Here is a 57,671-nt window from a genome sequence, read left to right as displayed (position 1 = left end):
GTTTTAGCTTATGCTTTTACCGCCTTACAAACAATCTGGGAATCGCGACCATTTAGAGCCGAAATTAAAGTAAACAACCAATCTTTTCATGTGAAAACCATTCAAATTGCGATCGGCAACGGCCGCTATTACGGCGGTGGCATGACAGTTGCCGAAGATGCCACCATCGACGACAGGCGGCTGGATTTGTATAGTTTAGAGACAAAAAATTGGTGGGAAATCATTGCTTTGCTGCCAGCGATGAGGCAAGGAAATCATAACAGTTGGCCCAACGTTCGCGCCTTGCACGCTCAAGAAATTGAGATCAATACTAGCAAGCGCCGTCCGATTAATACCGACGGTGAAATTACCACTCAAACGCCTGCAAAATTCCGAGTGATTCCCCAAGCTTTGGCCGTTATCGCTCCTGCATAACTCACAACTAATATAATTATGTTGTGGAACAGGCATCTTGCCTGTCCATATATATAGGGGTTCTCAGAAAGATGAGGTATGTAGTTGGGCTTCAGCCCTCTTAGTTTAATGGTTATAGAAGCTGTCAGTCATACCTCATCTCTTTGAGAAAGGCTATAATTATGTTGTGGAACAGGCATCTTGCCTGTTCATATTGCCTGTCCATATATAATTATGTTGTGGAATAGGCATCTTGCCTGTTCATATATCAGCCACGGGCAAGATGCCCGTGCCACAATTAATCAATTAATAATCGCCTCCAGCGCCGTATTTCCAGGCTTCAACTAATCGGTGAAAATAGTATTGCTGTTGGGTTCCTAAATTTTTTACCTGCGGTTCTACCGCTTTCCCTAAAGGCTGTAATCCTGTATAAATCCCTAAATTCACATAATGAACCATCCAATCGAGCAAATTAGCTATCCCCACCTGCGGGATAATTTTCATCACCAATCCCGGATGGCTGATTGCAGTTTTAAACAAAGTTTGCGACAAAGCCGGAAACAGCACGATATCCTGAAGAAACGGCTTGAGCACTGGTTCTCCCAATTCTTCCATTATCCCAAATACAGCAGCCAAAAGTTGATTGATTTGATTGGGGTCTATTTTCTGATTGATCGCAGCACTCATCGAACGCTGAAACAACCAAGTAACTGATAGATTTGGTTGATACGGTTGCAAAAGTGCCAGGGAATTTTTGTCTAGACTTTCGCTGGTTAAAGCTTCGTCAATTCCGAGAGTCAAGCGTTTGAGGTGGCGCACCATTGCCCCGAAACCGCCGAAGCTGAGGGGCGATTGGCTGCCGCTGCTGTCTCCGACTGGAAGTATCCGATTCCAAGGCATTTTTAGAGGGCTTTGGCGGTAGCAGGGAAAGAATCCGTAGAGTGCTCTTTGGAATTTTAACTGTTCGAGTTCGACGTTTTGATATTCGGGAAGCAAGCGCAAATAGTCTTCAAATAATGTTTCTAAACTAAATCTTTTTGTGTCGGCGTCTATATAGGTAAATAAGTAAGTCGTGCGCCCGTCTCTGGCGGGAAATGCTTCCCAAAAATATTGGCACTGATTTTGCATTGGGGTGAAGGATGCAAATATATCGCCAGTGTCATTTTTGGGGTATCCTTGGGCACAACTGCCGACTACTAAACATACGGCGTCGGGTTTTTTGCCTTGTCTTGCCTGACGGACAATGGGCGAAAAATATCCCATTGCGTCTAATAATAATCTGGTTGTAAATGAAGTGTTGACATTTGGTGAATCGGTATTTTCTGATTCTACTATAACTCCGTTGGGGTGAATTGTTGCTGTTTTAAATGGTGTATTTTCAAATAGTTTTCCTCCGAAATGGAGAAATTTATGTTTGAGGGTTTCGAGGAGGTAAATAGGGTCGATGCCGATGTTGAGTACGTCGCGAATCCAGATGTCAGGGGTGTTGGTAAAGCTGATGCGGGCTGGGTTGTATTCGGTGGCAATTGCTTTGTCTATTTCTTCAACTGAAAGCAAGTTTAGTTCTAAGAATGCGTCTAATTCTTTGCGTGAAATGTTCCATTCTTGTTCGCGCCCTCGCAGGATGCCGCGTTCGAGTAAGGCTACTCGCCAACCGCGTACTGCTAAGGCTGTACCGATTAATATTCCTAGGGTTCCGCCGCTGATAACTATGTCGAAGTCGAGGGTTTCTAGGGGTTGTTGGCTGTGTTTGACGGCTGCGGGTGTTGGGGCGGTGTTTTGTTTGAGGTTTTCCCAGAGTCGATCGACCTTTCGCAGGCCTCCAAGGGCGTCTCCCGGCACTTGGGAGAGAATTTTTTCGGTGAGGGACATCGGGTTTTAATATTTAATAGCGGTTAATTTTATATAATTTAGCTTAGAATCTGGTCTGCATTTAAATTTAAGTTTTGGGCGGGTTCTCCGGCCCACCCCACAAGAGTTCCCGAGGGAGCATCTCAGTTTTGCATTTACAGTGCGAGCGTCCCCGCTCGCGTGCGTATAAAAGCACGCGAGCGGGGACGCTCGCACTGTGAAGAAAAAATGCTTCTTGCAAAACTGAGATGCTCCCGTTCCCGATCGGTAGGGTGCGTCAATCGATTTTAGATTTTAGATTTTAGAGGCGACCCACGGATAAATTCGGGGGCTTGATGATTTTCGATTTGGGATTGATTCCACGGATAAATCACGTGGCGGGTACCACCTGTGAAATTCTTGGTCAGCTAGGATGATTTTGGCGACAAACCAACCATCTCAGACTGAGGTAAGCTGTTGCGGCATTTAAACTGTATGTCAAGAAATAATCTAAGTCTTGTGGGATGGGCTTCTAGCCCGTCCCGAATATGCAATGTTTATTTGCACGACAGCTTATCCCCGGAATCAATGGTGCGTCAGCATGAGACTTTCTGTGGTGATTGAAAATGTCACACCTGACGCACCATACTATTTGTTATATGATTTAATCAGGTGCGCTTAATTCTTGAACTCGCAGTCGATCGCACAAAATTCGCTCGCACACAATAGCACCCGTCTCGGCACTCCTGCAAACTTCTAACTGAGCGGACGGGAGCGCTTCAAACAAAAAACGTTCTCCCGGAAACACCGTCCGCTCAAAATACCAATTCGGAATATTTGTAATCCGAGCAATTTGCATTTGGCTAGTAGTATTGAGATACCAACACAAAATACGCGCATCACGTTCCGAAATTACCTGAGTAAGTGTCATATTCATGTTTTTAACTTGTTTGTGAAATTGTGCAAGGTATCTGTCACCAGCCTCAGTCTAATATATATCCGCTCGCCTGTCAAAATCAAATTTTCCCGACATTCTTTAGATTAATTAATAATTAATTAATAAATGTCCCTGAGGAAATAGTGGCGCCTTCCACCTGTTCCCAAGAAGGTGCAAAAGGTGGCAGTGCTAAAGTGCAAGATTTCCATCCTCCTCGCACTGGTGCGCCTAACAATTGACAGTGACCCACGGCACCTCTTTGCATCTTGTAGTGACCGCAAAATTTACACTTAGAAGTTTGATTGCAGCCGCGATCGCTAATTACCCGATTGGGATTGCTGTGAATGTTGTGGCGTTCGAGAGTCAGGGTTTCCATCAAGATCTTTTTTAAATCGTCACTCTCAAGTATGACAGCCGGATTTCAGTCGTCGCGTCTATCTCAAGGCTTAGTTCGTTACTTAAGTTTTATTAAGGATCGATATAAAACACATTATTTTTGACATTATAAACCCAGGGAGCAATTTAATTTTCTGATTGTCGAATTGCTGGGTGTGGCTGGACGGGCGATCGCCTTAGCGCTGTGTATACTTCCTCAGACATAAGCTAATTATCCTCTTCTAACTTGCTGAACAAGTCGGCTAAAATTGTATTAGAAAACAAAAAACCTTCGGGATCGCTCAATCTCAAATTTCCCGAAAGGAGCAGTTTTTCACCTTCGGCTAAAGTGGCGATCGCCCCAGCATTCACAATTTCCACCAATCCCTGCCGCCAGTAGGGCTGCAAGCAATGCCAAATTTTATCAACCGTTTGCTGAGTAAACTTTTCAGTCAGCGCCGACAGGCTAACCCCTTCTGCCAAACGCAAACCTAGCATCAGCGTTTCTAACAAAACGTCATTGTCTGAGACTTGAAAATTGGGTTCAATTGCTGGGTGAATATCGGTCTGGGTCTCCCCCCCCAGTTGGGCGGTAGCAGCAGAAGTTGTCTCGGAAAGATTTCGCACCCACTGATAATATTCTTGAGTTTTGCGAGGCCTTGTCAACCTCCGGCCTTCCACATAACTCGCCGCCCCCATCCCCAAGCCGTAATAAGGGCGATTTTCCCAATAAACGCGGTTGTGCTGACACTGATAGCCTGGCCTAGCATAATTGGAAATTTCGTAATGTTCGTAGCCAGCATCAGTCAGAATTTCCTGCGCTAAACGGTACATTTGAGCAGCAGTTTCATCGGCTGGTAGCGGCTGGGAACCTGCTTCAAAATATCGCCCGAAAGCTGTTAAGGGCTCAACAATTAAGTCATAACTCGACAGGTGAGTCGGGCTAATTGCTACCGCTGATTTTAGGGAAGCTTCCCATTGTTCTAAGGTTTGGTGCGGCAGTCCAGAAATGAGGTCTAAACTGAAATTGACAATCCCAGCCGATCGCACTATTTCTACTGATTCCAAAATTTCTGCCACCGAGTGCGATCGCCCGCAAGCTTGCAGCAATTCATCCTGAAAAGCTTGCACTCCCAAACTAACTCGATTTACTCCCGCTGCGGCATATCCCCGCAACTGTTCTAAAGTAAATGTTCCAGGGTCAATTTCTATTGAAATTTCTGCCCCAGCAGCAATGCCAAATTTGCCGTCGATAGTTTCTAAAATATGGCTCAATTGACTGACAGAAAGCAGCGAAGGCGTGCCACCACCAAAAAAAACTGTCTTTAGAGATGTACCTAAATTTGGAGTTTCTGCAATTTCTTGACACAGTACGGCAACGTATTGGACAATTGTGCCGGAATTTTCGCCATTTTTGCGATCGCCCACCACAAAAACCGGAAAGTCGCAGTAGTAACAGCGGCGGCGACAAAAAGGTACGTGCAGGTAAGCCGAACTGGGAATGCCGGAATTTGCCACCTGCCCACTTTTTGGGAATTCAAATGTTAAATAATCTGTGGTAGGGTTCATTACATTTCCAGCTAAAAGTGCAACTTCAAATCTAAAGTTTTAATTAAACCGTTATAAATAATTATGTATATTGTGACATTTTCTTAGCAATAACGCACTGCGAACGATCTGCTATTCTAGCTTAATCTCCTAGCGATGGCGATCGGCAGTAATTCCCGAACAGGTTGCAGGGCGGTCTATTCGCACCTCATGTCTGCCCGTGAAGGGGCGCGCTCAATGCCGTGAAGCAGGGGTAGCATATCCCCCTGCACGGTACAGGCGCGAAATATAAGTTCATAAAAATTGGTAAGTAAAGATAGCGATATCCGACCGCAACCACGAAAAAACTATCAGCACTAGAAAGATATAATATAAACACATTCATTAACCTAGAACTAAATGCTAGACGCAATCATAATTATCTCATTCATAATTGCAGGCGGAGGAATCGGCTATTACGGAGTCGAGCTCCTGCCAAACAACCTGCTGGAGCAAGTTACAAATATACAAGGCCTAAGTTCGGTACTGGGCTCGTTTGGAGCATTAATCGGCTTCGTGTTGGGATTAGTCGCTCAAACAACCTACCGGCGGTTAGAAAAGCAAGTCCGGGATATGCCGGTGGAAATGCTGCTGACACGGGCGATCGGCTTAATCATCGGGCTGCTAGTCGCCAACTTAATGCTGGCTCCGCTGTTCCTGCTGCCAATTCCCCGCGAGTTCGGCTTCATCAAACCCCTAGTCGCAGTATTGGGAAGCGTCATGTTCGGCTTCACAGGCGTCAGTTTGACAGACACCCACGGCCGCGCTTTCCTGCGACTGATCAACCCCAAAAGCTTAGACACCACAGTGTTGATAGGCGAAGGTAATTTCAAGCCAACAAGTGCCAAAGTTGTCGATACAAGCTGCATTATTGACGGCCGGATTGAAAACCTGCTAGAAACAGGCTTCCTCGAAGGTCAAATTATCATCCCGCAATTCGTGCTGCAAGAACTGCAACTGGTAGCTGATTCCGCTAACGATCAAAAGCGAGTGCGCGGGCGCCGCGGCTTAGATGTACTCAACCGCATCAAAGAAACATATCCAGAACGGATTCAAATTCACTCGGCTGACTACGAAGAGATTGCCACAGTCGATGCTAAATTAGTCCGATTCGCTTTGGATATCGACGGCATTTTGCTCACCAACGATTACAACTTGTCGAAAGTAGCTACCGTTCAAAAACTGCCCGTTTTAAATATCAACGATTTGACTCATGCAGTGCGCCCGACTTATTTGCCGGGAGATACGATCGAACTAAAAATCCGCAAAGAAGGCAAAGAACCGTCTCAGGGAATCGGTTACTTGGATGACGGCACAATGGTTGTCGTAGAAGCAGGTAGCAGCTACGTCGGCGCCGAAGCCCGAGTCGTAGTTACTAGCGCCTTGCAAACTAGCGCGGGCCGCATGATTTTTGCCCGCCCTCAAGAGTCCGTTATTGCTTGAAACTGAGAAACAATGGCCAGAGGAATTAGGGTTAAATATTGCGATCGCTGTTCCCTATCTGCCCCGACTCTCTACCGCGCCCGGTATGACGAGTCGGGGCAGTGGTTTTTTCTCTGTCTTAAATGTTGGGAATCGGTAAGTAAAAACAATCCTTTTTACTTCTACGGCGGTACTTGGAAAGCCAGCAAGAAAAAATCAAGTTTGTAGTGAGGACTTTAGTCCGCTCTCTGCCGTTTAGTCAATCAGGACTTTAGTCCGAACGATCGAACAATTTTGATGAACTAGAGTAGTATCGCATCTTCATACAAAGCCTCGATAGCACAGCTAAAATTAACGCTCGCCAACTGAACGTCTTGCCCTTCACTGTAAGGATAAAGCACCCACAAACCCTCTGCATTCCGGCGAAAACACTCTACACTAACTCTTTCTTGATTGATTAATACATACTCTTGCAAACTTTCGGAAGTACGGTAATCGGCAAACTTTTCGCCTCTGTCAAAAGCCGCTGTTGTCGGCGATAAAACTTCCACAATTAAGCGCGGGTAGATAATGAAATCTTCAGCAGTATTACTGTCCCGTTCATCGCAAGTCACCGCTACATCGGGATAGTAATAACAATTTGCTGCCTCAATCCGAACTTTTATGTCTGCCATGTAAGGTATACAGCCACTTCCCCGAAGATGGTTTCTCAAAAGTACAGATACGTTCCCCATAATAATGACATGAGCTTTGCTTGCCCCTGCTTTTGCATAGACTTTTCCTTGTCTGTACTCGTGTTTGATGGGGCTGACTTTCTCGCCTGCTAAATAGTCTTCGGGGGAGACGTAGGTGTCGCTTTTACTTGCAACCATATAATTTTGAGGTGGGTGAGGATTACACAATTATAGCTCGTCGATGCGCGATCGCTCAGAATACCAGGCGGTTGAAACGGCGTCTGTACAAACTCTCATCCCAACCCAGAGGGGTTGAAGAGCGGTTAAAATTAGCAGAAAGAATTAGTTGAAAGCCTATCCCTTATAAGGAGAAATAAAAAGAAAACTATTTATTACTCCAATCCTCTTCCTTCTAGGTCAACTGATGTCCTAGGTTAACCATTCGACTACGTTCACGGCAAGCTGTCAACTGTCAACTGTAGACAAGATTGCATAAGTCTTCGATCGATCCTGCAACCGCAGATGTCAGACAGATAAACACAGGTAAACGCAGATAATTTCAGGGTGTTTTCCGATTTTTGCAAGAGGTCTTGTCAACTGTCAACTGTCAACTGTCAACTGTCAACTGAGTCCCTCCCTCGGACATCATTTGACCTTTGGGTGGTTTCCATCGCAGTCTGCTCTTTTAAAAATGTCAGAGAACATTCTTATCAAGAATAATAGCAATTCTCAATAAATCGTAAAGTTTTATACTCTCCGTTCGGACGCTGCACGTTACCAAAAATAATTGGTTGCAAGCCCCAAGCCCTTGAGGGAGAAATTAAAATCAGACTATTCATTACTCCAATCCTCGGACTTAAGGGTAGAGGTCACTCTCAAACTGTCAACTGTCAACTGTCAACTGTCAACTGTTAAAGCGTCTTTGGGGTTTGTTACGAAAAATAAATGTTCCAATCATTGACAACCGCTATCTCTATAGATACGATTCACTTAGCGATCGCTAAAATTTCAGATTTCAAAAAATGCTGTTTAACTCCACATTATTTTTGGTCTTTTTGGTGGTGGTGGTGTATGTCTATTACTTGCTGACACCGCAATACCGACGTTGGTTTTTGTTATTCGCTAGCTACTGCTTTTATTGGGTGTGGAGCGTACCGTACTCGCTCCTAATGGTTTTATATACCCTGCTAGCTTATACAACAGCTCGCATTATAGAGTCATCAACTAAAAACAGAGATAAAACTACTGCCTTAATTGGTTTTTTGGTTGTAGTTATAAGCACTCTATGCGTTTTCAAATACGCAAACTTCTTCTCGGCTTCGGCACACTCCCTGTTTGGATTTTATCCTTGGCCTAAACTAAATCTACTATTACCTCTGGGTATTTCTTTTTACACATTCCAGACGATCAGTTACATAGTCGATGTCTACAAGGGCGTTACACCTGCCCAAAAGTCATTTCTCGACCTAGCACTGTACGTCATTTTCTTCCCTAATCTGGTTGCTGGCCCGATCGTCCGCGCCAAGACTCTCATGCCCCAGTTGACGTGCGAGTCACCGGTAGACTGGCTTGGGATCCGCAGTGGCATTGCCCAAATCATCTGGGGGATGCTGAAAAAAGTTTATATAGCTGACCCGATGGCATCAATTACCAGTGAGGCGTTTAGTGGGCCCCAGAGCGTTTCCGGGTTGGGGTTGTTACTAGCTACGTTCGCCTTTACAGTTCAAGTCTACTGCGACTTTTCTGGTTATTCAGATATGGCGATCGGTTCTGCCCGTCTATTCGGAATAGAACTGCCGAAAAATTTTGACAAGCCTTATATGGCCTACAGCATTACTGATTTCTGGCGCCGCTGGCACATTTCACTGTCAAATTGGCTGCGCGACTATCTTTACATTCCCCTGGGTGGCAACCGGCAGGGCCAACTCCGTACCTATGGAAACTTAATGATCACTATGCTGCTGGGAGGGCTCTGGCACGGTGCTGGATGGAACTGGGTTGCTTGGGGAGGTTTGCAAGGGGCAATGCTGTCAATGGAAAGAGCGTTTGGACTCTCCTCTGCACCTAAGTCGAAAGCCAGTTATTTCCTGCACTGGCTGTTGACCTTTTTTGTGATTTGTACTTCTTGGGTACTCTTTGCATCATCTGATTTGAACAGTGCGGGTGTGGTATTTCAGCGGATATTGACTTTTGCTGATGGCCGGATACCTATTGACTATCGCCCGATATTCTACCTGGCGCTAGTTTTGCTAATTCAATGGGGGGATGTGAAGCAACGATGGATGAGCTGGGCTCAGCTACACCCAAATTTGCTCAAGTGGATTGTTTGTACGATCGCAATTGCGCTGATATTTACCTTTGCCGGCGCCTCAAGTTCAAATTTCATTTACTTCCAGTTCTAATCGGATCGATCAGTTATGCTCCCAATATTTAATGACCAAGCACTTTCCCATATAAAAACCGCATTTCGCCGCACGACCGTAGACTTGTCAAAGCTATTGTTAGCAGCTTTATTATTGGAAGGAATGCTGCAAGTTATTGCTCCTGAGTACAAAAATAACGTTTACGATCGCGAATTTACAGGAGGTCGTCCCATCGCGATGAGCAGTGCGGGAAATCGCGGCCCCCTGCTGCCGGTTCAGAAACCCCCTGGCGAAGTGCGAATCCTCGGGATGGGGGATTCAACAACATTTGGGACTGGGATTGGTGCAGAAGATACTTGGCCAGCTCAACTAGCAACTGTTTTTCAGAAAAATGGTGCCAAAGCAACCTATATCAACAGCGCTATAGAAGGTTATACGGTCAAAGAAATTAACTATGTTTATCGCAACCAGTGGTCGGCCTACAAACCAGATATAGTAGTGCTGGCTGTAGACAACAACATGGTCTCAATGACGTGGTTTCGCCGCGAGGACAAAGGTGCACCGAAAAACCCCTATCTAGATCCTGCCCCTCAATCCAAACTGGACAATTTTAAAAACGGATTAAAACAAGTTACTCACGTCTTAGCTTCTCCTTCCTGGCTGAGAATCAACTCCCAAAAATGCTTGTACTTGCTAGGTTTATCAAATAACAACATCAACCCGGAAGTTCCTTTGGGCGCAACGGTAGCCTCTGGCTGGAAGCAGGCTAATGTGCCTCCAGATCTCCCCGAACGCGTTTGGAAGCAGTTTGAAGAAGATTTGAGCGTACTCCGAGACTCCGTTGCTGCTGACGGTCGATCGCTCGTTGTAGTTTACTTACCTGCTCGCTTTATTGCTTTTGACGGTTTTTTTGACAACGAGCAGCGAGTGCCAAAAAATCGGCTGACTATCGACGCGGGTAAGAGACTTGGGGAAATTAGTCAGTCACTCGGTGTAGCCTATCTCGATGGTACGGAACCAGTTCGTCGGGGTCGATCGCAAATTGCCGAAAAAGAAGGTCGTTCTGCTCCGATGTACATTAAGTTTGATAGTGTCCACCTTGATAAAGACGGCAATCAAGCTGTTGCTGAAGGGTTGTTCGATCTCGTTGGCAAATCTGAAAAAGCTCGATAAAATCTGTCTGTCGTGTGGATACCATATCCGGTAGATTACTATAACAAAAAGGGTTCGTAGTGCGGACTGAAGTCCGCAGTCTAAGGAATGAGAATTAAATAACTTCCACAAGTTTGTGGTGTGGGCGGGAGAGCCGCCCTTTTTGAACGGGCGGGACGCCCATCCCACAATAACAATTAAAATTGTAAGTTATTTAATTTGCGATCCTAAGAGCGGACTGAAGTCCGCAGTACGAACTTTATTTATTGGGGTTAATCGATCGCACACGATACGATCGCTAGTTTTAACGCCGGCGCGGGGCGGGAAGCCTCGCGCTATTTGACGGTTGCGGTTTTTCTTGCAGCTTCATGGTCAAACTCACCCGCTTTAACTTTTCATTCACCTCCAAAACCCGCACTTTCACAACTTGTCCGACTTTCACAACCTGTTTCGGATCGTCCACGAAGCGATCGGCTAATTGAGAAATATGAACCAAACCATCTTGGTGAACTCCCACATCAACAAAGGCCCCAAAGTTAGCTACATTCGTGATAATGCCTTCCAATTCCATCCCAACTAGCAAATCGGAGATTTCGTTAATTCCGGCTTGGAAAGTAGCATATTTAAACTCGGCGCGCGGGTCTCTTCCGGGTTTTTCTAGTTCGGAAATAATGTCTCGGAGTGTTGGTTCTCCGACTTTCTCGGTCACATATTTCTTGATATCTACAGTCTTGACTTTTGCCGATATTTGTGTTATTTCGGTCAGCGGCAAACTTAAATCTTTGGCGATCGCCTGGACAACAGGATAACTTTCAGGATGGACTGCTGTATTATCCAGCGGGTTTTCGCCGCCGCGAATGCGGAGAAATCCGGCTGCTTGTTCAAAAGCTTTGGGCCCGAGTTTGGGAACTTTCAGGAGTTGGCGGCGATTTTTAAAGGCGCCGTTTTCGTTGCGGTAATTGACGATATTTTTGGCAACTGTTGCTGTCATTCCCGACACAAATGTCAGCAATTCTTTGGAAGCTGTGTTTAAGTCAACTCCGACATAGTTAACGCAGCTTTCGACTGTTTCGTCGAGTTTCTTTTTGAGCAGTTTTTGGTCAACGTCGTGTTGATATTGACCGACTCCGATCGATTTCGGGTCTATTTTGACAAGTTCGGCTAAAGGATCTTGCAAGCGCCTACCGATGCTGACTGCGCCGCGAATTGTGATGTCGAGATCTGGAAATTCGGCGATCGCCACATCACTCGCTGAATAAATCGATGCGCCGGATTCGTTCACCATAACTTTAATCGGTTTTTTGTCCATATCTGCCAAAACTTCCGACACAAAGTCGTCGGTTTCGCGGGAAGCTGTACCGTTGCCGATCGCAATTAATTCAATTTTATATTTTTCAATCAAATGCTTGACAATTTTACCAGCTTGTTGTCTCTGGCCTGCGGCTTGGTGGGGGAAAATGGCTTGATATTCCAAAAACTGCCCGGTTTCGTCGAGGGCGGAAACTTTGCACCCGGTGCGAAATCCCGGATCGATCGCGAGTGTGGGCTTCATGCCCGCCGGCGCCGACAGCAGCAACTCGCGGAGGTTGGTTTCAAAGGTGGTGATGGACTCGATATCAGCCTCTGCTTTGTGGTGCGATCGCACTTCCGTCATCAGCGAAGTCTTCATCAGGCGGTTGAAAGCGTCCTTCAAGGTCGATCGATAAAACTCCTTAACTTCAGGTATCCTAGTTTTAATTTCCTGAGATTCCAAATAAGCCATCACCGCCGATTCATCAAAGGCTAAATCTAAATCTAAAACCCCCTCCGTTTCCCCGCGGAAGAGCGCCAACATATTGTGCGACTGAACATTTCTCGCTGCAATTTGGTAACTGCGGTACATTTCAAATTTCGTACTTCCTTCCGGGAAATCATCTTTAATTTTCGAGACAAAAACCCCCGTCTTCATTAAAAAATCTCGCAAATAAGCTCGGTATTCAGCTTTTTCGGAAATTGCTTCCGCCAAAATATCCCCAGCACCTTTGACAGCTTCTTCTGTTGTCTTCACTCCCTTTTCTTCCGAAATATATTTAGCTGCTTCCGCTTCGATATCGGCTGGTTTAGCAGTCGGCAAATTCAGACACTTAATAAAAATTGCCAGCGGTTCTAAACCTTTTTCTCTAGCAATTGTCGCCCGCGTCCGCCGCTTGGGTTTGTAAGGCAGATAAAGGTCTTCGAGTTCATTTTTTTGCAAGCACGACTCAATTTTGGCTTGCAATTCGGCCGTAAGTTTGCCCTGGGAGGCGATCGTCTCTAAAATCGACTTTTTGCGGTCTTCAATTTCCGTCAAATAGGTGAAGCGATCGGAAATATCCCGCAACTGAATTTCGTTCAGCAAATCGGTGCGTTCTTTGCGGTAGCGGGCAATAAACGGAATAGTTGCGCCCTCCGCAAAAAGTTCCAGAGCATTATTGACTTGAGAAAGATTGATGGAAAGTTCTTGAGCAATCAGTTGAGAAATGTTGAGCATAGTACAGAAGTTTGAGTCAATTACTGGCAGTTAATAAAATATTTATGAGTTCCGCGAATTAATAGGAAAATGAACCGCAGAGGCGCAGAGGACACAGAGGAGGAAATGAGATCAATAAGACTTTGAGAAGGTTTGCTGGAACGCCTTAGCAGTATTAAAATGATGTTAGCATAAATGCAGTCATTTCTCAATATTATATGTTTCCTTTTAAATATCCAGTGCCGCAAAGCGATCCGCCGCGATCGCCCAGAGAAACGCTGCCGACGATGTACGATTTACCTAGCGAAGATTCGGAGGAACCTGGGAAGCCAGACGAATTTCACGATTGGCAGCCGCAGTTGTTAACCCTGGCGTTTCGCCCTCGCAATTATCAGGCTTCTGAGATATTTAGCGGCACTGACATGAACCTTTATTATGACGTGCAGCACCCTCTGTGGCACAAACGCCCCGATTGGTTTGGAGTTGTGGGAGTTCCGAGACTGTACGATGGATCTGAACTGCGGATGAGTTACGTTACTTGGCAGGAAGGCGTGAATCCTTTTGTAATTGTGGAACTGCTTTCACCGGGAACCGAAAAAGAAGATTTAGGTGCAAATATCGATGACGAAAATTCAGGAAATCAGCCGAATGCTGCGGGTAACGGGCAAGTTTTGCAGGCGGAGACAAATGAGAAACCGCCTAGTAAATGGGAGGTTTACGAGCAGATTTTGCGGGTTCCTGTTTATGCTGTTTTCAGCCGCTATACTAACAGGTTGCGAGTATTTGTATTGAATGCCGGACACTATCAAGAATTAGAATTATCTGACTCGCGAGTCTGGATTCCGGATCTAGGTTTGGGCTTGGGTTTGTGGCAAGGGGAGTTTCAGGGAATCGATCGCCTGTGGTTGCGCTGGTATGATGTTGATGGCAACTGGATTCTGACTGAAGCGGAACAGCAACGGCAGCGCGCTGAGTCAGCGGAAGCTCAATTGCAGTCTTTGATTCAGCGGTTGCGGGAATCTGGCATCGATCCCGATCGATTTTTAAACCGTTAGAAAAACGGCGGTTGAAACCAGGTTTACACAAACGAAGTCCGCCTCCGTTTTTAAACCGTTAGAAAAGACGGCGGTTGAAACCGCGTCTACACAAACAAAGTCCGCCTCCGCGGACTGAAGAAGATAACGTATAGCGATTCTCAGAAAGATGAGGTACGTTGTTGGGCTTCAGCCCTCTTAGCGGTTTCAACCGCCCGATTTTCTTGTTTCTTGCTGACACTATTTGCCGTAAATCCTTCCGCGTAAGGAGATTGATGCAAATAAGCCTTACCAGCAGAACCAAAAAGTTGCAACTTACCCGAAATCACCGATCGCATAGCAGCGATCGCCTTTTCCATAACTTCCAACAAATCCGGATCGGACAAAGAATTGCTAGTTTTCAACACATCCATATAAGCATCGCGAACTTCCGTATTTACATTAAACTTAGACACACCTAATTTAATAGATTGATTAATCATCGATTCCGGCAAACCGCTAGCGCCGTGCAACACTAACGGCACCGAAACAGAAGCCCGGATTTTTGCCAAACGCGGAAAATCGAGTTTCGGTTCGCTGAAATATTTACCGTGAACGTTGCCAATTGTTACCGCTAAAAAATCCACCTTAGTTGCTGCAATAAACTCTACAGCTTCCACCGGATCGGTCATCTTGGCCGCTTTTTCTTCAATTGTCAAACCGTCCTCCGTGCCGCTAATTCTGCCGATTTCCGCTTCAACTACCGCACCGTTAGCGTGGGATAACTCAGTCATTTCGCGAGTAAATATCAAGTTTTGTTCGTAAGACAAAGGAGAACCGTCAGCCATGATGGACTTGATACCGGCGGCGAGGGCGAGGTGAATGTCTTTTTCTGAGGTGCTGTGATCTAAGTGTACTGCGATCGGCACGGAGGACTTGCGCGCTGCTTCCATGCAAAGCGCGACTAAAGGCGATTTTCCGTATTTGAGGGCGCTGGGGTGAAGTTGCAGCATCGCAGGACTTTGCAGCGCTTCGGCGGCATCGATGACGGCTTTTACTCCTTCGAGATTGTACACGTTAAAAGCGCCGATCGCGTAAGCATTTCTCCGGGCTGTGTTCAGCAATTCGCTAGTTGAGGCGAGCATAAGTACCTGGCTTAAAAACTTTTCCGTTGTCAGTTGTCAGTTGTCAGTTGTCAGTTGTCATCAGTCCTCAGTCATTAGTTAGGGAGCATCTCATTTTTGTAAAAAGCATTTTTTCTTTGAGTGCGAGCGTCCCCGCTAGCGAGTATTGTACAGCTCGCGAGCGGGGACAGCACTATAATAAATGCAAAACTGAGATGCTCCCATTAGTTAACTGTCAACTGTCAACTGTCAACTGTCAACTATTTTTGTGCATTACCAGCGTGCAAACCGCACTCTTTCATCGTCGATTCTTCCCACCACCAACGACCCTCGCGCTCGTGTTGGTTCGGCAATACAGGTTTCGTACAAGGTTCGCAACCAATGCTGACAAAACCGCGTTCGTGCAACTTATTGTAAGGCACTTCCAAAGCGCGAATGTATTCCCAAACCTCTGCCGAAGACCAGTTTGCTAAGGGGTTGAATTTAATTAATTCATGGTCTGGAGTTGAAAAAGCACCGTCAACTTCAATCACCGGAATACCGTTGCGGGTACTGGGACTTTGGTCTTTGCGCTGACCGGTAATCCAAGCATCGAGAGTATTTAATTTGCGGCGAAGCGGCTTGACTTTCCGCACGCCACAGCATTCTTTGTGGCCGTCTTCATAAAAACTAAACAATCCCTTTTCATCTACTAGGGCTTGTACTTCTGCTGAATCGGGAAACATTACTTCTAATTTAATGCCGTAATGTTTTCTAACTCGCTCCAGAAACTCATAGGTTTCTGAGTGCAACCGTCCCGTGTCTAGGGTGAAAACGCGGAAGTTTTTGGTAATTTTTGATGCCATGTCGATCAGAACTACATCTTCGGCACCGCTGAAAGAGATTGAAATATTGTCAAAATTGTCTAGGGCAAATTTGAGAATTTCTCGCGGTGTTTTTTGACTGTATTCTGCTTCCAGGGCGGCTATGTTGAGATTCTTCTGAGTGGCAACCATATTTTTGCGCGATCGGTGTTCTTTTTTTCTAACTCTTGATTATAGCCGATCGCAGTATCTTTCTCACCGATGAATCGCACGCTAGATCAAAAACGCATCCACAGCTTGAACCGAGCAGCCGTAGAGAGGAAAAAGGTTGAGACTTGACAGCGGTATCGCCCCCAACGTCCCTCGCTAAAATTTTTCGGACTGCAAGTCTCGCACGAGGAGATGAATGCGGTGCAAAATTTTACGGTACAACCACGCTCAAACATTTGATGTCATCTCATCTTTTTTGTGCGCTTAAGTAATACTAAACTGAGATTCTCCCGATTCAACTATTACTTTAGATAGTATTGGTAACTGACTATTTGCTCTCTGCTGCCAAACTTTCCATTTCTTTCTGCCACTTTTTCAATAAAACTTCCCGCTCTTTTTGTTCCTGAGGTTCCGGCATTCTCAAGCCATTTGTAGAATCATATTTGCCGTAATACTGCGACATTCCCTGAAAAGATTTAGTCCCCTCATTGGGCATAATTTTTTTCTGCTTCAGCCACTTTTCGCAAGAACTTTGCCACATGAAAACGCGATCGTGCACTTCGCCACCTAATTTTCTGATGCGCTTAACAGACAGTTCTTTTTTGACAAACAACAGCCGATCGCTCTCTTTGGTACGCTTAATCAAGCGAATTTCGGCGCCGGTGCCCCGGAAAAACTCGATCGCGCAATAGCCCTCCAACTGAAAAATGCAAACTTCCGTTGGAGGATTGCCGTCTTCCGGCAAGATATCCACATCAAAGGGCAACTGGTAGCCGATCGCGCTCACAGACGACTGCGGCAACAGCAACCGCACCCGCAGCAGGCGATCGGTATAATTAGCCCAAAAATCCCGGCGCTCCTCCAACTGCTTAATTTCCGCATCAGACAGCCGCAGCATCCGGGCCACCAAATCGATTGTTTTCTGGAAATAACTGTAATTTAGTCCGCCAATCCATCGCCTCAGCGACTCTTGAGCGGGAGCCGAAAGTAACTGCAATTTCGGATAATATTCGTCTCGCACCCACTCAACCAATTTCGGCCGTTGATTTTTGAGAATATCGCTCGAAATTTTAACTAACAACTCTTCAACTGCTGCAAGTTGCGACGCTGGTGGCATTTCCTTCAAGCACCTGAGCAGCCATTCTACACCCGACAAATCGGCAACCTGATTTTTGGCAAAAATTCCGGCAAGGTGTGGCCCGGCGCGATCGACTACGGGGATACTTGCGGGTAACTGAGCTTTTCCTAATAGTTCTACTGGGGTTTTTAGGTATTGCCAAGTCAATTTTGCTAGCTCGTAATCCGGTAAATCGCGGGTCAGTATTTTAATGATTTGTACTGGCAAAGCATCGGTGCCAGTCGCTGTATTGGCAAAGTCGGCAAAGCACTCTACCAAAGCTCGATCGAGGGCGGGAGCATTGCTAGAAACAGGATTTTCTAACTGGTGGCTGTAATGCAGCGCCAAACGCCACAACAACTGCTGTTTCAGGCGCACATTGTTCTGAGCTACCAGCCAAATAGCTTGAGATATTTCTCTGGTGCGATTCCCTACGGGATAGCTTCGCTTCACGGGATTTTTTAGATCCCATTGAGATTTAGCCCAGAGACAATAAGTCCATTCTAGAGGAGTAATACTGTCAGCTCGATCGCTCTCAATATCTGCTATAATTTCTGCCATTTCTCGCAAAACACTTGCTTTCACTTCGGGAACATTTGGCTTGCTTTTCTGTACAAAGCTTCCCGCATTTTTTGTTTTTTCTGGCAGTGGCTGGGTGGGATTTTCCGGTAGTTGAATTTGGCGAAACTGAACGCTCATATTTATAATTTGTTTGCTATAAAGTTGCTGCACTAGCATGATGCAATTTTTGACCAGAAAGAATTGGTTTAAAGGGGAGCATCTCTGTTTTGCGAAAAGCATTTTTTTATTATAGTGCGAGCACGCAAGAGCTCGCGTATTCTACAACTTGCGAGTTCGCGACAGCACTATATTCCAATACGGTTGACTTAACACTATTTATGCGCCGGAGATCCCCCTAAATCCCCCTTAAGAAGGGGGACTTTGAGAGCATTCTTGTCCCACCCCCTACTCCCCTTTTTCAAGGGGGGTTAGGGGGGATCTGTCTTAAGTAAACGGTATTGCACTATATTCCTTCCATGTAGAAGTCACTGTCAACTGTCAACTGTCAACTGTCAACTGTCAACTTTCAACTGTCAACTGTCAACTGTCAACTTTCAACCGACTTTTGTACATAAATCTCTCGCAAGTGTGCGATCGATCGCAATTGAAAACCCCGTTGATTGGCTCGCCCGCGCGTCATTTCTGTGATTGTAATATTTTACACAATTTTCGATATTCAGGGAAGGTACGACTGGGAAAACTAGCTGGGGTTGGGCGTTATGCTCTCTTTCGGCAGAAGTCAAGCTAGCTTGTCCGTGCGGCAGTAGTCCTGTGAACTCAAAAAAGAAGCACACAAGTGCGATCGCCCTACCCGAAAGAATTGGTTTAAAGCCCAAAGCCCGATCGCCCTTGAGAAATTAAAATCAGACTATTCATTACTCCCATCCTCGGACTTCCAGGTAGAGGTCGCACTCAACTGTCAATTGTCAACTGTCAACTGTCAACTGAAATCACAATCTCCCTCTCAAGTAGCATAGACTAAATTTGTAAATTGTTATTAAATTTAGTTGTGCGCGACAGTAACTTAAAAGTTAAGAGAAGTTGCTAACACTACCTAGTGTAACAATCCTCAATCGCGTAGGAAATTTTACAGTAAATAAAATTAGAAGGTTTGTGATGAGAATTGCCCAAATTGCCCCCCTGTTCGAGCGAGTTCCGCCCCCAGCTTACGGAGGAATTGAACTGGTGGTCAGCCTCTTGACCGAAGAATTAGTCAGAAGGGGACATGAAGTCACCTTATTTGCCTCCGGCGATTCAATTACTTCTGCTACTTTAGAATCAGTTCACCCCAGAGCGCTGCGTCTCGATCCCACCGTTAAAGAATACGGCATTTACGATATGATGCAACTGAGCAAAGTATATGGAAAAGCCGGAGAATTTGATATCATTCATTCCCACGTAGGCTGCACAGCTTTGTCTTACTCGCACTTAGTAAAAACGCCCACAGTTCACACCCTCCACGGCATTTTTACCCCAGACAACGAGAAGATGTTTAGCTTGGCCCGCACTCAGCCCTATCTAAGTATTTCTAACTCTCAGCGGGAAGAAAGACTAAATCTCAACTACGTCGCCACAGTTTATAACGGCATCGATCCGGCGACTTACGAATTTCACCCGCAGCCGGACAATCCTCCTTATTTAGCTTTTCTCGGTCGTATTTCGCCCGAAAAAGGTGCTCATTTAGCCATAGAAATTGCTAAGGCTTCCGGCTGGCATTTAAAGATTGCCGGCAAAGTCGATATTGTCGATCGCGAATATTTCGAGCAAGAAATCAAGCCGCACATTGACGGCAAGCAAATAGAATATTTAGGCGAAGCCAACCACGCCCAAAAAAGCGTGCTGATGGGCGGTGCAGTCGCCACATTATTTCCGATTACTTGGCGCGAACCTTTCGGGTTAGTCATGATTGAGTCCATGGTAACGGGAACGCCCGTAATTGCCATGAAATTAGGCTCGACTTCCGAAGTTATTGTTCACGAAAAAACGGGTTTTCTGTGCGAAAGCGTGGCAGAATGTATCGCCGCCATCGAACCGGCCCGAGAACTCGATCGCAGCGCTTGTCGCCAACACGCGATCGATCGCTTCAGCGTTAAAACAATGGTCGATGGCTATGAAGCAGTTTACCGACAAATTTTAAAAGAGCGATTTTCTCAAAACGGTCACGCGCATCATTTGACAGAATTAGAACTGCACGGCAGATAGCTGGGCGAGGACAAATTAAACGCAAGGCGGGTTTAGTTATCCAAAATTTACTTACCACATTCAATCAACCGGGTTGTTTTATGGAAACACCCGGTTTTTACCTGAGTTTAATTAATTGTCATTTTAGTTGTCGTAAAACAGGCTCGAACTTTCAGTAGAAGATTCTCAGCAGCAAGAGGAAGAAGGACACGGCATTGCCATGTCCCTAATGTATTTCAGAAGATTAGATAATATTACAAAAGTTTTTTTAATTAATTTTTTGGGACGGGCTAGAAGCCCATCCCACAAGAAAAAAATGTGGGATGGGCTTCTAGCCCGTCCTAGCTATTTTGGGGACGGGCTAGAAGCCCATCCCACAAGAAAAAAATGTGGGATGGGCTTCTAGCCCGTCCTAGCTATTTTTGCAATAAGTCTATTAAAAACTGCTGTATTAGTTGGTCGATATCATGCTGATTTTTTACCGAGCACTTCACTTTTTAGTCTGGATTTAATAAAAATTAAATTCATTTTAGGAAGTCAACTATTTGCTGGCATCAGTTGAAAAAAATGGTATGATGCTAATAGTGAAGCATTACATCAGGGTGCTTCGTGTCAAAATTTAATGCCAAAAAGTCAAGAGTCAAAAGCTCAAGAAAATTAAACTTTTGAAAGCTGGGAATCCACTTTTTGTAAAAATGACCGATACCTATGAAATAGAAGGAAAAACATTTGTCGCTGCTGCGGAGTTACCCGTAACCGAGTGGCCTTGCGCGATCGCCGATCGACCTCAACCAACACTCACCCTCAAAGACGATGATTTATTCCTGATTACTGACACCCTCGGCAACATCTCAGGCTGCTTAGAAGACGACAACGTGTCTAGCTTTGGGTTGTTTTGCCACGACACGCGCTTCCTCAGCCGCCTAGAATTGCAAATAGAAGGGCGATCGCCCATTTTGCTCAGCAGCAACGCCGAAAAAGGCTACCTGCAAACAGTTTTGTGCTCAAACCCCCGCATTGACGATCGCATCCCGGCAGAAACCATCGGCATCAGGCGAGAAATGGTCCTCAACGGCGGTTTGTTTGAAGAAATAGAAATCACCAACTTCACCACAAAACCAGTCAGCTTTGAAATAAGTCTCAGCTTCAACTCAGATTTCTTAGACTTATTTGAAGTCCGGGGTTACGGCCGCTCCCAGCGCGGGAAACTCCTGCGCCTGATGCCCCAAAAAACCGACGGAGCATCCCCCAGCGAATTTGCAGACAAAGCAGCTTTTCCTGACGCTGCAAACGGCAATAGCCACGGTGAAAATCCGGCAGTAGAAAACCCAAATGTGCCAATTCAAGAATCAGCAAAAAACTCGATCGGCGATCGAGCGATCGCCCCATATCCTTTCTGCGATCTTCAACAAGATTTAACCCTTGCCTACCAAGGTTTAGACGGCTTAGTAATGGAATCTCGGATCGAGTTTTACAACCAGCCACCATCACTGTTTCAGGGGAATACAGCAGTATGGCGCATCTCCCTAAAATCCCACGAAGCAATCAAATTGGGATATCGGCTCAAAATGCTGATCGACGGCAAATCGATCTCCCAAGTTACCACTCCCGTAAACCTAGTTCAAGCCAAAGCAGCGGAACTTTTAGAAGAGCGAGAATGGCTGACCGAAATTACCAGAATTAAGTCAGATAAAAACACCTTTAATCGACTCCTAAAACGCGCCGAACAAGACATTTATTCCCTACGACAAACCTTTGGCAAAGGCAAAGCAATTTCAGCCGGAGTTCCCTGGTTCTCGACATTATTCGGGCGCGACTCCATCATCGCCGCTGCTCAAATCTTAATTCTCGATCCAAGTTTAGCCAGACAAACTCTGACAACCTTAGCTCACTATCAAGGCAAAACCGACGACGATTGGCGCGACGAAGAACCGGGCAAAATACTGCATGAAATTCGCATGGGAGAAATGGCTCGCTGCAACGAAATTCCCCACACTCCCTATTACGGAACAGTCGATGCTACGCCTTTGTGGTTGATGCTTTACGCTGAATATTACGCCTGGACGTACGACAGCCAAACTTTAGATCTTTTGTGGCCAAATGCTTTGGCAGCGATGGAATGGATCGATCGCAAATGTGCCGCCACAGGCTACCTCAGCTATTACAAAAAATCCCAGCGCGGCTTAGCAAATCAAGGCTGGAAAGACTCGGGAGATTGCATCGTCAACCGATCGGGCGTCATTGCAGAAGGAGCGATCGCCCTTTGCGAAGTCCAAGCCTACGTTTACGCTGCCAAAACCAGGCTGGCAGAGATTGCCCGCATCAAGAAACGCATCGATTTATGCGATCGCTGGCTAGAAGAAGCAAAAGACCTAAAAACCCGATTCAACCGCGATTTTTGGATCGAAGATTTAGATTATTGCGCCCTAGCATTAGACGGCCAAGGCAAACCTGTAGACAGCATTTCATCAAATCCGGGACACTGTTTGCACCTCGGCATTTTGTCGCGAGAAAAAGCTCGCAGCGTAGCTGAAAGATTGCAAGCCCTAGATATGTTTAGCGGTTGGGGAATTCGCACCCTATCCTCCTTATCTCCCGCCTACAATCCCATAGGCTACCACACAGGCTCAGTCTGGCCGCACGACAACGCTTTGACAGCTATGGGATTGCGATCGCTCGGCCGAGTCGAACAAGCCCTAGAAGTAGCTCAAGGCTTATTTGACATGACTTTGCTGCAACCCTACGAGCGTCCCCCCGAACTTTTTTGCGGCTACGAGCGCAACAGCCAGAGCGATCGCCCCGTGCAGTATCCTGTAGCTTGCTCGCCCCAAGCTTGGGCAACTGGCAGCATTTTTCAACTGTTGCAAATGATGTTAAATTTAGTTCCCGATGCCCCTAACAACCAACTGCGAATTATCGATCCAGCCTTACCAGAATCGATTAATAAGTTGTCGCTAAACAACTTAAGGATAGGCTCAACTTTGCTAGATTTGGAATTTGAGAGATCTGGTTCCTCAACCGCTTGTCGGGTGATGAAAAAACGCGGCAATTTGCGAGTAATTATCGAAGCTTAAATGCGGCTAAGGATCGCAAATTAAATAACTTACAATTTTAATTGTTATTGTGGGGTGGGCGGGAGATCCCGCCCTTTTTGGACGGGCTCTCCCGCCCACCCCACAAACTTGTGTAAGTTATTTAATTCTCATTCTTAAGTGGGAATTGGGAATTCCCAATTCCCTTGATTCGCGACACGGAAGTCACGGAGGCAGGGATAGCTTTTTTTCTCTTCCGACTTCATCGGACTTCTTCTTTCTGGCTTATTCTGGCTTATTCTGGCTTATTCTTCCCTCTTTCTTGTTCCTTCTTCCCTCTTCCCTCTTCCTTCTTCCCTCTTCCTTCTTCCCTCTTCCTTCTTCCCTCTTCCTTCTTCCTTCTTCCTTCTTCCTTCTTCCTTCTTCCTTCTTCCTTCTTCGCTGAGGCTATGTGACCGGCTATATTGTATTTAGAAGTGCATTGATTTGTTTGCAAAATGGCGCAATCAAATAACCGTAGTGAAGCGGGGCGAAAGCCATCACCCCAGCAGCTTCTGGAGCGAGATTATCCGCCGTGAACAATAGTAAGGAAGTGTGAAATTATGTCAAAAATTTTAGTAGTGGACGATGTTCCCAGCGAACTGGAAATCATCTGTCGCATTCTTCAAGATGCCGGAATGCAGGTGATCCGGGCGGGTGACGGCGAAGAAGCGATCGCGCTGATCCGAGAAGTGCCGCCGGATCTCGTGGTGTTAGACGTAGTGATGCCACGAATGAACGGATTTGAAGTGATCAGAGAATTGCGGGGCGATCGCGCCACTGCACACTTGCCAGTAGTATTTTGTACTCATAAAAACACCGATATCGATAAAGCTTGGGGAACCGATTTAGGCGCCGATGCTTACGTCAGCAAACCATTTGAGCCTCAGCAACTCGTCAACATCGTGCAGCGACTGCTTTGGGCTTAAACAAAATAGACCTCTTGCAAAATAATTTTGTGCTATTATAGAAAGTTTAGACAATTTTATAATCTAGCAGGCTGAACAAGTTTAAGGAGATGCCAATCAACCCCATAATTCAAAGTTTGACCTAAACTTGAGCAAACTTTTAAGGATAACATATATTTTTTTTGCAAGAGGTCTAATATAGCCGTTCTCCTAATAGTGAGGTAATTGGCAATAGGTAATTGGTAATCGCGCTTGACCTCACTCACACTCTTTTGTGCTATATCAAGTGTTCAGTAGCATTCACCAAATATCATAGCGAGAAACCCAGTTTTTTTTTCAACAAACATGGTTTCTAAATTCCTTAAAAGTGGTAGATATATTAGAGAAATCATTCCAGTTGCCCAGCCCGCTATTTATTTAACCATTTGATCCTGTAAAACCGATCCAGATAAACTCTCGGAGCGATCGGCTTTCCTAGCAAAGCAAATTCCTCATTTGTAAGATACACTAGAAACAAAAAATCAGGAATGAAAACAACTGCTACCCAGGCGGCGGGGAATCAGACAACTGGAACAAAGCAATTTCTCCTTTTCGGTCAAGGAGGCAGTCTCTTTGGCGTAGAGTTAGAAGCAGTGCGGGAAGTTCTTTCCCTCAACGAACAACCGATTTCCCCGGTTCCTAACACCCTGCCATTTTTGTTGGGATTAACCAACTTGCGGGGCGAAATCCTAGCAGCAGCAGACTTCGGACGGTTTGCTGGGCTCGATCCGGTTGACACCCACCACCCAAGCAGCCGCATCTTAGTGGTGGAAGCGCCCGATCCGCGAGATGTGAGATTGTCGAAAATGCGGATGGGCTTGGCTGTCTCCCGTGTCGAAGGAGTTTTGTCTCTAAATCCCGATCGCACTGTCTCAGCAGTAGATGTCAGTCCCGACTTGGCTCCCTTCTTAAAAGGTTTGTACAATTCCGAAGGACGCTTGCTAATGATAGTGGATGTCGAGGCGATCGCCCATTCCGAACGCTGGTAATTAAACAGTTGACAGTTGACAGTTGACAGTTGACAGTTGGCAGTTGACAGTTGACAGTTGGCAGTTGGCAGTTGACAGTTGACAGTTGACAGTTGACAGTGAGGTTTTTAGGCAGTTGACAATTGACAAAGGAAGAATATGGAGTCAATCTAAAATCTAAAATCTAAAATCGATCGCCTTTAATTTACCAATTCTTAATTTTATCATGAATTTTATCTATAGTTCGATCGCCACGACATTCACCCTGACATTACCTGACTTTTCTATTTCGCTGGTAGCTGGGATTGCCAATTGTATTATTTGTTTCTGTTACTTTGCGATCGCCTCGCTAATCAGCTTAGGTTTGTGGCGAAACCGTCAATTCGGGTTCGACATCTTCGCCACAGTCACAGCAGCCATATTTTGGAGCTGCGCTTTCGGCCACAGCGGCCACGCAGCCGAATACCTGGGATTGCCGCACTCCCATGTGGCACAAACTGTATCGGATTGGATAACTGTCATTCCGGCGATCGCCTTTTTGAGTCTGTCCAACCGCTACCAATTCTTAGTAGGTTCCACCCAAATTCTTACCTCCAAAAAAGCAACAGAACAAGCCCTCAGCGAAACAACCCAGCGATTTCAGGCAATCTTCGACCAAGCTTTTCAACTAATCGCATTATTGAACCCAGACGGCACTCTGATCGAAGCAAATCAGACAGCATTAGAATTGGGCGATTTGGAACCATCAGAAGTGCTGGGGCTAAAATTTTGGCACACACCTTGGTGGGCATCATCCCCAACCAACCAGCAGCGCCTCAAAACCAACATTAAACAAGTCTCGGCAGGCAAGTTTGTACGGGAAGAATACGAAATCACCGGAGCCAACAACCAGGTGACAGTAATTGACATATCATTTAAGCCCCTGTTAAATGAAACAGGAGAAGTATTTCAAATTCTCGCGGAAGGCCGCGACATAACAGCGCGCAAACAGACAGAAGCCAAATTGCAGCAGCTAACCGCAGAACTAGAGCAGCGAGTCAATGACAGAACCGAGCAGATTCAGCAAACCAACGCACTATTGCAACAGGAAGTTCGCGATCGCACCGCTGTTCAAGAGCAATTAAAAGCCTCTGAACAATTTTTAAACAACATCATCAACACCATCCCTGACCCGATTTATGTCAAAGACGAACAGCACCGCTGGCTAGCATTAAATGATGCCTTTTGTCAATACATCGGTCGCAGCAGATCGGAACTAATTGGCAAAGCTTACCGCGACTTCTTGCCCAAAGAACAAGCAGACATATATGAAGAAAAAAACCAATTAGTTTTCTGGGCAAACACCAGCAGCGAAACCCAAGAAACCATTACTGAACCGGACGGAAATACCCGTTTTCTGTCGGTCAAAAAATCTACCTTTGTAGATGCCGGCGGCAGCAAAGTCCTCGTTTGCGCCATTAGAGAAATCACCAACCGGGTGCGTATGGAAGAACAACTGCGGGAGACACTCGCCGAGGCTGAAAGCTCCCAAAACTTGCTGCGAACAGTTATTGACGCTACCCCAGACTTGATCTTCGTCAAAGATCGAAACTTCCGCTACAGCCTAGTCAACGCAGGTTTCGCCGCCGCCTTCGGCAAAACCCAAGCAGAAATGCTAGGCAAAGATGACCTAGAACTCAACGTACCCACAGAGCAAATATTCGGCAACTTCCATACCCAAACAGATCCTCAAAGACAAGTTAAAGGCTGGCGCGCTGATGACACAGCCGTACTCAACGGTCAGGAAGTCCATAACCCCAACGACATTGCCTCCTTAGCAGACGGCAAAGTACACATCTTCGACACCCAAAAATCGCCCCTCAAAGACGCAGAAGGCAAGATTCTAGGCGTTCTCGGCTTCTCGCGCGACATCACACAACGGCGCGAATCCGAACAAGAACTATTGCGGCTCAAAGCAATCTTAGAAACCACCACCGACTGGGTAGGGATGGCAGACTCCCAACAGCGCAGCATCTATCTCAACCGCGCAGCCAGAGAAATGTTGAGAGTTGGCAAGGACTCAGATTTAGCCGGAATTAGTATTTCTGACGTAACATCGCCCAAAAGTATGGACACTCTGATGGAAGTTGGTATCCCCGCAGCTTGCCGGGACGGGGTGTGGAGCGGCGAGACAATTTGGCAGACTTTAGACGGCGAAGAAATACCCGTTTCCCAAGTAATTATTGCCCACAAATCCCAGAGCGGAGAAGTTGAATTTATGTCAACGATCGCCCGCAACATCACAGAACGCAAGCGCACGGAACAAATCTTGGAGCAGAACTTGCAAATGCTCGACCTCGCCAGCGACGCTTTGATTGTTCGGGATATTGACGGCACGATTAATTATTGGAACCAAGGCGCCCAGAGAATGTACGGCTTCACGAAACAAGAAGCTTTGGGTAAACTCACCCACACTCTATTTCACACCATCTTCCCCCAGCCTTTAGAAATAATATCGGCACAGTTAGCAGAGCGGGATTATTGGGAAGGAGAACTGATTCACACCACCAATTACGACACCAAAATTACCGTATTCAGCCGCTGGAATTTGCAGCGAGACGAACAGGGAAAACCCAAAGCAATTTTAGAAACCAACAACGACATTACAGGGCGCAAGCAATCCGAAATCGAAAATCAAAGATTGAGATCGATCGTCGAAAGTAGCTCGGATTTTATCGGGATGGCAACAATGGAGGGAGAGCCATTTTACCTGAACCCCGCTGGCACGAAGCTAGTGGGACTCAACTCTCCAGAAGAACTCAAAACTAAGAATACGGGGGAATTCTTTTTTCCCGAAGACCTCCAGCAATTCACAGCAGAAATTATGCCGTGCGTCATGGAGACTGGCTCTTGGCGGGGCGAGTTTCGGTTGAAGCACTTTCGCACCGGCGATCGCATTCCCGTTGACTACAGCGTATTTACAGTCAAACACCCAGAAACAGGAGAGCCGATGGGGTTGGCAACAGTTACCCGCGACATCAGCGATCGCAAACGGGCAGAAGAAATGCTGCGCGATCGCGAAAGACTGTTCCGAGCCATTTTCGACCAATCGTTACAATTCATGGGGCTGCTAGAGCCAGACGGTACTGTTTTGGAAATCAACCAAACAGCCCTCCTTGCCGCTGAGGTGGGGATTGAAGAGGTAGTAGGCAAGCCGTTTTGGGAAACCCCGTGGTGGCAGATTTCCCCAGAAGTCAAGCAACAGGTACGAGAAGCTGTCGCCAAAGCCGCCGCCGGCGAGGTAGTTCGCTACGAAGCGGAAGTCCTACTTACCGGGGGTTTCCTCGCAACCCTTGACTTCTCCCTCAAACCCATCAAAGACGAGAGCGACAAAGTCGTGCTATTAATTCCAGAAGGCCGCGATCTGAGCGATCGCAAAGCCCTAGAACGAGAGCTTTCTTTGCGTCAAGCTCGCTTTGATGCCTTTTTCGCCGCAGCACCAGCGGGAATGTTCATCACCGACGACCAACTGCGGTTCATGCAGTTCAACGAAAAATTAGCCGAACTCGGGGGCCAGCCGGCTTCAGCATACATCGGCAAAACCCTATGGGAAGCCGAACCGGAAATGGCACCGGTTCTCGGCCCGCTGTACCAGCAGGTTTTGAGTACCAACGAACCGATTTTAAATCTCGAAGTCTCCCACGCTACCACTGCCCACCCAGATGTGGTGCGGGATTGGCTGTCTTCTTACTTTCCTTTGCCGGGAGAGGACGGCAAACCCCTTGGTATCGGTGCTTTCGTTCTGGAAGTTACCGATCGCAAAGCCCTAGAACGAGAATTAGTTTTGCGTCAATCCCGCTTTGACGCATTTTTCGCAGCGTCCCCAGCCTCGATGTTTATTTTTGACGAGCAGTTGCGGTTCGTGCAAGTCAACGAAAGTTTGGCCGAAACGACCGGCGTCTCAGTTGCCGAACACCTAGGCAAAACCGTCAGAGAAGTGATACCGGAAATGGTCGATACTCTACAGCCGATTTTGCAGGGGGTTTTGGCAAACAACCAGCCGCTTTTAAATATTGAGGTTGCAGGTACAACCGTCAATCAACCGGGCGTAATCCGAGATTGGCTGGCTTCTTACTTTCCTTTGGCCGGAGAGGACGGGAAACCGATCGGTGTTGGCGGTGTGGCGATCGAAATTACCGATCGCAAAAAAGCCGAAGCAGAGCGCGATCGATTTTTCACCCTGTCCCTAGACTTGCTTTGCATTGCCGATTTTGAAGGCAAATTCAAGCGTCTCAATCCCGCTTGGGCAAAAACCCTCGGCTACACAGTAGAAGAACTCCAAAACCAATCTTTTATCGATTTTGTCCATGCCGAAGACGTGGAAAAAACCTTGGCAGAAACGGCAAAAGTAGCCGGCGGTGCCGAAACAATATCTTTTGAAAATCGCTACCGCTGCAAAGACGGTTCCTACAAATGGCTGTCCTGGAAATCGCGACCGCTAATAGAAGAAAAGATCATGTATGCAGTCGCGCGCGACATTACCGAAAGCAAACAAACAATTAGTCAACTGCAAGAAACAACAGCCCAATTAGCCCGTTCTGAAGAGGAATTTAGAGGGCAAAGCAATCTCTTGCAACTGCTAATTAACAGCATTAGCGACGGCGTGGTTGCTGCCGATGCCAATGGCAATTTTGTGTTGTTCAACCCCGCCGCTACAAATATGTTTGGCTCGGGTTCCACAGATGCTCTCCCCAACGAGTGGGCGGCAAAATACGGTGTATTTTTGCCCGATACCGTCACTCCCTATCCCACAGCCGACATCCCTTTAGTACGCACGCTTCGAGGAGAATCCGTTGACGATGTAGATATTTTCACCCGCCACGCAGCCCAGCCTGAGGGCCTGTGGGTCAAAATTAACGGCCGGCCGCTCAAAGACGAAACAGGAGCAATTAAAGGTGGTGTAGTCGTTTGCCGCAACGTCACCCAGGAAAAAGCATCGCAGCAGCAGATGCAGCAGTTGGCCGAGGCACAGGAACGCTTGCTGCAAGAACTCAAAACGCGGCAAAATGCCCTCGATGAAGCTGCGATCGTCAGCGAAACTGACCTCAAAGGCATAATTACTTACGTTAACGAAAGATTCACCCAAATATCCGGTTTCAGCATGGGAGAACTGCTGCACCGCGACCACCGCATTGTCAATTCTGGCTACCATCCCAAAGCATTTTTTTCCGAAATGTGGCTGACAATTTCTCGCGGTTTGGTGTGGAAAGGGGAAATCAAAAATCGGCGCAAAGATGGCTCGTTTTATTGGGTAGATTCCACGATCGCCCCCATCTTCGATACTAGCGGTACCATAGTCAAATATATCGCCATCCGCTTTGACATTACCGAGCGCAAAGAGGCAGAGGAAGGACTGGAAAAATTTGCAGCCGAACGCAAAGCTGAAGCCGATTCGATGACGCAGCAAGTCCTCAAACTGTTGGGAGAAATTAAAGGCGCAGCTCAAGGGGATTTGACAGTCAGGGCGGAAGTAACGAATGACGTTTTAGGTGCTGTCGCCGACTCTTTTAACTTTTTAATTGGTTCTCTGCGGAAGGTGGTAACGGGAATTCAAACTTTAGCCGAACAGGTAACATCTGCCACTGGCGAGTCAATTAACAATACCAGCGAACTCACTCAACAGGCGGAAGTTCAAGCAGAAAAAATATCTGCAATCATGCGGGAAATCGAGCGAATCGTGAATTCGATCCGCGACGTGCGAGATGTTTCGGTGCGCGCCGAAACCGTTGCTCAGCAGTCTTCTCACACCGCAGAAGTCGGCGGTATGGCGGTCGATCGCGCTGTCGAAGGCATTAACGAGCTCCGGTTGACGATCGCCTCTACCTCAAAAATGATGAAGCGTTTGGGCGAATCTTCGCAACAAATCGGCAAAATTGTCACTTCGATTTCTCAACTGGCTTCCCAAACCAATTTGTTAGCTCTCAATGCTACGATTGAAGCAGCCAGAGCCGGCGAACAAGGTTTAGGTTTTGCGGTTGTCGCCGAAGAGGTGCGGAAGTTGGCAGAGCGATCGGCCGGCGCGACTGAGGAAATCTCGGAAATTGTGGGTACAATTCAAGAAGAAATCAGCCGCGTGATGAAGGCAATGGAATCGGGAACACTGGAGGTAGTGGAAGGTACTAAGCTAGCAAGCGAAGCTAAAACTCACCTGAATGCCATCATCGAAGTTAGTCGAGAAATGAATGCTTTGGTGCAGAATATTACTCGCGCTTCGGCTAAACAAACTGTTTCGGCTGAGGAGATTTCTAACAGTATGCAGCAAGTCAATGAGATTGCAAATACAACTGCCCAAAAAGGTTCCGATGTCAAAGCATCGCTTGATGATTTATCCGGTTCTGTCAGCAAATTGCAAAAGTCGGTGGCTAATTTCCGCAGTTAGTTATTAGTCAAAGGTTTGTAGTGAGGACTTTAGTCCTTCTATGGATGCGGACTAAAGTCCTCACTACAAACCAATCTTATTAGGGTCATCCTTTTCGGAGATGATATTAAGAGGCTCCCCTTAAGAAGTCACAGTGTGCGATGATGAATGCTAGCATAGATCGGTATTTGGAATATTTTAAGGTGCAGCTATCGTGTTTGAAATCGAGTTTACAGACCAAGCAATTGAGGATTTGCAGTGGTTTAAAAAACACGAACAGAATGTAATTGTTGACGGTATTGAAGCTAACCTTTGTTATGAACCCACTACGGAGACGCGCAACCGGAAACCCCTGCGTCCAAACAATACAGCAGAATGGGAATTGAGAGTGGGGCTATATCGCGTTTTGTACAACGTTGAGCAGCAAGTTAAAATTGTCAGTATAGAGCGCATCGCTGGCAAGCCTGGGAATAAATACATATTTCAAGGGGAAGAGGAAGAACTATGATGAACTGGGATTATCGAGTATTTTTTGAGGATGGCGGGTACACAATTCGCACGGTGTATTATGACGATACGGGTGCGATCGCAGCCTGCTCGGAAAAAGAAACTGCACCTTATGGAGAATCATTGGCAGAACTTCAAGCAGAATTAAACCAACTCCTGGCTGCTCTAAAAAAGCCAGTTATTTCTGCTGACGATGTGCCGGCTCCAAGCGATCGTCCGAAGGCAAAAAGAGGAAAATCATTGCAAGCAGTGCGGCAACAACTTGGCTTGCAATCGGAAATAACGAAAGAAATTTTGTTGAGTTCAAAGGATTAATAAAAAACCGAGGTTATCGGTAATAGTTCAAAAGTACTGGGCACCGATATTCATATTTATAGCAACCGCCACATCCGGCGCTCACATAAATAACCTGATGAATAGAGCTTAGAACCCTATAGCATAAACGGTTTGATTCCCGTACCTTGTAACTGTCAACTGTCAACCATTCGACTACGCTCACGGCAAGCTCTCAACTGTCAACTGTCAACTGTCAACTGTCAACTGCTATATATGGATGATGATGATTTAAACGAATTAATAGATGCTTTTACCGCAGAAACGCAAGAGTTTCTCCAGTCAATGGAAACTCACCTGCTGGCGATGGAAGGCGCAGATTTGAAAGGGCGACAAGCGGGTGTTAAAGAAATGTTTCGGGCCGCTCACTCGATTAAAGGTGCGGGTTCGATGTTGGGCTTTCAAGACGTGTCGGCGGCGGCTCACACGCTGGAGGACTGTTTTGTCATTTTGCGCGATCGCACGGACTTGTCGGCCCTGGAACCGGTCACTATAACTGTTTTGCTGCAAGGGGTGGATGCTCTCAAAAAGATAGCGGCCGAAGCAATTCACCACTCGGATGTCAGCACTCCCGATCAAAGGTCAAACCTGGAGGCGATCGCCCAAATTCATGCCCAGTTCGAGGCAAAGTACGGCAAGCCGGGGCCGCCGCCAGTCCCCGCAGCCAGTCGATCGGCAGCCCCGGAAACCCTGAAACTGATTTTTGAACACGAATTGCCGCCAATCTTCAATCGCCTAGAAACTGAGCTTTCCCAAGCTTCGGAGGCAGATTTGCCAAAAAGCGTCACCGCCCTCAACCAGGTTTATTACCAACTCTCCGGCTTGGCTGGAATGCTGCAATTGCCGGATTTTGGGAAAGTCGCTGAACCCCTCAGAGATTTGATCGACTCTCCAGATTTGACTTTACAGCGGTTGCAGTCCGAGGGTTGGGCGATCGCCCAGTCGTTGCAAACCGCACGCCAGCAGCTATTAGACGGAAGGGCGATCCTCTTCGAGGGCTGCGCTAACGAACTCCCCCAAATCTCCCCCCCACCCCCAAACGAATCACAAACATCCGAAACCTCCCCCCCTCTCCCCCTCTCCCCCTCTCCCCTCTCTCCCTCTCCCCCCCTCCCCAACCCGCAGCGACCAACAATCCGCGTAGACTTAGAACGGTTAACAGAATTAGTGAATCTGGTCGGAGAATTAGTCATCAACCGTACAAATTTGGAACTGCAAGAATCCGAATTGCGCGGCGAAGTCAAACGCATCCGCCGCAGTATCGTAGATTTAAATCAATTCGGCGGCCAGTTGCGCGAAGAATACGACAGACTGAGTTTTGCAGACTGGAGAGGAGGAAACGGCAATTCGGGATTAGGAAAACTTGCAGGATATGAAACAGAATTTCCACTGATTGTTAACGACAAATCCTCGATCGACCATTCTCACTTCGATATCTTAGAGATGGATCGTTATACAGAGTTCCACTCAACCGCCGCAGAAGTCATCGAAACCGCCGAAGCAATTTCTCAATCCGCCACCAAATTAGACACCTTAGCAATGAAATTCGAGCGCAGTACCGACCAACTGCGCCGCATCACCGAACAACTTCGCAGCCGCGTCATGCAGTTGCGAGTCGTGAGTTTCAGTCGCGCCGTAGACCACTTACCGAGGGCGCTTCGGGATATGTGCCTCACCTACGATAAAGATGTCAACCTGCTGTTAGTAGGAAGGGATACCAAAATTGACGAAAGTTTGCTCGACGCTTTGCGCGATCCCTTGGTACATTTAGTAAGAAACGCTTTTGACCACGGCATCGAAATGCCCGAAGTTCGGCAAGCAATTGGCAAACCCGCCAGCGGTCAAATTGAAATCGAAGCCCGCCACCAAGGCGGCCAAACTATTATTACTGTCGCCGATGACGGTAAAGGTATTGACCCGGAAATCATTCGCCGCAAAATAGTTAAAAAGGGTTTAGCGACGGAAGAACAAGCCCAAGAATTTTCGATTGCCGAACTCTATGATTTTCTATTTTGGCCCGGTTTCAGCACTGCCGAGGAAGTGAGCGATCTTTCCGGGCGAGGAGTCGGACTCGACGTGGTGCGAACAAATTTGCGGACTGTGCGGGGGACTGTGAAGGTGGATTCTCGCCTGGGAAAAGGTACGAGTTTTATCATCAAACTGCCATTGTTGCTGTCGATTACTGAGGCTTTGATGGTAAAGACCGATCGCAATAAAATAGCAGTACCGCTAGATGCAGTCGAGGAAATTCTGCATATTAAAGCTTCGGAAGTTCACACCGCCGGCAATCAGCCGATGTTGTGGTGGCGGGATGAATTTATTCGTTTGGTGCGACTGCAAGATTTGCTCGAATACAGCGTCGTCGGGCCCGATGGCCCCTCTCCAGACCCTTTGACTCAAGATCACATTCCCGTCTTGGTTTTGGCTTCTACCGAAGGAATGCTGGCGGTGGCCGTGGAACGCCTGATCGGCCAGCAGGAAATTGTGGTTAAACCTTTGCCGCCTCCTCTATCCAAGCCTCGCGGGGTTTTGGGGAGTACGATTTTGGGGGACGGTAAAGTTGTAACTATTTTGGATGTGGATGATTTGGTGGGTCAACCTTTATCCAATAGTTCGATCGCCCCTGTGTCTGGTAAAGTGCCACAAGTGGCGCCGACTTCGAGTCAGTCGCCCCAGATTTTGGTAGTGGACGATTCCTATACAATTCGGCAGTTGTTGTCTCTGATGCTGACTCGTGCCCGCTACCGCGTAGTTCAGGCTAAAGACGGCTTGGATGCCCTGGAAAAGCTGCAAAATGGTCTTGATTGCAGTTTGGCGATTGTCGATATTGAAATGCCCCGGATGGATGGATTTGAATTATTGCGCTCTATGCGATCGACCCAGCGGTTTGCTAAGATTCCCGTAGCCATGCTGACATCCCGCAGCGGCGAAAAACACCGACAAATGGCAATGGAATTAGGCGCCAATCAATATTTTACGAAACCTTACAGTGAATCTCAACTTTTAGAAGCAATACCAAAATTAATCAAACATTAAATAAAGGTACGTTGTTGCGCTTTAGCGCTCTTTCATATATATACAAAGAGCGCTGAAGCGCAACTACATACCTAGAAAAAAATACTATTTCCCAGCAGTGCCTGGTAACGAATAGATTCCCAATCAAAAATCAAAAATCGCATGACTCACACGAATTACAATCGCCGCTTTCGCAGCAAGAAACAAGGCGCTGTCAGAACTCCTCCTCGAAAACTTGTGTCCTTTGAACTGGGAAACGTTAATTATGCGGTTCCTATAGAAAAAGTGCAGCGTGTTGTCAAAGACTTTAATCCCTACGGTTTTTTAGATAGCGGTCAAAGTTTAGTTCGGCACCAAGAAGAACTAATTACCCTGATTAATTTATCTAAAATATTTCCTAGCAGTCGGAGTATTGCTGACTGCAACTACCTGATTGTTTGCAGCTTAAATAAAAGCGATCGCTTGGGAATTCCCATTCCTGATATGCCGAAAATCTTGGAAATTGCCGAAGAAAGTTTCTGCGAAATTCCAGAGTTGTACCGCCAACAGCAACTACCTGCGGTAATAGAAAAGTTGATTCGCGCCCCTGACGGTTCCGAAGTTTTTTATCTGAATTTGGCTCTATTTAGCCCAACCTAATATCTAGCAATTTTCAGTCATCATCCAAACGAGGAAGCCCAATATTTGCTCAACCGGAAGCAGAGAATAATCAGTAAGATCGATAGATACGCATTGCTCTTCTAGTTTAAGAAACCGCCAAACTGTACCGCTAGTTACGGTTCCGTAAATAGTCGATATCGGCTGTTGCTTTTGTTGGTTAAAACGTTGAGCGGCAACCATTTCTGCAAGGCATTGCCCCAAACCTGGTTTAAGGTCTTCTTTCTTGGCTTCCACTAAGACAACCGCAGGGGCTTTAATAAATAGTTGTTCCGGGGAACGACTTAGGAGAAAGTCCACATAGCCTGTGAGTTCAGCCTCCGGTTCTACATTGAATTCTTCGCCGGAAAAAACGCTAATCTGCCCTTGAAGCTGCCGTTTGACTTCCAGCAACACAGGATTGATAATCCCCTCAGATCGAGCTTTTTCACTGCTGACTGCGATCGCCCATGGAATCGTTTCTTTAAGAGTATCCTGAAGCAAAAGACTAGGAGTGACTGGCGCAATTTCGGGGAAGAAACGCGCGCCTTCAACGATCGTAAGATTGAAATCCTCTACAGCTTTGCTGAGAGTAAATTTACTGTAAGGCATAGGTTAATTATTTGCGATCGCATACCGTAACACTTTTGACTGAAATCAGGAATGTTTTATTTTTGGCTTAATATACTCGATTGAGTGTACCATCTTTACAGAGAATTTGCTGTAAATGGTATTCTTGCAAGCAAGAAGTTATTTATTTATGAAAAAAATCACAATACTGTCGATCGCCCTGCTAATTTCTGCCGCCACTCTAGAATATCCGAAGGTGGGGCTGCAACTAAGGGCGATCGGGCAAACACCAACGCCCCAAACACCAACACCTCAACCACCAATCATCCAACCACAAATACCCCAACCACCGACAACTCAACCACCAACACCCCAAACACCAACACCCCAAACACCAACACCCCAACCAAAAGCAGAAGATCCCAAAAAGCTCGGTTACGTCTCCCCAGAATTTGCCGAAAGGTTCTCCCAGCAACAAATTGACCAAATCAACGCCAACGTCGAAACGCTGTTGCTAACCCAAAGCTGCGTCCGTTGCGACCTCCGAGCTATAAAATTAGTTAACATACGCTTAAAAAATGCGATCGTCACAGGAGCAGATTTATCAGACGCCAGCCTCAGCGGTAGTACCTTCGAGATCTCAGATTTTGTCAACACCAATATGGCTCGCACAGACTTAAGCGGAGCCCAGTTAATCGGAGCGAGAATCAGCAACACCAACCTCCGAAAAGCCAACTTGACAGGAACCAATTTAGACGGTGCAGACTTGCGATTTTGCGACCTCAGAGACGCAAATCTGTCAAATGCGAACCTCCGGAATGCTAATATAGATGGCGCTAGTATCGATCGAGCCAGCATGGCCGGCACAACCATGCCAGACGGCCGAAAAAATTAATCACAAAATCTTTCCTAGAGGCAGAAACCGGGTTTTTTTTACGAAGCTACTGCATCAAAACCCTTAATCGCATAAAAAACCCGGTTTCTTTGGTATTGATAAGTCCAAAAATATAAATCAAACAGCCAAAAACCTCTGAACCACCTCATCACTCAACTCGCTAGTGCTTCCAGAAGCCACAATCCCGCCTTTCTGCATAGCATAATACCAATCAGCTTGCCGCACAAAATGCAAATGTTGCTCCACCAACAAAACCGAAATTCCCCTAGTCGCAACTACCCGGCGCACAGCAGCTTCAATGTCTAAAATAATCGACGGCTGAATTCCCTCCGTCGGTTCATCCAAAACCAGCAATTTCGGCTCACCCATCAAAGCCCTAGCGATCGCCAACTGCTGCTGCTGTCCCCCGCTCAAATCGCCCCCCATGCGATCGAGCATAGTCTTCAAAACCGGAAATAACTCAAAAATCTCATCAGGAACTTCAGGATTTTTGGTCAGAGTTGGTTTCGCTTCCAACCCTAACAATAAATTTTCTTTAACAGTCAAACGCGGGATAATTTCGCGCCCTTGAGGCACATAACCAATCCCCAATTTAGCCCGCTGGTGAGTCAACTTAGAGACAATAGATTGTCCGCCAAAATTAATTGTGCCGCTGCGAGGTTGCAGCAAGCCCATTAGGGTTTTTAGCATAGTAGTTTTGCCAACACCATTGCGGCCGATCAAGCAAACCATTTGCCCCGCATTAACACTTAAATCGACACCGCGCAAAATGTGACTTTCGCCATAGTAAACATTCAAATCAGAAACTTGCAGCATATGTTTGATAATTAGTAATTAGTAATCGGTAATCCGTTACATCCGTTACACAATCCGTTGCCGAACTTCTTCACTCTTCTGGTTTTCCCAAATATACCTCAATTACCCGATCGTCATTTTGCACCTCATCCATCGTTCCCTCGCACAAAACAGCACCCTGATGCAACACCGTCACCTGCCGCGCAATTTGCCGCACAAACTCCATATCATGTTCAATTACCAACACCGAATGACTTTCGGCCAGCGAAATCAGCAACTCTCCAGTTAACACAGTTTCCTCATCAGTCAAACCCGCCACAGGCTCATCCACCAACAACAAATCAGGAGATTGCGCCACCAACATCCCAATTTCCAACCACTGCTTTTCCCCGTGAGAAAGCAAACCAGCCAAAACATCAGCCTTAGCAACCAAACCAATAGTTTCTAACAAACCCGCCACCGTGCGCTTTTCAGCAGCAGGAGCAGGCTTAAACAGAGTTGGAAATACATTTTTATTGCCGTTGCAAGATAGCTCCAAATTTTCGCGCGGCGTTAAATTCAAGTAAACTCGCGGCGTTTGAAACTTGCGGCCAATACCCAGACGCGCAATCTGATATTCGGACAATTGGCGCAAATTTTTGCCCTTAAATATCACTCGCCCTTCCGTCGGCTGCACCTTCCCAGTAATCGAATCGAGAAAAGTTGTTTTCCCCGCACCGTTAGGGCCAATGATAACTCGGAGTTCCCCCGCATCCATGCTGAAATTTAAACCGTTGATGGCTTTGAAACCATCAAAACTAACAGTCAAATTTTCTATCTCTAATACTTTTCCCTTCATAACTTTAATTCCGCAATATACAACTGATTTTTCTTGATTTTCCTTAATTGTAGTTGTAGGGTGCGTCAGTCAACCGTCTCTGAGAAAGCCGAAAAATCTGCTGGCTGACGCACCTTACATAACTGCTTGTCCTGAATTGTCTTTGGAAGGTGCGTCAGCCTATAGTCTTTGAGCTAGCCGAAAAATCTGCGGGCTGACGCACCCTACATAACTGCTGCTTGTCCTGAATTTTAGTTGTAGGGTGCGTCAGTAAACCGTCTCTGAGAAAGCCGAAAAATCTGCCGGCTGACGCACCTTGCTTAACTACTTGTCCTGAATTTTAGTTGTAGGGTGCGTCAGTAAAAAGTCTCTGGAAAAACCGAAAAATCTGCGGGCTGACGCACCCTACATGGGCTACATTAGCACTAGCCGCGATTGCTCATAAAGTCAAACGAAATACTGTTAGAAGTGCTCGTTACTGGAGCTGGATTTGCAGCCATAATCCGCTCAGCCAACTTCGAGAGCGGCAAACTTTGCAAATACACTTTACCCGGCCCGGTTAGCTTGACCAAAAACAAGCCTTCGCCGCCAAATAAAGCATTTTTAAAACCGCCCACAAACTGAATATCGTAATCTACCGTCGGCGCAAAAGCTACCAAACAACCAGTGTCCGCCCGCAACACTTCGCCAACTCCCAAATTTTTCTCAACGATTGTTCCTCCCGCATGAACAAAAGCTAACCCGTTACCCTGTAATTTTTGCAGAATAAAGCCTTCTCCGCCAAAGAAACCGGCACCCAGCCGCTTGGTGAAAGCTACCTCAATTTCAATCCCGTTGGCGGCACAGAGAAATGAGTCTTTTTGACACAAAAATTTACCGCCAAGTTTGCCTAAATCGAGGGGAATTACTTTACCCGGATAGGGTGCGGCAAAAGCGACGCGGGCTTTGCGATTTCCGGCGTTGACAAAGGTGGTAATGAAAAAACCCGCTCCTGTCAGCATCCGCTTGAAACCTTGAAATAGGCCACCACCTGTGGATGTTTGCATTTGGATGTCGCCTTCCATGTATGTCATGGTTCCAGCTTCAGCCCTCACGCCTTCTTTGGGGTCGAGTTCAATCTCGATGAGTTGCAAATCGTCGCCGTAGATTTTGTAGTCAATAATATCTGCCATACGTTTCCCCTCAAGTTAAAAAAACGAAGCTACTTGCTACTGATATCTAAGTAGGTGGACATATATATTGCATCTGGGGAGCGAGTCATGTTAGCGAAGCGAGCCGCAGGAAAGCTGGTCTCAAGTCTATGGCAATTGCTTCGTTTCTCTCTTCCGGGTGACATTTATTTATATCCGCCTACTTATATATACACGATATTTTTGCAATCAATGTTCAAGTTCTTCTTTTTCGTGCTGTATTTCGGGGTCTTGTTCCAGGCTAGGGTAAGTAGATACGTACTTGGGTTTTCTGAACAAGCGACGAATTGGCTCAAAATCTTGATATTGCACCCATCCGACTAAGCCGTCTGGCAAGACTGTGACTACTATTAAAAATAGCGCGCCTTGGAAAAACAGCCATACTTCGGGGAATTGTTCGCTCAAGAAACTTTTGCCAAAGTTGACTAGCAGCGCTCCCAATATTGCTCCTGATAATGTGGCGCGACCTCCGACTGCTACCCAAATTACCATTTCGATGGAAAATGCTATATCCATTGCCTTTGGCGAAATAATTCCCGTTTGTACGGTGAATAAAGCGCCTGCAATCCCGGCTAAGCCGGCGGAAATTGCAAATACTAAAACTTTGTATCCTGTGGGATTGTAGCCGGAGAAACGCAGGCGCACTTCGTCGTCGCGAATTGCTAGTAGCAAGCGCCCGAAACGCCCGCTTGTCAGCCAGCGGCAGAGGGCGTAAGTTGCTGCTAGAAATAGTACGGTGAGAATGTAGAAAATATATTGAGTATCTCTGCCGTTTACTGTGGCTCCGAATAGGGTTTTAAAGTCGGTGAGTCCGTTGGTGCCGTTAATCAGTTTTTGCTGGCCGTTAAAGAAGTTGAAAAATACAATTGTGGCTGCTTGGGTGAGAATTGAAAAGTAAACGCCTCGAATGCGATTGCGGAATACTAAGTAACCTAAAAGTCCGCCCAAGATGGCGGGGATGAGGAATAGGGCGATGACTGAGAAGGGAAATGAATAGAATGGTTGCCAAAACCAGGGCAGTTCGGTGACGCCGTAGAGGTTCATGAATTCGGGTAATTGACTGCTGGCGGTTGGGGGAATTTGCAGTTTTAGGTGCATGGCGAAGGCGTAGCCACCGATCGCAAAAAATACGCCATGTCCCAGACTGAGCAAACCTGTATATCCCCAAATTAAGTCTATACCGAGAGCTACAATCGCTAGTGCTAAAAATCGTCCCAATTGGTTGAGACGAGCGTCAGCAAGTATTCCTGGGACGATCGCGATCGCAATTATGGCGATCGCCCCTACAATTGCTGCTTCTTTAAACAGAGCCTTTTTTTCTGTATTCTTCATTTTTTTGCCGCTCAAAGCTGTAGTTTTTAATTCTCAACAGTCCGTCCTTTTTGCGGAAAAATTCCGCCCGGCTTCACTTGCAGAAAAGCCATAATTAAGGCGAATACCATGACTTTTGCCATGCTGGTGGTGGCGAAAAATGTGAAAAAATCAGCTAAAGGCTTGACAGGAGCAAACATTAATGCAAGTGTTCCCGATCCGATGAGATAATTTGCAGTGCCGATCGCCATTGCAGCAACTACACTCCCCATAATCTTGCCCACACCGCCCACAACCACCACCATAAAGGTATCGACTATATAATTTTGTCCGGTATTTGACCCTACAGAACCAATCAAACTAATCGCGCACCCAGCGACACCAGCCAATCCCGAACCCAAAGCAAAAGTCAGCGCATCTACTTGTTCGGTAGGTATTCCCAAACAAGCGCTCATGCTGCGATTTTGCGTCACAGCGCGAATCCGCAATCCCCACACAGACTTTTGCAAAAATAGGTAAATTCCTGCCAAACAAATGCCTGTCAGCGCAATAATAAAAAGTCGGGCGTAGGGTAACTGAAAAGTTCCCAGCGGGATGCCGCCGCGCAGCCATGCAGGCGCAGTCACATCAACGTTTTGAGCGCCAAACCAAGGTTGAGTTACTGCCAGTTTGTAAGTTTCCCCTAAAAATGCGCTCACTGCCCAGGAAATACCGAGAGACAGAGGCAAAATTATGGCGATAAATGTGCTGCGAGTGCGATCGAAATCGGGGCGCCGTTTCAGCACCTGCAAGCCGCCAAAAAACAGCAAACAAAACACCGCAATTCCCGTTACCAGCCCCCAACTGACGCTGCGAACAAACTGCTGCAAAATCAAACTTACGCCCCACGTCGCCAGCAGAGTTTCTAACGGCCGCCCGTAGAGATGACGAATCACTCCCCGTTCGAGAATTAATCCTACTAATGCCGCCACTAAAAAAGCGAGGGGAATGGCAAATAAAATATAAGTTTCAAAGGCAAATCCTCCGATACCTTTGAAGAAATTCTGCACTACAAAAGTTGTATAAGCCCCCAACATCATCAACTCGCCGTGAGCCATATTAATTACGCCCATCAGCCCAAAAATAATCGCTAATCCCAGGGCTGCAATTAGCAAAACAGCGCCGATGCTAATGCCATTAAATAAACCGTCCAATAAGTCGATCGCCATTTTTTTCCTCTTACTTTTTTACATACAACAAATATTTTTTGTAGAGGTAGGTTTTATTTCATGCGTCTCAACTTAGAACTAAAACCATCTGTATAATAGCGCTGGTAGCCAAGTCTCGATCCCCCTAAATCCCCCTTAATAAGGGGAGTAGGGGTTGACTTTGAAATCAAGATATTGTCCCCCCTCCCACCAGGGGGGTTAGGGGGGATCGAATATCTGTTGCCAACATTAAATAAAATTGGTCTTGGCTACTTATGGTGCCTTGAATTTGCCGCCTTTTGCGGGGTCAGACCAATCGCAAGAAAAACCTTTTGTTTCAGCGACAAACTGATTCCAAGGAATCGGCTTCACGGCTTCTGGCGTAGCAAAAGTGATGTTAAACAAACCATCTTCTCTCACTTCGCCCAACCGCACAAATTTAGAAAGGTGATGGTTAACTTCCAGGGTTACTTTGCCACCCGGGGCGTCAAAAGTTTGACCCAAAGCTGCTGCCCGCACTTTTTCCAAATCGTCTGGTGTTCCTGCTTTTTCGACGGCTTGCTTCCACAGGTAAACCATGATGTAAGCTGCTTCCATCGGGTCGTTAGTCACTCTGTCTTTGCCGTATTTTGCCTTGAAAGCTTCCACAAATTTTTTATTTGCCGGAGATTCCACAGTCATGAAGTAATTCCAGGCGGCGTAATGGCCTTTGAGATATTCTACGCCGATCGCCTTTACTTCTTCTTCTGCTATACTGACTGACATTGACGGATATTTGTCCGGGGTCAAACCTGCGCCCTGCAACTGTTTGAAAAATGCGACGTTGCTGTCGCCGTTGAGGGAATTGAAAATGACACCACCTTCGGGTAAAGCTGCCTTGATTTTAGTAATAATTGGCGTGACTTCTGTACCGCCCAAAGGTATGTAATCTTCCCCAACTAATTCGCCACCTTTGGCTGCTAGCTGTGCTTTGATAATAGTGTTTGCGGTGCGGGGGAAAACGTAGTCCGACCCGACTAAGAAGAATTTTTTGCCTTTATTTGCTAGCAGCCAGTCTACTGCTGGTTCGATTTGCTGGTTCGGCGCAGCCCCGGTATAAAAGATATTCTTGGAGCACTCTTGACCCTCGTATTGTACGGGATACCAGAGCATATGATTTTTTTCTTCAAATACTGGTAACACTGCTTTGCGGCTGGCGGATGTCCAGCAGCCAAAGACGGTGACAACTTTGTCTTGATCGATCAATTTTTTGGCTTTTTCGGCAAAAGTCGGCCAGTCTGAGTTGCCGTCTTCTACTATTGCTTGGATTTGTTTTCCGAGGACGCCGCCAGCTTTATTGATTTCTTCTATCGCTAATTGTTCAGCCTCCACAACGCTTTTTTCGCTGATTGACATTGTGCCGCTCAAGGAATGCAAAATTCCTACTTTGATCGTGTTCCCACTGCTGGCTGCTGGTGCTGCTGGTGTAGTTCCTGCTGCTGTGGGAGAAGCGGCTGGGGTTGCGGTTGGAGTGGGAGTTCTACAAGCTTTTAGAAATAAACTTGATGTGAGGGTAGCAGAACTGTATAAGAGAAATTTCCGCCGATCGAATCGCTTTGTCATTTTTTCTAGTTACTCCTGAATAGCTCTGTCAGATGATTGAGAATAATAACACATAGCGACTTGATATTAAGACTCGCTTTAGAAGAATGTTGTACCTTTAGATACAAAACTTATTGTTATTGACAAATTGAAGGTTTGGTGGGGATTGAGAGTAACTGCGACAGAAACCCGTTTGTCAACCCAAATACGTCTTTTCCGGAATCAGTCTGAAATTAGAAACCCGCTTTTTTTATAGCGATACCTGATGAATGTTGGGAGTTAGGCAGAAATTGCTCGATCGCACGCAAGCCAATCTCAAACCACCTCACCCGCCCAAAATTTGTAGAAATATCCCTGATTTTATGGAGAATAGCGGACTCGAACCGCTGGCCTCTGCGGTGCGATCGCAGCGCTCTACCAACTGAGCTAATTCCCCTGATTGACTTTTAATTTAACATTTTAGATGCCCGATTGCCAAATCTCAAAGGCTTACAGGTCGCATTTGTATTGAATTTGGCAGACAGTCAACTACGTTAGCACGTAACTGCTAAAAACGTCAAGTGTTTTATGCTGCTGGTGGAGTCGGGGCGATCGAGCAAAGTTGGGCTACTCTGTCCAACTCTAAATCAGCAAAATAGTCCACCGTCCAATTAGCTTGGCGCTGGATCATGTGAAACGGGTAAGTGTGAGTCACCCCCGCTACCTGAATCCCCGCTTTTTTCGCCGCTTCTATCCCTGCAAAGGTATCTTCTAATGCCAAACACTCGATCGCTTGCAAGTTAAATCCGGGATATTTCTGGTTGAGAAGTTCCACCGCCAACAGATAGCCGTCGGGTGCTGGTTTGCTCGCCATCAAGTCGTCGCCTGCGACAATTAATTCAAAGTTTGCAGCCAAACCCGATCGATCTAACACCAATTCTATATCCGATCGCATTGCCGCGCTAACTACCGCCATTTTTAGTCCGGAAACCCGAATTTTGTCAATAAATTCTGCCACATCCGAATAAATGGGCAATTTTTCCAAACTATTGATTGTTTCCTGATAAGCTTGGGCCTTGCGTAGCAGCAAGCGATCGAGGTATGTTTCTGTCAGATATCGTCCCCGGCGCTTCAGCAGTTCGGTAATACAAGTGCGATCGCTCCTTCCCAAGCACACTTCCCGAAACTCCCCACGTTTGAGTTGGAGATTTTCATCTAGCATCAGTCGATCGATTATTTTCTCGTGAATCGACTCGTCATTAATAATAACGCCATTAAAATCAAATAAAACTGCTTTTAGAGTCATTAGTCATTGGTTATTGGTTATTGGTTATTAGTCATTGGTTATTGGTTATTGGTTATTGGTTATTCGTTATTCGTTATTCGTTATTCGTTATTGGTTATTCGTTATTGGTTATTGGTTATTCGTTATTGGTTATTCGTTATTGAATAGCAACTCTCAACTGTTAGCTGTTAGCTGTTAGCTGTCAACTGTCAACTGTCAACTGTCAACTGTCCACTGTCAACTGTCAACTGTCAACTGTCAACTGTCAACTGTCAACTGTCAATTGTCAACTGTCAACTGTCAACTGTCAACTGTCAACTGTCAACTGTAAGCTGGAATTCCCGGTAAATCGCCATCCAAATCAGGAACCAAATCGATCGGATTCCACACCTTCGCCGCCCGCACCGGTTCCAAATCTTCCCCAGGAAGAGGTTTCACACCCTGCGTTACCTGATGCACCCACCAGTGATCCTGAGTTTGCACCGCCGCGAATCCAGCAGCCCCCGCCCAAGCATCAATACTACCAGTTGCATAAGACTTAATATAAGGCTCTTCAAAGATATCAGTCAGCCACTCTGTCTGCCGCAAAGTTTTTTGGTTTCCGTCCAAAATTGCCACTTGTCCCCCAACCTTCAGCAATCGGAAACTTTCTCGCAAAATTGCCCGCGATACCGCAGGTGGCGTCTCGTGAAACAGCAAGGAAGTTGCAACTAAATCAAAGCTGCCGTCAGCAAAAGCAACGCTTTCGGCATTTCCGTGCAACCACTCGATATTTAAGCCGGCTTTTTGCGATTTCATTTCGGCGACTACCAGCATATATGGCGACAAATCCAGGCCGACAACTTCCGCTTCGGGAAAGGCTTGTTTGAGCATCAGCGTGGTTGAGCCAGTGCCGCATCCCAAATCGATGATTCGGCGGGGCTTCACCCGCACACCGTCTATTAAGCCTTGTCTGACGACTGTTTCGTGGGGAGGCAAAACGTATTGCGTAATTGGATCGTAGGAAACCGCTGCACTGGGGTTGAGGTAGCCGCCTTCGATGCCGTGAAAGTTTTGGCTGCTGTAATATTCGGGATAAACTAGGTCTGGTTGTCGGTGGCGATCGCCCGCTGTTTCCCAGTCGATACCTTCGTAGAGTCGTTTCAGTGCTTGTTCGTCGATCGCCAGTCGTATCAGGGGCGACAAAAAGCGCTCAAAAATTGTATCCTTGCCAACAGCCATAAAACTCCTTGCACAACAACTCTTTTAATTTTAGCCAAACCCAGCCAATTTAGCATTCATGAAAGCTCCTTTACCTGCGTTGCACTCATCCGTGGCGTTCCTTCCCTCTTCCTGCTTGCCTCTTGATACCCCTCCGCGATCGGAATTTTTATCAAAAACTCCGTCCCCCCGCCCTTAGGCTGAGCAATCTTGATACTGCCGCCGTGTCCGTCTACTACAATTTTGTAGCTAATTGCTAATCCCAAACCAGTACCTTGCCCGACTGGTTTTGTAGTAAAAAATGGGTTAAAAATTTGGTCTTGAATGCTTTCGGGAATGCCAGGGCCGTTGTCGGCAATCGTCACCTTCAGAAACTTACCGCCATTTTGTCGAACTACTCCCGTAGAAATAGTAATGATTTTATCCAGGCGATCGATCTCCTTCAAAGCATCCATCGCATTGCTCAGCAAGTTCATAAACACCTGATTTAGCTGAGAGGGATAGCACTCGACTGAAGGCACTTTTCCGTATCTCTTGACTATATAAATCCCATTCTTGATCCGGTTGGAGAGCAGCAGCAAGGTATTTTCGATACCTTCGTGAATGTCCGCCAGTTTTTTGTCAGATTCATCGAGGCGAGAAAAGTTTCGCAAAGAAAGAACTATGGTGCGAATGCGTTCGGTTCCTATTTTCATAGAATTCAACATATGCGGCAAATCTTCCTCGATAAATTCCAACTCAATTGCTTCGGCAAACTCTTCGATTTCCGGAGTCACTTCTGGGAAGGTTTTTTTGTATAAACTCACCAAATCTAACAAATCTTTAGTATATTTGGTGGTGTGAGGCAAATTAGCCGAAATGAAGTTAACCGGGTTGTTGATTTCGTGAGCTATCCCGGCCACCATTTGACCCAGGGATGACATTTTCTCGCTCTGCACTAAATGAGTTTGTGTTTTTTTGAGTTCATCTAAGGCACTATTGAGCAGTTTTACTTGGTCTTGGGTTTGACTGTAAAGGTGAGATTGATTTATGGCAATTGCCAGTTGGTCTGCCACAGCTTTTAACAATTGGATCTCCTCCCCGCTCCAAAACCAATGGGTAGCATGACTGCAAATTAAATAACCCTGTCGCTCGTTTTTAGTCTCGACATGGACGGCTAAATAGCTATTAGCTTTAAGTTCGATCGGTTGACTTGCACTCTGGCTCCCAGTGTCATTCGACAGAATAATTAGCTCGCATTTATCGCTGCGGAGTGACGAATTTTCCGAAAAGTAAGGGTCGAACTCGATCGCTTCTTTGGGACACTCAAATTCGCATGATTCCCACAAAATTTGTAAGGTTTTATTTTGCGGTTCGTGCCAACCAAAAGCCGCCCGTTCTAGGTGCAGCAAATTCACTATTTCTTCCACGGTGCTTTGCACAATTTTGTCTAATTCTAGGGAATCTTGAATGCGTCCGGCAATGCGGTTTAGCATGGCTTCTCGCTCCGCTTGAACGCGATTGTTTTCGGAGGAGTAAATTAGCCAAATTGCTGCTAGCATTGCCGGGACGAGCAGTCCGCCGACGACGGATGTCAGCAAATTTAATGCTTGGAGTTGGGATTCAATATTTTCGCGGGGAATTACTAGAGCCATTGACCAGTTAACTTCGCTGAGGGAAGCATAGGCTACATACACCCATTTGTCATCTATTTTTACCAGTTCGATATTCGTCTGATGGCTGGTCATATTGCGCGCAATTGCTGCTAATCCTGGGTCTTGTGATTTTAAAAAAGTTGGGGCTGGCAGGTCGATAGTTCCGATTAATTTATTGTTGGGATGAATAATTGGCACTCCTGCTGAATTAAGCACAAAAGCATAGCTGTCAGAACCGTATTGCAAGCTGTTAGCTACAGAGGCTACTCGGTCTACTTTAATGCTGCCTGCAAGAACTCCAATTACTTTGTTGGGATTGGGGGGCAATGCCCAAAGTGGAGCTGCAATAATGATTGCTGAAAGCTTGCTGCTGCGTCCGATCAGCGGGTCGGAAACGTTGACATTTCCGTTCATCGCCTTTTGAAAGTGTTGGCGGTCTTTGGTGTTGGTGTTAGTGCCTAAAGTGTTCTGCACCGATCCATCGGCTTGAACTAATGACAATAAGAAATACTCTTTTAACCTGTAGGTTTCTCCTTGCAAAATTGGTTCAACTAATTTCCAATCGAGAGTGCGAACAGTAGGAGAGTAAGCAATGGTTTCTATTTCTGCTTTGCGACTGCTGAGCCACTTATCGATTTCTTCACTGCCTTTTTCTAATTTTAATAGTGCTATTGCCTTTAAATTGTCGAGGATTAGTCCGCGCACTACGAAATAGCTAATGCAAGCAGTGGTGCTAATGCTTAAAGCCGTGCTGCCCAGTATTAGTAGGGTCAGCAAATGGCGGCGCTGCCGTCTGTGCTGCCAAAGACTGTGCGCTTGCTGCCACCGCAATTGAGCAGAATTACTTATTTTTTGCCACAAGCGGCGCAGCTTTTTTGTTTGATGGGGTGGCTGCACAGACACAGTTCGGGCTTGATTTGCTGGGTTTTGCATCATCAAATGTTCTCGTCGAGAGTCTAATAGATCAAACGGCATTTGTTATTCGTAATCCGGCAGAATTAATATTAGATAAATAGTGAGGGTTTGAGTCCTCATTGGTTATACCAATCAGGGGTTATACCACTTTTTGTTTTTAGATTTTTGATTAGACAATTGAAAATGACTGATTAATCTTGGGATGAAGAACAGAGTTTACCAGAAAGAATTGGTTGAAAGCCTCTCCCCGATCGGGAGAAATGAAAATCAGACTATTCATTACTCCAATCCTCTGACTTCTAGGTAGAGGTCGCTCTCAAACTGTCAACTTTCAACTGTCAACTGTCAACTGTTGAAAGTGAGGTTGTTTGAGAGAAATGGCATTACATTTCTGACTTGACAAATAAATTCCGATCGCGCGATAGCATTCGGTTTTAGCATCAACTTGATATTCAGACTTTCCCTTTGCTTACTTGATATTAGTGATTTAAGATATAGTGGTTGTCAATTTTCGTGAGGTACTTGTCAGTGATCTTACGAATTGCCAATCTGTGACCTGAATCACTTGAGAATTGCTATATCTTTAATATCTATCTCGTTTTTATAACAAAATTCTTGTAAATAACACAGAGAAAATACGGAGTTTTTTAAATTAGCAATGTATTATAATGTAGGGTGAAATCCCTGTTGACAATTTGACAAATTTGCGCTATGGCTTCAAGGAGAAATTTTTGCGTCTAAAGCTTTTTTGGCCAAGCGGGTTACATAAACGGTGAGGGCGATCGTTGCTATTAAACCAATGCCGTACAAAGCCCACTCAGCAGTAGTGCGCGATCGCCCTTGCGATCCAATTGCAGCCAAACTACCAGCCAGGGAACCGATATAAACATACATCACGGTTCCGGGAATCATGCCGATCCAAGATGCGAAAAAATAGTCTCTCAGAGATACCTGCGTGACTCCAAAAGCATAGTTGAGCAAATTAAACGGAAAAATTGGCGACAGTCGCGTCAGGAGTACAATTTTCCATCCTTCTGAAGCAACGGCGGAGTCGATCGCCTGAAACTTGAGATTACCTGCTATCTGTTTGGAAACCCAATCGCGAGTTAAATATCTACCTGTTAAAAAAGCGCAAGTAGCGCCCAAAACCGATCCGATGGAAACGCAAACCGTGCCACCAACAACTCCGAACAAAACGCCAGAACCGAGAGTCAGCAAGGAACCGGGGATAAATAAAACTGTTGCTATAATGTAAATTAGAATAAAAGCTGCGGGGCCCCAAGGGCCGAGATTGGCGATCGACTCCAGGGCATTTGTCAGAATTCCTTGAAAATTGAAAAACTTGGCCGCCACAATCAAAGCCACAGCTAAACCAATCCCTAAAAACAGCTTCCACTTATTTGATGGTGGATTTTTGTCATCGGGCGATCGCAAATCATTCATTACCTAAACTCCCCGTCTAAATTGCATACATCGTCGTTTCCAGGGTAGGGACACGGCAGTGCCGTGTAGGGAGGGACACGGCAGTGCCGTGTAGGGAGGGACACGGCAGTGCCGTGTCCCTACTGTATTTCATTTTCTAGGGTAGGGAAATGGCACTGCCATGTCCTGTATTTCTCAAATCAACGTACCGCCACAACTAGAACCGCTACCCGCCGTACAGCCGTAGCAATAAGCAGCAGTTTGCACCTCTTGAATTACATCTAAACTACCAGATTCCAGCAATTTAGCAACAGTTATAGTTTCCCCGCTGCCAGTTTTCGCCGGCAGATTTTCCATTTGGTTAAAATCGCAGTCGTAAACATTGCCCAAATAGTCGATCGACAATTCGTTCCGACACATTAAATGATCCAGAGTACCAGGATTAAAATTATTTTCCAAAAACCCCAGATAAGGCTTGTGCAGTTTTTTGTGTTCCAAATGAAACTTAGTCCGTCCCACAGGCAAATTAGTAATTGCGAACAAGTGATTAAAACAAATCCCAAAATGTTCGGCTAAATACACCTGATAATCTTGCTGTAACTTGCCCTGTTCCGCCGTCAGCGAAAACTTATCTGTTGTCGGAACCTGCGGATTGTACACCAAATCTAGAATTAAATTTGGGTTGTTTCCGTAGCCCAACTGATTCAGCTTTTGCAGAGCCCGAATCGAACTGTCAAAAACACCGCTGCCGCGCATTTTGTCAACATTATTAGCTTGGTAACAGGGAAGCGACGCCACAATTCTGAGTTGGTGTTGCGCGCAGTATTCGGGAATATCTTCAAAGCCTTTCTCAAAATAAATCGTCAAATTAGAACGAACAATAACCTCTTTACCTGCGGCCCTTGCAGCTTCCGCCAACGGTTTAAAACCGTAAAGCATCTCGGGAGCACCGCCCGTGAGGTCAACAGTTTGAATTTGAGGAAAACGGCGAATGATTTCAATTAATTGTTCGCATATTTCTGGGGAAAGTTCTTCGGTTCGTGTTGGGCTAGCTTCTACGTGGCAGTGACTGCAAGCGAGATTGCAGCGTTTGCCTAGATTAATTTGTAAAACTGCGATCGGCTTTTTAGTTAAAGCTGAGTTGAGTTTATTTTTGAAAGGCGTGATTGCGGTCTGAATCATGTGCTAAATTTTTTAGTCTGTGCTCGCAACGAATTTAGAGGCGTTCTGGTGGAACGTCTCTGATAATTTAGCATGAATTCAAGGGAAGCGACAGCGACAGATTTGAATTATTCGGTACAAAGCCTCGGCGGTTAGAAACCGCGGCTACACAAGCAAAGTCTGCCTCCGCAGACTGAAGAGAAATTATTGATTGTTCAACCCGCGCAGGCGCGTGAGTGTTTTTGTAGTTGCGATTTCAATCGCCGGGTAATTCTACAACTCAGATAGCTCGGAGAAGTCTTATTTGAGGGTTTCAACTAATTTCTCAACTCTTGCTTTGATTTCACCTCGAACGCGGTGAAAAGTTTCGATTGGTTGTCCGTCGGGGTCGTCGAGTTGCCAATCTTCAAATACTTCTCGCAATACCCACGCTTCAGGTAAATTCACGCCGCAGCCGCAGAGAGAAATTACTGCATCGTAATCTTCGGCGTTGAATTCGCTTAAGGCGTTAGATGTTTGATCGGTGATATCAATGCCGATTTCTGACATGACTTGAATTGCTGTCGGGTGAACTCTGCTTGATTCTAAACCGGAACTGGTGACGGCTATTTTGTCTTTGCCGATGGTTTTAGCGAATCCTTCTGCCATTTGCGATCGACAGGAGTTTCTTTTGCAAACGAACATTACTTTTTTCATGGTGTTTTTTGGGTTGTTGGTTATTGGTTGTTAGTTATTGGTTGTTGGTTGTTAGTTAGGGCCCCGGCGGTTAGAAACCGCGGCTACACAAGCGAAGTCCACCTCCGTGGACTGAAGAAAAATCCTTGATTCTTTAACCCGCGGAGGCGGGTTTTGTCTGTGTAGCCGCGATTTCAATCGCCGGGTGATTCTTCAACCCGCGAAGGCGGGTTTTGTCTGTGTAGCCGCGATTTCAATCGCCGGGTGATTCTCCGCGATTTCAATCGCCTTAATTAACTTCCAGGGCGCGATTTGCAACTGCGATCGCCTCCTTGGCCGCTTGTTCCTTGCGTTCGCTGTGGCGATCGGTCAAATAGTCGGTGTGCTCCCGCAACAGCAAGGTAAACTTGTACAATTCCTCCATGACATCGATCGCGCGATCGCGAAAAGGAGAATCCTTCATCGTCCCATCATCATGAAACTCCTGATAAGCCTTAGCCACCGAAGACTGATTAGGAATCGTAAACATCCGCATCCAGCGGCCCAAAATCCTCAAAGTATTCACAGCATTAAAAGACTGCGAACCGCCGCTAACCTGCATCACCGCCAAAGTCCGACCTTGAGTCGGTCTGACAGCCCCAATACTTAAAGGAATCCAGTCAATTTGATTTTTGATAATGCCCGTAATATTGCCGTGCATTTCTGGACTCGACCAAACTTGACCCTCTGACCAAAGGCTCAATTCCCGCAACTCTTGAACCTTCGGATGCGTATCGGGAACGCTGCCATAAATCGGCAATTCCCGAGGATTGAAGAACCGAACTTCTGCACCGAAATCCTCAATAATTCGAGCCGATTCTTCCGCCAACAAGCGGCTGTAAGATCGCTCTCTTAACGAGCCATATAAAAACAGAATTCTCGGTTTATGCGTGAAATTTGCCATAATCCTTTCAATTAAAATCCCGAAATCCGTTAGATATTTGTCGGTAAACAGCGACGGCTAACTGCGCGCCCCAAATTGGAGCAACCCAGTAAACCCAGTGGTGTTCCCAAATGCCACCAATTAAGGTCGGGCCGAGCGATCGCGCCGGATTCATGCTCGCTCCCGTAATTGGCCCCATAAATGCAGCTTCCAAGCCTACGGTCAAGCCAATTGCTATCCCCGCAAAACCGATATGAGCGCGCCTGTCAAGCCCCGAACCCAGAATCACAAACATCAGGATAAAAGTCAGAACTGTTTCTAAAATTAGAGACTGCAACCAATTACCGTTAAGAGGGATAGTTGCACCGAGATTTCCCACTTTTCCTAAGCTAATTAGTAGCAGTGTGGAAGCTGCGATCGCCCCCGCACACTGCGCCAAAATGTAAGGCAAAACTTTGTATTTTGGGAAAAAACCGCTCGCCCAAAATCCTAAAGTTACGGCTGGGTTAAAGTGCGCGCCGCTGATATGCCCGATCGCATAAATCATCGCGGCTACAACTGCACCAAATACAAAACTAACGCCCAAATGAGTGACAGCACCACCGCTAATTTTGTTAACCATCACCGCGCCGGTGCCTGCAAAAACTAGAATAAACGTGCCGAGGCATTCCGCGATCGCTTCTCGACTGCAATCTCGATTTTCGCCCGAAGCTAACTTCTTTGCTGCTGCACCCATCACTGTCAACTCATTGGTTCCAAATCATCATATCAAAAAAAGTTGATGTGTCAAGTCTATTGGTTCGATCCTTCGGACTTTAGTCCGCATCAAGCCAGGACTCTTCGTCGGAACGATCGAACCAATAGCGGTTACTTTACCGGACACGATATTACTAATCAAGAAATATTGATATGTCAACCCGCATCGGAACAAGGGCGCGCCGGCAGGATCTGGCTAAAGCGCCGATAGTCCGACAGGTACTCTTCCAGGGCGAGAAACTGAGCTAGATTGAGGCTGTAGTAGATCCAGCGGCCTTCTTGGCGGCTGCGAACTAAAGCGGCTTCTTTTAGGGTTTTGAGGTGAAAAGAGAGTTTAGACTGAGGGACACCAAGCCGATCGCACAAGTCGCAAACACACAACTCCTGTTCCCGCAGCAACTCCAGAATCTGAATCCGCAGGGGGTCAGAAAGAGCGTGAAAGCCAGCGGAAACAAGTTTTTCGGAAATCTGCGGTTGTGGAGTGCGATCGGGCTTGGCTGTCGAATTTTTAATCATCAATTATAGGCGAAGGAAGAAGCAAGAAGCAAGAAGCAAGAAAAGCAACGGTTTCAGCAATTAAGAACGTCCTCACTGTCGGGCGTGGTTGCTATATTAGAACTGAAGTGCAAAAGTTCTTTCAATCAAATTTTAGGACGGGCTAGAAGCCCATTCCACAAGAAAAAAAAGTTTGTGGGATGGGCTTCTAGCCCGTCCTCAGTATTTTTACAATTCAAGTCTATTGTAAAAAAATCCATACAAACCATCATATTTTGTCAGGCTTCATCCCTGAAAACTGCTGAATTTAGCATCGATAGATTCTTCCGAGTAGATATTACTTCGGATTCTGTACCCGCGCCGGCACATCAGTCAATCCGGCTTTTTGCATCAGCGAAATCACACCTACAGATAGAACCCCACCAATCACTACCCCGACAACTATCAGAATCAGAAATAATTTTTGGAGAGTTTTTTTAGTAGCTGGGTGGTACTGTCTCGGCAACTCTTCACCTCGATCGTCAGGTTGTTGCTCCAAGGGGTCTAGCGGATCGGAGGGATTTGAGTTAAAAGGATTCGGTGCTTGATTCATGGCTAGTGATGGTTAAAGGATTTAAACAACTATTTTAACTTGCGATTTGCCGTCGCAACTTACATGATACATTCTCATTTTACTCAACAGTCGATAAAATTTATTAAGATACCGAGGATTTTAGAAACATTATTAATAAAATATTCGTCTGTATCAATCTCGATCGCAATTCCTTCTAGCTTAAAGAATTTCCAGATACTTCCTGTTGTCACAACTCCATAAATTGTCTGAATGTTATTTTCTTGACGCTGGTTAAATATTTGGGCTGCGATCGTTTCTGCCATGCACTCCCCTAAGCCGGATAGAATGTTGTCGTTTTTTGCTTCAACCAAAGCGATGACTGGGGATTCGATGACTAGCTGTTCGGGCGATCGGCTAATTAGAAAATCGCAATAACCGCTCAAACCCCTAGCAGGGTCTACAGTAAACTCTCTACCTGAAAATAAACTCATCCGTTCCGGCAGCCGTTTTTTGATTTCAACTAATATCGGCGCGACAATTAGCTCGGAGCGAGCTTTATCGGAATTAATTTCTAGTGCTAAAGGTAGATTGAATTGCAAAGTTTCTTGCAAAAAAATGCTGGGTTCTATTTCGGGAATGTCGGCAAACAAGCCAACCCTCCTAGTAAAAGTTATGCCAAAATTTGTCTTAATTTGTTCGAGGCTAAATTGACTGTACGGCATTTAACTCCCTCTTCCAACACAATCAAAAAACCTCTCGCCCTCATTCACTCTCTGGCCTTGAAAAACCTCTGCGTTTATCTGTGTTTATCTGAAGAGCATCTGCGGTTGTTCTATCAATCAAAGATTTAGGCAATTCAAGTCTAATAACTTGTTTAAAACATCGCAAAGAGGGCTGGGCGGGTTTATCTGATTCTACTGCTTTTACAGATTTTTGGTGAACCCGCCTCTAAAAAATTTTAGGCTTCTGTTTTCTCTAAGCGATTGAGAGAAAATGTTGCGGCCTCAGCTACTTGAGAATTTTTATCTTTTTCTAAGTATTTCAAAGCCGAAACACTCTTCACACTCGGCAAATTGCCCAAAGCTTCAGCCAGCCTCTGACGGATCAGCCAATCTTCTGACTGAGCAAAGTTGAGGATGCGATCGATCGCGTCAATTGCCTTAATTTCCCCCAAAGCCGAAATCGCCGCCTGCTGGATCACCACTTGTTCGCAGTCGAGAGCTTTCAGCAGCACGTCGCGAGCCCGCGGATCTTTGAGATTTCCCAGAGAAACCGCCGCACTAAAGCGCACCAGCCATTCAGTATCTTCGTAAAAAGCGCGCACCAAAGCCTCAAAAGCTCTGATATCTTCCAGATAGCCCAAAGCACCAGCAGCGTCAGCGCGAATCCCGTAATCTGGGTCAGTTTCTAGCAATTTGACTAGAATGGGATAGCACTCTGCTGTCGGTTTGACTCCCAGAGCAAACACAGCCATCGATCGCACTTGCAAACTTTCGTCGTTCAACACCTTTTTAATCAAAGGTACAGCCGTTTCAGCCGACACGTTTCGCAAGTTAGCCAAAGCCACCATGCGATCGGCTGAGTTTTCGCTTTCTAACTTGGCTGCAATTTGCTCTAAGCTTAAAGTTGTCATTATCGGTAAATTTTGTAGTAAAACTTTACATTCGGCTTATTTTGATTATAGGGGAGTCTCAGGAAAAAAGCAGGGAGTAAAAACCGACCCAGGATTTGAACTCAGTGAAATTACGGATTAGTGAGAGTATTAATCTAAAGCTCAAATTGCATGAAAATAATCAATGAGCTAGTCCTTAGCTAGCGATTAAATAGACAAAGTGGTACACTTATAGACAAAATCCTGGTGTACCATGCGATCGCCTCGCTAAATTGAACAAAGAAATACAGTGTTGAGGTCGAACAATGCTTTTATCCATCAAAACAAAGTTAAAGCTAAACAAGAGTCAGGCAACAGTCATGAGCAAACACGCTGGAATAGCGAGGTTTACTTATAACTGGGGATTGGCTACTTGGAGCCACCTTGATCAAGATGGATTGAAGCCCAATAAATACCTGCTCAAGAAATTCTTTAACAATCATGTAAAACCTGAGTTCACATGGATTAAAGAGACGGGAATTTGCCAGAAGATAACTCAATATGCTTTCGACAATCTTGGTGATTCCTTCTCCTTATTTTTCTCAAAAAAAGCTGGATATCCCAAATTCAAGA

47 protein-coding genes and 1 tRNA gene (1 of these 48 running past the window's edge) are annotated in these 57,671 nt (G+C 46.1%); 16 read left to right on the top strand and 32 right to left on the bottom strand.

Features of this window, described 5'->3' with window-relative positions; genetic code table 11:
* A protein-coding gene (locus JGK07_RS05055) for a lipid kinase (protein WP_293223994.1) crosses the window boundary here: on the top strand, nucleotides 1–414 show its 3' portion. Its footprint begins 456 nt before the window's first position; 414 of the gene's 870 nt are visible here — the last part of the coding sequence; its start codon lies off the left edge, out of view; it ends in the stop codon at nucleotides 412–414.
* Between the two features lie 285 nt (nucleotides 415–699).
* Here the strand turns inward: JGK07_RS05055 and JGK07_RS05050 are convergent, their stop codons facing one another.
* The 4 genes from JGK07_RS05050 to hemW form a co-directional block, all read right to left on the bottom strand.
* Nucleotides 700–2,265 carry an FAD-binding oxidoreductase gene (locus tag JGK07_RS05050; protein WP_293175115.1) on the bottom strand — a complete coding sequence of 522 codons (1,566 nt, stop codon included), beginning with the start codon at nucleotides 2,263–2,265 and terminating at the stop codon, nucleotides 700–702.
* A 622-nt stretch (nucleotides 2,266–2,887) separates the two neighbouring features.
* Nucleotides 2,888–3,154, bottom strand: coding sequence for a DUF1830 domain-containing protein (locus tag JGK07_RS05045; RefSeq protein WP_293290764.1), 267 nt, complete (start codon nucleotides 3,152–3,154; stop codon nucleotides 2,888–2,890).
* 121 nt (nucleotides 3,155–3,275) lie between these two features.
* Nucleotides 3,276–3,536 (bottom strand): hypothetical protein, encoded by a 261-nt coding sequence (locus JGK07_RS05040; RefSeq protein WP_293175119.1) that lies wholly within the window; start codon nucleotides 3,534–3,536, stop codon nucleotides 3,276–3,278.
* Nucleotides 3,537–3,763: 227 nt separating this feature from the next.
* A complete protein-coding gene (gene hemW, locus JGK07_RS05035) occupies nucleotides 3,764–5,104 on the bottom strand; it encodes a radical SAM family heme chaperone HemW (RefSeq protein WP_293175121.1) in 1,341 nt (446 codons plus the stop codon).
* Between the two features lie 378 nt (nucleotides 5,105–5,482).
* On the opposite strand from hemW, the gene JGK07_RS05030 reads away from it, so the two are divergent.
* A complete protein-coding gene (locus JGK07_RS05030; protein WP_293175123.1) occupies nucleotides 5,483–6,565 on the top strand; it encodes a PIN/TRAM domain-containing protein in 1,083 nt (360 codons plus the stop codon).
* Between the two features lie 281 nt (nucleotides 6,566–6,846).
* Here the strand turns inward: JGK07_RS05030 and JGK07_RS05025 are convergent, their stop codons facing one another.
* Together JGK07_RS05025 and JGK07_RS05020 are read right to left on the bottom strand one after the other, a co-directional pair.
* Nucleotides 6,847–7,416 (bottom strand): Uma2 family endonuclease, encoded by a 570-nt coding sequence (locus JGK07_RS05025; protein ID WP_293175127.1) that lies wholly within the window; start codon nucleotides 7,414–7,416, stop codon nucleotides 6,847–6,849.
* A 512-nt stretch (nucleotides 7,417–7,928) separates the two neighbouring features.
* Nucleotides 7,929–8,057, bottom strand: a complete 129-nt coding sequence (locus JGK07_RS05020; RefSeq protein WP_293175129.1) for a hypothetical protein — start codon at nucleotides 8,055–8,057, stop codon at nucleotides 7,929–7,931.
* 183 nt (nucleotides 8,058–8,240) lie between these two features.
* Between JGK07_RS05020 and JGK07_RS05015 the strand changes: the two genes are divergently transcribed.
* Both JGK07_RS05015 and JGK07_RS05010 read left to right on the top strand, forming a co-directional pair.
* Nucleotides 8,241–9,620 carry an MBOAT family O-acyltransferase gene (locus JGK07_RS05015; protein WP_293175131.1) on the top strand — a complete coding sequence of 460 codons (1,380 nt, stop codon included), beginning with the start codon at nucleotides 8,241–8,243 and terminating at the stop codon, nucleotides 9,618–9,620.
* Between the two features lie 15 nt (nucleotides 9,621–9,635).
* Nucleotides 9,636–10,754: a GDSL-type esterase/lipase family protein gene (locus JGK07_RS05010; protein ID WP_293175133.1), complete on the top strand. Its 1,119-nt coding sequence runs from the start codon at nucleotides 9,636–9,638 to the stop codon at nucleotides 10,752–10,754.
* 283 nt (nucleotides 10,755–11,037) lie between these two features.
* Here JGK07_RS05010 and JGK07_RS05005 read toward each other — a convergent pair whose 3' ends face one another.
* Nucleotides 11,038–13,242, bottom strand: a complete 2,205-nt coding sequence (locus tag JGK07_RS05005; RefSeq protein WP_293191495.1) for a Tex family protein — start codon at nucleotides 13,240–13,242, stop codon at nucleotides 11,038–11,040.
* A 197-nt stretch (nucleotides 13,243–13,439) separates the two neighbouring features.
* On the opposite strand from JGK07_RS05005, the gene JGK07_RS05000 reads away from it, so the two are divergent.
* Nucleotides 13,440–14,276, top strand: a complete 837-nt coding sequence (locus JGK07_RS05000) for a Uma2 family endonuclease (RefSeq protein ID WP_293191493.1) — start codon at nucleotides 13,440–13,442, stop codon at nucleotides 14,274–14,276.
* Between the two features lie 140 nt (nucleotides 14,277–14,416).
* Here the strand turns inward: JGK07_RS05000 and JGK07_RS04995 are convergent, their stop codons facing one another.
* The 4 genes from JGK07_RS04995 to JGK07_RS04980 all read right to left on the bottom strand — a co-directional run bounded on the left by JGK07_RS04995 (nucleotide 14,417) and on the right by JGK07_RS04980 (nucleotide 18,885).
* The gene (locus tag JGK07_RS04995) at nucleotides 14,417–15,379 is read right to left on the bottom strand and encodes a class II fructose-bisphosphate aldolase (RefSeq protein ID WP_293175139.1); all 963 of its coding nucleotides are present in this window, start codon (nucleotides 15,377–15,379) and stop codon (nucleotides 14,417–14,419) included.
* 239 nt (nucleotides 15,380–15,618) lie between these two features.
* Nucleotides 15,619–16,353 carry a phosphoadenylyl-sulfate reductase gene (locus JGK07_RS04990; protein ID WP_293175141.1) on the bottom strand — a complete coding sequence of 245 codons (735 nt, stop codon included), beginning with the start codon at nucleotides 16,351–16,353 and terminating at the stop codon, nucleotides 15,619–15,621.
* A gap of 346 nt (nucleotides 16,354–16,699) precedes the next feature.
* Nucleotides 16,700–18,187 carry an EH signature domain-containing protein gene (locus JGK07_RS04985; protein ID WP_293191491.1) on the bottom strand — a complete coding sequence of 496 codons (1,488 nt, stop codon included), beginning with the start codon at nucleotides 18,185–18,187 and terminating at the stop codon, nucleotides 16,700–16,702.
* Nucleotides 18,188–18,603: 416 nt separating this feature from the next.
* Nucleotides 18,604–18,885, bottom strand: a complete 282-nt coding sequence (locus JGK07_RS04980; protein WP_293175145.1) for a hypothetical protein — start codon at nucleotides 18,883–18,885, stop codon at nucleotides 18,604–18,606.
* Nucleotides 18,886–19,165: 280 nt separating this feature from the next.
* Between JGK07_RS04980 and JGK07_RS04975 the strand changes: the two genes are divergently transcribed.
* Nucleotides 19,166–20,251, top strand: coding sequence for a glycosyltransferase family 4 protein (locus JGK07_RS04975; protein WP_293175147.1), 1,086 nt, complete (start codon nucleotides 19,166–19,168; stop codon nucleotides 20,249–20,251).
* A 674-nt stretch (nucleotides 20,252–20,925) separates the two neighbouring features.
* Nucleotides 20,926–23,304, top strand: coding sequence for an amylo-alpha-1,6-glucosidase (locus JGK07_RS04970; RefSeq protein ID WP_293175149.1), 2,379 nt, complete (start codon nucleotides 20,926–20,928; stop codon nucleotides 23,302–23,304).
* 253 nt (nucleotides 23,305–23,557) lie between these two features.
* Here the strand turns inward: JGK07_RS04970 and JGK07_RS04965 are convergent, their stop codons facing one another.
* Complete coding sequence (locus JGK07_RS04965; protein ID WP_293175151.1) at nucleotides 23,558–23,758, bottom strand: hypothetical protein; 201 nt, start codon at nucleotides 23,756–23,758, stop codon at nucleotides 23,558–23,560.
* Between the two features lie 106 nt (nucleotides 23,759–23,864).
* On the opposite strand from JGK07_RS04965, the gene JGK07_RS04960 reads away from it, so the two are divergent.
* The 7 genes from JGK07_RS04960 (at nucleotide 23,865) to JGK07_RS04930 (ending at nucleotide 36,107) form a co-directional block, all read left to right on the top strand.
* Nucleotides 23,865–24,230 carry a response regulator gene (locus JGK07_RS04960; RefSeq protein WP_293175153.1) on the top strand — a complete coding sequence of 122 codons (366 nt, stop codon included), beginning with the start codon at nucleotides 23,865–23,867 and terminating at the stop codon, nucleotides 24,228–24,230.
* 506 nt (nucleotides 24,231–24,736) lie between these two features.
* Nucleotides 24,737–25,237 carry a chemotaxis protein CheW gene (locus JGK07_RS04955; RefSeq protein ID WP_293142860.1) on the top strand — a complete coding sequence of 167 codons (501 nt, stop codon included), beginning with the start codon at nucleotides 24,737–24,739 and terminating at the stop codon, nucleotides 25,235–25,237.
* A 205-nt stretch (nucleotides 25,238–25,442) separates the two neighbouring features.
* Nucleotides 25,443–31,634, top strand: a complete 6,192-nt coding sequence (locus tag JGK07_RS04950; RefSeq protein WP_293224000.1) for a PAS domain S-box protein — start codon at nucleotides 25,443–25,445, stop codon at nucleotides 31,632–31,634.
* A gap of 193 nt (nucleotides 31,635–31,827) precedes the next feature.
* The gene (locus JGK07_RS04945; RefSeq protein WP_293175159.1) at nucleotides 31,828–32,121 is read left to right on the top strand and encodes a type II toxin-antitoxin system RelE/ParE family toxin; all 294 of its coding nucleotides are present in this window, start codon (nucleotides 31,828–31,830) and stop codon (nucleotides 32,119–32,121) included.
* Nucleotides 32,118–32,435: a hypothetical protein gene (locus JGK07_RS04940; RefSeq protein ID WP_293175161.1), complete on the top strand. Its 318-nt coding sequence runs from the start codon at nucleotides 32,118–32,120 to the stop codon at nucleotides 32,433–32,435. Before JGK07_RS04945 ends, JGK07_RS04940 begins: the two co-directional genes overlap by 4 nt.
* A gap of 234 nt (nucleotides 32,436–32,669) precedes the next feature.
* Nucleotides 32,670–35,489: a hybrid sensor histidine kinase/response regulator gene (locus tag JGK07_RS04935; protein ID WP_293191482.1), complete on the top strand. Its 2,820-nt coding sequence runs from the start codon at nucleotides 32,670–32,672 to the stop codon at nucleotides 35,487–35,489.
* Nucleotides 35,490–35,630: 141 nt separating this feature from the next.
* The gene (locus tag JGK07_RS04930; protein ID WP_293206266.1) at nucleotides 35,631–36,107 is read left to right on the top strand and encodes a chemotaxis protein CheW; all 477 of its coding nucleotides are present in this window, start codon (nucleotides 35,631–35,633) and stop codon (nucleotides 36,105–36,107) included.
* A gap of 3 nt (nucleotides 36,108–36,110) precedes the next feature.
* On the opposite strand, the gene JGK07_RS04925 is transcribed toward JGK07_RS04930, so the two are convergent.
* Nucleotides 36,111–36,716, bottom strand: coding sequence for a hypothetical protein (locus tag JGK07_RS04925; protein ID WP_293175167.1), 606 nt, complete (start codon nucleotides 36,714–36,716; stop codon nucleotides 36,111–36,113).
* A 148-nt stretch (nucleotides 36,717–36,864) separates the two neighbouring features.
* Between JGK07_RS04925 and JGK07_RS04920 the strand changes: the two genes are divergently transcribed.
* Nucleotides 36,865–37,569, top strand: a complete 705-nt coding sequence (locus JGK07_RS04920) for a pentapeptide repeat-containing protein (protein ID WP_293175169.1) — start codon at nucleotides 36,865–36,867, stop codon at nucleotides 37,567–37,569.
* 117 nt (nucleotides 37,570–37,686) lie between these two features.
* Here JGK07_RS04920 and urtE read toward each other — a convergent pair whose 3' ends face one another.
* The 19 genes from urtE to JGK07_RS04825 form a co-directional block, all read right to left on the bottom strand.
* Nucleotides 37,687–38,385 carry an urea ABC transporter ATP-binding subunit UrtE gene (gene urtE, locus JGK07_RS04915; protein WP_293195982.1) on the bottom strand — a complete coding sequence of 233 codons (699 nt, stop codon included), beginning with the start codon at nucleotides 38,383–38,385 and terminating at the stop codon, nucleotides 37,687–37,689.
* Nucleotides 38,386–38,455: 70 nt separating this feature from the next.
* Nucleotides 38,456–39,202 carry an urea ABC transporter ATP-binding protein UrtD gene (urtD, locus tag JGK07_RS04910; protein WP_293175173.1) on the bottom strand — a complete coding sequence of 249 codons (747 nt, stop codon included), beginning with the start codon at nucleotides 39,200–39,202 and terminating at the stop codon, nucleotides 38,456–38,458.
* Between the two features lie 404 nt (nucleotides 39,203–39,606).
* The gene (locus tag JGK07_RS04905; protein WP_293241451.1) at nucleotides 39,607–40,353 is read right to left on the bottom strand and encodes a TIGR00266 family protein; all 747 of its coding nucleotides are present in this window, start codon (nucleotides 40,351–40,353) and stop codon (nucleotides 39,607–39,609) included.
* A 207-nt stretch (nucleotides 40,354–40,560) separates the two neighbouring features.
* The gene (urtC, locus tag JGK07_RS04900; RefSeq protein ID WP_293175178.1) at nucleotides 40,561–41,703 is read right to left on the bottom strand and encodes an urea ABC transporter permease subunit UrtC; all 1,143 of its coding nucleotides are present in this window, start codon (nucleotides 41,701–41,703) and stop codon (nucleotides 40,561–40,563) included.
* A gap of 26 nt (nucleotides 41,704–41,729) precedes the next feature.
* On the bottom strand, nucleotides 41,730–42,890 hold the full coding sequence (locus JGK07_RS04895; RefSeq protein WP_293175180.1) for an urea ABC transporter permease subunit UrtB: 1,161 nt from the start codon (nucleotides 42,888–42,890) through the stop codon (nucleotides 41,730–41,732).
* 252 nt (nucleotides 42,891–43,142) lie between these two features.
* Nucleotides 43,143–44,471: an urea ABC transporter substrate-binding protein gene (gene urtA, locus JGK07_RS04890; protein ID WP_293175183.1), complete on the bottom strand. Its 1,329-nt coding sequence runs from the start codon at nucleotides 44,469–44,471 to the stop codon at nucleotides 43,143–43,145.
* Nucleotides 44,472–44,813: 342 nt separating this feature from the next.
* A tRNA-Ala gene (locus JGK07_RS04885) sits at nucleotides 44,814–44,886 on the bottom strand.
* 129 nt (nucleotides 44,887–45,015) lie between these two features.
* Nucleotides 45,016–45,735, bottom strand: coding sequence for an HAD family phosphatase (locus JGK07_RS04880; RefSeq protein WP_293175185.1), 720 nt, complete (start codon nucleotides 45,733–45,735; stop codon nucleotides 45,016–45,018).
* Nucleotides 45,736–46,035: 300 nt separating this feature from the next.
* The gene (locus tag JGK07_RS04875; protein ID WP_293191479.1) at nucleotides 46,036–46,935 is read right to left on the bottom strand and encodes a class I SAM-dependent methyltransferase; all 900 of its coding nucleotides are present in this window, start codon (nucleotides 46,933–46,935) and stop codon (nucleotides 46,036–46,038) included.
* A 56-nt stretch (nucleotides 46,936–46,991) separates the two neighbouring features.
* Nucleotides 46,992–49,484, bottom strand: a complete 2,493-nt coding sequence (locus JGK07_RS04870) for an ATP-binding protein (RefSeq protein WP_293268167.1) — start codon at nucleotides 49,482–49,484, stop codon at nucleotides 46,992–46,994.
* A gap of 696 nt (nucleotides 49,485–50,180) precedes the next feature.
* Entirely contained in the window at nucleotides 50,181–50,906 is a 726-nt protein-coding gene (locus tag JGK07_RS04865) for a TVP38/TMEM64 family protein (RefSeq protein WP_293175191.1), read from the bottom strand.
* A gap of 174 nt (nucleotides 50,907–51,080) precedes the next feature.
* Entirely contained in the window at nucleotides 51,081–52,067 is a 987-nt protein-coding gene (arsS, locus tag JGK07_RS04860) for an arsenosugar biosynthesis radical SAM (seleno)protein ArsS (protein ID WP_293175193.1), read from the bottom strand.
* A 279-nt stretch (nucleotides 52,068–52,346) separates the two neighbouring features.
* Nucleotides 52,347–52,742 (bottom strand): arsenate reductase, glutathione/glutaredoxin type, encoded by a 396-nt coding sequence (gene arsC / locus JGK07_RS04855; protein ID WP_293191475.1) that lies wholly within the window; start codon nucleotides 52,740–52,742, stop codon nucleotides 52,347–52,349.
* A gap of 268 nt (nucleotides 52,743–53,010) precedes the next feature.
* A complete protein-coding gene (gene arsH, locus JGK07_RS04850) occupies nucleotides 53,011–53,664 on the bottom strand; it encodes an arsenical resistance protein ArsH (RefSeq protein WP_293175197.1) in 654 nt (217 codons plus the stop codon).
* A gap of 7 nt (nucleotides 53,665–53,671) precedes the next feature.
* On the bottom strand, nucleotides 53,672–54,379 hold the full coding sequence (locus JGK07_RS04845) for an MIP/aquaporin family protein (protein WP_293175199.1): 708 nt from the start codon (nucleotides 54,377–54,379) through the stop codon (nucleotides 53,672–53,674).
* A gap of 176 nt (nucleotides 54,380–54,555) precedes the next feature.
* Nucleotides 54,556–54,915: a metalloregulator ArsR/SmtB family transcription factor gene (locus JGK07_RS04840; protein ID WP_293175201.1), complete on the bottom strand. Its 360-nt coding sequence runs from the start codon at nucleotides 54,913–54,915 to the stop codon at nucleotides 54,556–54,558.
* A gap of 316 nt (nucleotides 54,916–55,231) precedes the next feature.
* Entirely contained in the window at nucleotides 55,232–55,486 is a 255-nt protein-coding gene (locus JGK07_RS04835) for a hypothetical protein (protein WP_293175203.1), read from the bottom strand.
* 83 nt (nucleotides 55,487–55,569) lie between these two features.
* Nucleotides 55,570–56,169 (bottom strand): hypothetical protein, encoded by a 600-nt coding sequence (locus tag JGK07_RS04830; RefSeq protein WP_293175205.1) that lies wholly within the window; start codon nucleotides 56,167–56,169, stop codon nucleotides 55,570–55,572.
* A 236-nt stretch (nucleotides 56,170–56,405) separates the two neighbouring features.
* Nucleotides 56,406–57,080 carry a HEAT repeat domain-containing protein gene (locus JGK07_RS04825; protein WP_293142775.1) on the bottom strand — a complete coding sequence of 225 codons (675 nt, stop codon included), beginning with the start codon at nucleotides 57,078–57,080 and terminating at the stop codon, nucleotides 56,406–56,408.
* Nucleotides 57,081–57,364: 284 nt separating this feature from the next.
* On the opposite strand from JGK07_RS04825, the gene JGK07_RS04820 reads away from it, so the two are divergent.
* On the top strand, nucleotides 57,365–57,671 hold a 307-nt coding region (locus JGK07_RS04820), incomplete at its 3' end, for a helix-turn-helix domain-containing protein (protein ID WP_293191471.1).

Source organism: Microcoleus sp. PH2017_24_DOB_U_A (genome assembly GCF_020738205.1).
Taxonomy (GTDB): Bacteria; Cyanobacteriota; Cyanobacteriia; order Cyanobacteriales; family Microcoleaceae; genus Microcoleus.
Note: the sequence above shows the minus strand (reverse complement) of the source record. Positions and strands in the feature narration are given on the sequence as shown.

What these genes read in the sequence shown, in the direction of transcription:
- JGK07_RS04875 (WP_293191479.1), bottom strand. Translation starts at nt 46,935, where the DNA reads ATGGCTGTTGGCAAGGATACAATTTTTGAGCGCTTTTTGTCGCCCCTG.
- JGK07_RS04930 (WP_293206266.1), top strand. Translation starts at nt 35,631, where the DNA reads ATGACTCACACGAATTACAATCGCCGCTTTCGCAGCAAGAAACAAGGC.
- JGK07_RS04990 (WP_293175141.1), bottom strand. Translation starts at nt 16,353, where the DNA reads ATGGTTGCCACTCAGAAGAATCTCAACATAGCCGCCCTGGAAGCAGAA.
- JGK07_RS04840 (WP_293175201.1), bottom strand. Translation starts at nt 54,915, where the DNA reads ATGATTAAAAATTCGACAGCCAAGCCCGATCGCACTCCACAACCGCAG.
- urtE (WP_293195982.1), bottom strand. Translation starts at nt 38,385, where the DNA reads ATGCTGCAAGTTTCTGATTTGAATGTTTACTATGGCGAAAGTCACATT.
- JGK07_RS04970 (WP_293175149.1), top strand. Translation starts at nt 20,926, where the DNA reads ATGACCGATACCTATGAAATAGAAGGAAAAACATTTGTCGCTGCTGCG.
- JGK07_RS04995 (WP_293175139.1), bottom strand. Translation starts at nt 15,379, where the DNA reads ATGCTCGCCTCAACTAGCGAATTGCTGAACACAGCCCGGAGAAATGCT.
- JGK07_RS04825 (WP_293142775.1), bottom strand. Translation starts at nt 57,080, where the DNA reads ATGACAACTTTAAGCTTAGAGCAAATTGCAGCCAAGTTAGAAAGCGAA.
- JGK07_RS05020 (WP_293175129.1), bottom strand. Translation starts at nt 8,057, where the DNA reads ATGAATAGTCTGATTTTAATTTCTCCCTCAAGGGCTTGGGGCTTGCAA.
- JGK07_RS05045 (WP_293290764.1), bottom strand. Translation starts at nt 3,154, where the DNA reads ATGACACTTACTCAGGTAATTTCGGAACGTGATGCGCGTATTTTGTGT.
- JGK07_RS04905 (WP_293241451.1), bottom strand. Translation starts at nt 40,353, where the DNA reads ATGGCAGATATTATTGACTACAAAATCTACGGCGACGATTTGCAACTC.
- JGK07_RS04865 (WP_293175191.1), bottom strand. Translation starts at nt 50,906, where the DNA reads ATGAATGATTTGCGATCGCCCGATGACAAAAATCCACCATCAAATAAG.
- JGK07_RS05010 (WP_293175133.1), top strand. Translation starts at nt 9,636, where the DNA reads ATGCTCCCAATATTTAATGACCAAGCACTTTCCCATATAAAAACCGCA.
- JGK07_RS04935 (WP_293191482.1), top strand. Translation starts at nt 32,670, where the DNA reads ATGGATGATGATGATTTAAACGAATTAATAGATGCTTTTACCGCAGAA.
- JGK07_RS04960 (WP_293175153.1), top strand. Translation starts at nt 23,865, where the DNA reads ATGTCAAAAATTTTAGTAGTGGACGATGTTCCCAGCGAACTGGAAATC.
- JGK07_RS04985 (WP_293191491.1), bottom strand. Translation starts at nt 18,187, where the DNA reads ATGAGCGTTCAGTTTCGCCAAATTCAACTACCGGAAAATCCCACCCAG.
- JGK07_RS04955 (WP_293142860.1), top strand. Translation starts at nt 24,737, where the DNA reads ATGAAAACAACTGCTACCCAGGCGGCGGGGAATCAGACAACTGGAACA.
- JGK07_RS04925 (WP_293175167.1), bottom strand. Translation starts at nt 36,716, where the DNA reads ATGCCTTACAGTAAATTTACTCTCAGCAAAGCTGTAGAGGATTTCAAT.
- JGK07_RS04835 (WP_293175203.1), bottom strand. Translation starts at nt 55,486, where the DNA reads ATGAATCAAGCACCGAATCCTTTTAACTCAAATCCCTCCGATCCGCTA.
- arsH (WP_293175197.1), bottom strand. Translation starts at nt 53,664, where the DNA reads ATGGCAAATTTCACGCATAAACCGAGAATTCTGTTTTTATATGGCTCG.
- JGK07_RS05025 (WP_293175127.1), bottom strand. Translation starts at nt 7,416, where the DNA reads ATGGTTGCAAGTAAAAGCGACACCTACGTCTCCCCCGAAGACTATTTA.
- JGK07_RS05040 (WP_293175119.1), bottom strand. Translation starts at nt 3,536, where the DNA reads ATGGAAACCCTGACTCTCGAACGCCACAACATTCACAGCAATCCCAAT.
- JGK07_RS05030 (WP_293175123.1), top strand. Translation starts at nt 5,483, where the DNA reads ATGCTAGACGCAATCATAATTATCTCATTCATAATTGCAGGCGGAGGA.
- arsC (WP_293191475.1), bottom strand. Translation starts at nt 52,742, where the DNA reads ATGAAAAAAGTAATGTTCGTTTGCAAAAGAAACTCCTGTCGATCGCAA.
- urtC (WP_293175178.1), bottom strand. Translation starts at nt 41,703, where the DNA reads ATGAAGAATACAGAAAAAAAGGCTCTGTTTAAAGAAGCAGCAATTGTA.
- urtD (WP_293175173.1), bottom strand. Translation starts at nt 39,202, where the DNA reads ATGAAGGGAAAAGTATTAGAGATAGAAAATTTGACTGTTAGTTTTGAT.
- arsS (WP_293175193.1), bottom strand. Translation starts at nt 52,067, where the DNA reads ATGATTCAGACCGCAATCACGCCTTTCAAAAATAAACTCAACTCAGCT.
- JGK07_RS04975 (WP_293175147.1), top strand. Translation starts at nt 19,166, where the DNA reads ATGAGAATTGCCCAAATTGCCCCCCTGTTCGAGCGAGTTCCGCCCCCA.
- JGK07_RS04950 (WP_293224000.1), top strand. Translation starts at nt 25,443, where the DNA reads ATGAATTTTATCTATAGTTCGATCGCCACGACATTCACCCTGACATTA.
- JGK07_RS04830 (WP_293175205.1), bottom strand. Translation starts at nt 56,169, where the DNA reads ATGCCGTACAGTCAATTTAGCCTCGAACAAATTAAGACAAATTTTGGC.
- JGK07_RS04940 (WP_293175161.1), top strand. Translation starts at nt 32,118, where the DNA reads ATGATGAACTGGGATTATCGAGTATTTTTTGAGGATGGCGGGTACACA.
- JGK07_RS04920 (WP_293175169.1), top strand. Translation starts at nt 36,865, where the DNA reads ATGAAAAAAATCACAATACTGTCGATCGCCCTGCTAATTTCTGCCGCC.
- JGK07_RS05015 (WP_293175131.1), top strand. Translation starts at nt 8,241, where the DNA reads ATGCTGTTTAACTCCACATTATTTTTGGTCTTTTTGGTGGTGGTGGTG.
- JGK07_RS05000 (WP_293191493.1), top strand. Translation starts at nt 13,440, where the DNA reads ATGTTTCCTTTTAAATATCCAGTGCCGCAAAGCGATCCGCCGCGATCG.
- urtA (WP_293175183.1), bottom strand. Translation starts at nt 44,471, where the DNA reads ATGACAAAGCGATTCGATCGGCGGAAATTTCTCTTATACAGTTCTGCT.
- JGK07_RS04845 (WP_293175199.1), bottom strand. Translation starts at nt 54,379, where the DNA reads ATGGGTGCAGCAGCAAAGAAGTTAGCTTCGGGCGAAAATCGAGATTGC.
- JGK07_RS05005 (WP_293191495.1), bottom strand. Translation starts at nt 13,242, where the DNA reads ATGCTCAACATTTCTCAACTGATTGCTCAAGAACTTTCCATCAATCTT.
- JGK07_RS05050 (WP_293175115.1), bottom strand. Translation starts at nt 2,265, where the DNA reads ATGTCCCTCACCGAAAAAATTCTCTCCCAAGTGCCGGGAGACGCCCTT.
- JGK07_RS04880 (WP_293175185.1), bottom strand. Translation starts at nt 45,735, where the DNA reads ATGACTCTAAAAGCAGTTTTATTTGATTTTAATGGCGTTATTATTAAT.
- JGK07_RS04895 (WP_293175180.1), bottom strand. Translation starts at nt 42,890, where the DNA reads ATGGCGATCGACTTATTGGACGGTTTATTTAATGGCATTAGCATCGGC.
- hemW (WP_293175121.1), bottom strand. Translation starts at nt 5,104, where the DNA reads ATGAACCCTACCACAGATTATTTAACATTTGAATTCCCAAAAAGTGGG.
- JGK07_RS04870 (WP_293268167.1), bottom strand. Translation starts at nt 49,484, where the DNA reads ATGATGCAAAACCCAGCAAATCAAGCCCGAACTGTGTCTGTGCAGCCA.